This window comes from Coprococcus intestinalis (assembly GCF_023656595.1).
Lineage (GTDB): Bacteria > Bacillota > Clostridia > Lachnospirales > Lachnospiraceae > Coprococcus_A > Coprococcus_A intestinihominis.
The window spans coordinates 57,672-115,342 of record NZ_JAMOKJ010000007.1 but is presented as its reverse complement, the minus strand read 5'-3'; the positions used below and the strand labels follow the sequence as shown (position 1 = coordinate 115,342).

Below are 57,671 nucleotides of genomic sequence, written 5' to 3'. Positions count from 1 at the left end.
ATGATTTTATCTATGGCATTGCAGGCGGTCTATAACATTGTAGACAGTGCATTTGTAGGCAATATGAGAGAGGGAAGTGAAGCAGCGTTAAATGCATTGACGCTTGTATTTCCGGTTCAGATGCTGATGGTTGCAGCAGGTATAGGAACAGGTGTCGGAACCAATGCACTTCTTGCAAGGACACTTGGACAGGGAAACAGCAAAAAAGCTGCAAAGGTAGCAGGGAATAGTCTGTTTCTTGGTGTGATTATTTATGTGGTCTGTTTGTTGTTTGGTTTCTTTGGTGTGAGAGCCTATATATCATCACAGACAGTAGATACAGAAGTACTTGAAATGGGTGTCAGCTATCTGAGGATATGCTGTGTGATTTCTTTTGGTATTGTTTTCTTTTCATTATTTGAAAAATTGTTACAGGCAACAGGGCGCTCCCTTTATTCGACCATCGGACAGGTAGTAGGCGCAATTGTAAATATTGTCCTTGATCCGATTATGATCTATGGTATTGGACCTTGTCCTGAAATGGGCGTGAAAGGTGCCGCTTACGCAACTGTCATTGGTCAGGTAGCCTCTGCAGTTTTACTGTTTATTTTCCATATGAAGCTGAATAAAGAATTTGAACATGATGTGAAATACTTGAAGCCGAATGCGGGCATTATAAAAGAAATCTATGCTATCGGACTCCCGGCAATTATTGCACAGGCTCTGATGTCTATAATGGTGTACGTGATGAATTTAATTCTGAAGTTCAATCCTTCCGCACAGACAGCCTATGGCTTGTTCTATAAGGTACAGCAGTTTGTTCTTTTCCTTGCATTTGGTCTGCGAGATGCGATCACGCCGATTATTGCATTTGCGTATGGAATGAGAAGTAAAAAAAGAATACAGGATGGCATCAGGTATGGTCTGATCTATACGATAGCATTAATGATTCTCGGCATTGCAATCACAGAGATTTTTCCGGGCGCATTTGCAACGCTGTTTAATGCAGGACAGTCAAGAGAATACTTTATCAGTGCGATGAGAGTGATCTCTATCAGTTTTCTGTTTGCCGGAATCAATGTCGCTTATCAGGGTATTTATCAGGCACTGAACGGGGGCGTGGAATCGCTGGTTATTTCACTTTTGAGGCAGCTTATTATCATTCTGCCATTGGCTGGAATCTTTTCACTGTTCGTCAGAAATGGACAGATGGGCGTTTCACTGATTTGGTGGGCATTCCCGATTACAGAAGTGATTGCATGCCTGGTCGGTTATGTATTTTTAAAGAAGATCAGAAAAAATAAAGTAGCTGTTTTAAGTTAAGGAGGAATCAGAGATGACAAAAAGAATTATTACAATCAGCAGAGAGTTTGGAAGCGGTGGACGTTTTATCGGGGAAGAAGTTGCGAAAAAACTTGGAATTGCTTATTACGATAAAAATATTATCAATGAGATTGCAGAAAAATCTGGTTTATCACCGGAATATGTTCTTGAAAATGCAGAATTATCTCCGAAAAAAGGGTTGTTTGCCTATGCATTTGCCGGACGTGATATGACAGGCAAATCGGTGGAAGATGTGGTATACGAGGCGCAGAGAAAAGTTATTCTGGCATTGGCTGAGAAGGAACCTTGTGTGATCATTGGAAGAAATGCAGATTATATTCTAAAAGACAGAGATGATGTGATGAATGTATTTATTCATGGGGATATGTCGGAAAAAACACAGCGGATTATGCGTTTACATAATGTAGAAGCACAGGAGGCTGCCAAAATGATGGCAGACACAGATAAAAGGCGTATGACAAATTATAACTTTTACACAGAGCAGAAATGGGGATATGCCGGAAACTACACGTTGTGTCTGAATAGTTCACAGCTTGGATATGACAGATGTGAGAAGATCATTATGGCATGTAGTCAATAACCAGCAGCATACGATTTATATGCAAAATCTGTGAAGCCTGTAAAATGCGGGCTTCACATTTTTTTTACAAAAATTAGCACTCACCTCTTGATAATGGAAGTCGATTTTTGTCCTGCTTTGTGTATCGCAGAAATGCCTATTTTACGGGCTTTCTGAGCAATCAGTCATTTTGTCTGGTATCGTAGAATATCGTCAAATGAATTGCAAATGGTGTAAATTTGGTGTAAAAAATCAGAGAAAAAAGGAGAGTGCTAATAAAATGGAACTGACTTATACGAATGTAAATGGATATCTGATTCCGAACCTTACCTACAAATCTGGTGATCAGATGGAGCAGCTTGGTAAATATGGATTCTTACGCAGAGATTATCTGAAGAATCACCGTAATTCCTTGTATCAGGTGATGCTGTTGCAGGATACAATCGGTGAGCATCTGCTGGAAGTGGACAAGGCTGCCAGAGAACGGGAAGAAGTTATTCTGAAGCAGTTGGAGGAAAAAGAGCCTTTGCCGGATAAGGAGAAAGACCAGATGGCATGGGTAAGAGCAGCTAATCAGCACAGAGCAGTTGCAGAAGAAATTATTTTGAAGGAATTGATCTACGTGTAAGATTGAGGAATACAGTAAGTAACAGATAAATTGATAGTAAACAGAATATTGTGAGCAGATAAGGCGTGAGTCATAGAAATGTGGCCCACGTCTTTTCTTTTGCTCTGAGGGGAAGTGATGAATATGAACAAGAAGTTCCTAAAGCATTATATGGAGACAGAACCGGAAGGGACTGCACAGAAATATATTTTTCTGGTGGATAATCAGGAGATTGCGTTAAATATCATAATTTCCGGTTATCAGTCCCTTTATTTAGTGCAGGAAGAAGAGGACGGTTATTACAGTATAGATGGATTTGTCGATGAAATGCGTTCGATGCAGTTTCAGGGAAGCTGTCAAAGCTCCTATCACTATGTGGCAGCCTGTACAGTCAAATGGATGAATGACCGGATACTGGAATTCTGCAAGGATGCCGGACTGGACGGAAAATCCGGGTGGCAGTTGTTCAAAGAAAAAGAGTATCTTGGAAATTTTGACAATAAGCAGGAGCTTGGTAAAGTTCTTGAGCAGTTTATCCTGCGGTTTGAACGGGAACCGAAGAACTATCCGGAATTAAGCCGGTTCCACAAGTTTGATTCCAAAGGGAAAGTCACCGGTGTACGGGATATGGAGATTGTGGATTATATTGTGGAAAATGTGAGCTTCTTCGTAAGGGGAGAGATTCCCTATTATTATGAGCATGGTGTTTTTATCGAGGATGCCAGAGGTGTGAAGCTGAAATACCGGATTCAAAAGCTGATTTACCGGGATCAGGTCAACAGCAGCACCATCCAGAGAGTTTATAATCTCTTGATTACGCAGCCACAGATTTACCGGAATTCGTATGAGCTGAATAAGCAGCCAGCCCACTGGATCAATTTCAAAAATGCTTATTATGATGTACTGACAGATGAGCTGGTAGAGCATGATCCGAAGTATCTGACTATCAATCAGATCCCCTTCCCATATTATCCGGAGGACAGGGAAAAAGTCCTGGGAGGTGGAGAAAATATCAGAAAGTATCTGGATTCTTCCATACCGGATAAGGTGGAACAGCAGATGTTCTGGGAGTATTTCGGATATTGCATGACAACAGACACCCAGTTCCAGAAATTCCTGATGCTGAAAGGAAATGGAGGTACCGGAAAGTCCGTTGCAGTTGCACTGATCCAGCACGTGATCGGAAATGAGAATACGTCCAGTATCTCATTGCAGGACTTGAACAAACGGTTTTATGCTACCGGGATGTATGGAAAGCTGTTAAATGCCTGTGCAGATATCCCATGCAAGGCAATGGATACAACCGATGTGCTGAAAAAGGCAGTTGGTGAAGATACACTTTTGTATGAGAAAAAAGGAAAAGATGCGGTCTTTTATAAGGCATATGCAAAGCTACTTTTTTCAACCAACGAAATGCCGCAGAATCTGGAAGACAAATCCGATGCTTTCTACCGGAGACTCCTTGTTTTGGATATGAACCAGATGATTCCAAGAGAGGAAAAAGATATCCGGCTGAAAGAAAAGATCAAGGCAGAAGCGGACTATGCGATTCATATGGCAGTGACAGCATTGAAAGATGTTTATGATCGTGGGGAACTTATCGAAAGCGAACACAGCAAAGAATGCGTCTGGGAACTGCGGCGGTTATCAGACAGTGTATGTGCTTTCCTGGAGGAGAAACTGGTGAAGGAAAAAGGAAAGCGGCTGAAACGCAGCGACGTGTTCCGGATGTACGAGGAATACTGCGAGGACAATGGCCGTCAGGGACATGCAAAATCAGGATTTTTTAAAAATATGGAGGGCAAAGGGTTTCAGGCAAGGAAATATAACGGCGATTACTGTTATCAGGATATTGCTGTACGGGAAGAAGATTTCCAGCCTCTGGAAGCAGGGGACAGGACTCCCTTTGAGGAACACTCTGAACAATTAAAATTGAATATATGACAGATGGTTTGGGGCATTTGGGGCAAAAAAGGCAAAAATGAACGAGGTCAGGACAGGGCAAAAAAATAAAAAGGCTGTCAGGAGGTTCAAAAAAATGCCCTTTTTGCCCCAGCTGTGCTTTTATCAATAAAAATAAAGAAGAAAGAATGAGGTATGATTATGAGAATGATGAAAACAAACAAAAACGAGACAATTATGGTGATTGGGATTGACCATGGTTATGGCAACATGAAAACTGCAACCAGATGTTTTCCATCCGGTGTAGCCAGATATGAGAAGGAGCCAATCTTTCAGAATAACCTTCTTGTTTACCATGGTATGTTTTACCAGATCGGTGAGGAGCATAAGGAGTTCTGTGCGGAGAAAACGCAGGACGAGGATTATTATGTGCTGACACTGGCGGCTATCGCAAGGGAACTTGATGGGAAAGGAATGGATCAGGCAAAGGTACACATTGCAGCCGGACTTCCGCTTACCTGGGTAGCTACACAGAAAGAAGATTTCCAGAAATATCTTCTCAAGAATGAAAGCGTGGATTTTATATTCCGCAATAAAGAGTATCATGTAGAGTTTGCAGGAGCTGATATTTACCCACAGGGATTTGCAGCAGCCTTTTACCGCTTACAGGATTTCAAAGGTATCAATATGCTGGCAGATATTGGAAACGGAACTATGAACATCATGTATATCAACAATTCTCGCCCGGTGGAGAAGAAATGCTATACAGAGAAATATGGAACACATCAGTGTGTACTTGCTGTTAGGGAATCTTTGTTGAAAGAACTGGGAACAGTGGTAGATGATCTGGTGATTGAGCAGGTGATCCGCACCGGGACGGCAGATATTGGTGAAAAATATCTTTCGGTTATTCGTAAAGCTGCCGGAGATTATACGAAAGAAATCTTCCATAAGCTGAGAGAACGGGAATACAACCCGGAGCTGATGCGTTTATATGTAGTTGGCGGTGGTGGTTGTATGATCCAGAACTTCGGGGAATATGACAAAGACAGAGTAACGATTGTACGGGATATCTGTGCAACCGCAAAAGGATATGAAGCTATGACGGTGAGAAAAATTCAGAAAAACGGAGGAATGCTGGTATGAGAAAAGAACGGAGAATTATCAACACCAATATTCGGTTGAACCTGTGTGATGAACAGGATAGGAAAGCATGGGAATATCTTCAGACCATGGACAGGCAGAAATATAAATCCTATACAAAAGCAGTTGTGGCAGCGTTGAATGATTATTTTGCCAGAGAATATCGAAATAAAGAAGATCCATATCTGGAAACTAGAGAAAAGGAAGACGCTTTTCTGGAAAGAGTGGAGACAGCTATCCGGAATGGAGTGAAAGAATCTGTTCCGATGGCTATGGCAAAGAATTTATTTGAGATGCTTGCACCATTTGTGAAAGAATCAGCAGGAGAAAAAGAATTGTCCGATCTGACAGAAGAAAAGGAAAGTGAGCAGCACACGGAAGATATAACGGACTGGGAACAGGAAGCAGATTTGGATGCGGCATTGGATTTTGCGGATAGTTTTTAAGTAGTTGCAAATGAAATTGGAAAAATTGATGGATGAGGTCTTCGATATCGTCAAAAAGGTAAAATAGCAGAAAGAATGGAGCTAAATAACAGGATATCACAGTTCCATAAAAACAAAATAACAGAGAAAGCAGTGGCAGTGATGGCATTTTTCGGAGAGAAAATCCTGGAGATGTTCATGACTGCCAATTTTTATGCTTTTAAACAGAAAAAAGGTGAATCGAAAGGAAAAGAACAGAAATAAAAAGAAATCTGGCAGAGAAAGTGGCAGCCAGGGCGAAAAAGAATGGAGTGCCGGATACGGCACATGATTGTCCGATACTTCGCATCGGAGTGGCGTGTGAAAAGCCTGCTCCGGAAATATGGAAAACTCTACAAAGGGGAGTATTCCAGCTTTCCTACGCAGCCTTCCCACACACCACAAAACCACCGTCATCAGCCGCTTTTTATTCTGGAAGATGCCGCAGGGGACATGGCGATCCGATTCTTACAGTGGGCGGCAGATGACAGGCAAGTTTCGCAAAGTGGCAAGCCACTATGCACCGGAGCCAGCCTTGGGGCTGTTCCTAAACTTGCCAGAGGGCTCTGCCCCTTGGAACCCCGGCACGTCAATGGCGTAAGTAATCCTGCAAAATGTCCACAGGACATTCCTTCGGAAGACTTACTGATTGACTAGGACGCTGTCCTGCACCTGTATAAGGGAGCGTTGCACTCCCTTATATATCCCCTGCTAATTTACCAGCCGGAAATGTTATGGCTGATTCTATTTATGGAAAAAGGAATGAAGAAAGGAGTCGAAAATTTATGCGAAAACGAAATTATACAGTAACAATACGAATGAATAAGGCAGAGTATGACCTGCTTCAAAGCAAAGTAAAAGAATCCGGGCAAACCCAACAAGCGGTTGTACTCCATGCAATAGCAGATTTAAAAATTGAATCCGCAGAGGAAGTGGAAGAATTGAAAAAGCTAAACCAGATGCTTGCAGAGACACTAAGCCAGCTCCGTGGTGCGGCTACGAATATCAATCAGATCACACGGAAGCTAAATTCAGACGGTGTTATGCCAATGGAAGAAGTTTTGTATTACCTGAATCGGAATATCCTCAAATACCGGAAGGAGAGTGAAAAGATATGGCTATTAATAAGACGGTTAATAAGCGGACAAATTCTCATGGAGCAATGAAAAACTGTATGGAATATGTACTGCGTCAGGACAAGACCAATGAACAGCTTGCCTATGTGACTGGCCCATACTGCTATGATGAGATCAACTATGATCTGGTGTACCGCACGTTCCTGGAAGAAAAAAAGCTGTGGAATAAGGATTCCGGCAGAATGTATGCTCACAATATTATCTCCTGGCATAAGGATGAACAGATCACACCGGAGCAGGCATTTGAATTTGGAAAAGAATTTGCAGAAAAGTGGTTTCCGGGATTTCAGACCTTAGTGGCAGTCCATAAAGACAAAGACCATATTCACTGCCATCTGGTGACCAATTCTGTCAGTTATGAAGATGGGAGAAAGCTGCACAGTACAAAAAGAGATCTGGAAAGGATGAAGCAGCTCACAAACCAGATGTGCCGGGAACGGGGAATGACAGTTGTGGAAAAGGGAAAACATTTTGATGGTAGCCAGATCGAGAAAGAGGAGGTCATTGCGTGGAGCAAAGATAAATATAATCTGTTCCGTCAACAGGTAAAGGACAGTTTTGTAGCGGACTGTGCAATGGCAGTATTAAAAGCACTGGAAAATTGTATCAGTAAAGAACAGTTTATAGAAAAAATGAAACAGTTCGGATGGAGGGTGAACTGGACGGAAAAGCGAAAGCATATCACATTCCAAAATCAGGATGGGAAGAAGGTGCGTGATAGCAATCTGTCCAAAACGTTTCATCTGGATATCAGTAAGGAGGCGTTGGAGCATGAATTTAATGGAAATTACGAAAGGGTACGAGCCGAAGCAGAACGAACAGCAGGAACAGATGAAGAACTTGTCGGATACTACCGACAAGTGGAAACTGCTTGCGAAGGAGCAGGCGACATCACTGGAGCTGGTAACGAAAGAGAGGGACGAGTTACAGGTGAGAAATCAGAAGATGAACGAGTTTATCCTGGAATTTCAGAAAAGAACACACAGTCTGAAAATGGAAAAACAGCAGCTATTCTTCGAGAATCACGAAATGCAAGAAGAAATGCAGAAGTCGAATGCCGAAATTCAGCAGATGACAGAAGAATTGTCCGAAATGCGGAAACTCAATCAGTCTTTACAGCAGAGCAACGACGATTTGAGGAACAGAAACGGATTGATGACCAGGAGCGAGCAAGAGCAGCTCGAAGAAGAAATAAAAGACGTTCGGAACCAGAACTCTAAATTAAAAATACGGGTGAACCAATCATCTGTGGAAGCGGTTGAACAGGCACAGCAGAAGCAGGAAGAAGCAGAAAAACAGGCAAGGCAGGCAGAGAATCAGGCGGAAAGAGAAAGAAAACAGGCAGATGTGGAGATACAAAGAGCCAGGAGAAAAGCAAAATCAGAAGTTGAGGATATGAGAGAAAGGCAGTTTTTCTGGGATTGGGGATATCTTTGTGTCATTTTCTTTTCGTTTATTCAGAATGGAGCATTTCAGAGGGATTTATTGCAGCTTATCACGGTGCCAATCAATTGGTGCAGGGGATATGTGGCATGGTTTGAACAGCTGGATTATATTGGATATTCTGCAGGAGAGGTGATTTTTGAACGAATATTTTCAAGTGCTGTGATTATGGCAGGAATTGTCGGGTGCGTACTTCTTGTATGGGGTGGAATTGAGCAGTATAGAAAGATATGGGATGAGATTTATAAAATGGTTTTGATAGCCAGTATTTCCTTTATTGTGGTATTAGGAAACTTGATACGGGAATATTTGCCATTTAATTTGCTGTTTGTGATTTTGGTCATAAATGTAGGGGCTGTTCTGATTAGAATATATTTGAATAATAAGAATGTTGGTTATTGAACAATAAAGCGAATTTATTTGCTATAATGAATTTCTATATTTTCTTGTCAGTCAGGCCTAACGATGTTACACTGAAAGCGTATAGAAACTCAAACGATGTTACCTATTGTAGGAACTGGAGCTTTACAAGGTAACATTTTTTTATATGAGAAGGTATGATGTAGCTAATTATTGAAGGAGACAAGCTATGAAAGAGGAGACAAAAGTAAGAACAGCAACGGAAGAAAGTGGACAGGTGTAAAATGAGAATAGTAACAGCAGCGGACAATCCATATAAGATTGCTGGAGATATACTTTTGGCATCTTCGGAAGTGAAAGCGGATTTCAGAAGTGTTGATTTATATGGAACTTCTGTCCGAAGAAAAAAAGAAGATACGATATGTTCAAGATTTCATCTTGAGAATGAAAGTGGTACAGGAGATATCGTAGTATATCAGACATTTCCAGGAATGGAGTTGGTCTATAATGATATGCATATGGAATATTGTAATAAGATGCAGAGTCCACGTACTGGATTTATTGAAATTAATTATTGTCGGGAGGGGCGGTGTGAGTGTGCGTTTGGAGAGCGTAGTTATTGCTATATGGCAGCGGGAAATTTATCCATCTGTACCTTGCATAGGAAATCACATACATCAACATTTCCTACTTCCCATTATCATGGGATAACGATAACGATTGATTTGGAAGGAATTACAGATGAGATGGGAAGAATCTTGAAACTTCTTTCTATTAATCTTACTCAAATTTCAGAGTTTGCAGGAAAACAGGATTTTTATATGGTTCGTGCAAATGAAACTGTACAACATATATTTTCGGAATTATATACCGTTCAGGAACATATAAAGCCTAGTTATATTAGAATAAAGCTTCTGGAACTTTTATTGATATTAACAGAAATGGATTTTGACAGGATTAAGAACGACTATGTTTATTTTTCAAAATCGCAAAGGAACTGTACCAGACAGATTCATGATTTTATTGTAGAACATATCAAAGAACATTATACAATTGAGGAGTTGGCAGAGCGTTTTGAAATATCACCAACGGCAATGAAACGTTGTTTTAAGGGAATGTATGGCGCACCTGTTTATGCGTATCTCCGGACTTATCGTTTACAAATTGCTGAAAAATTATTACGGGAGGGGAGTTTATCTGTAGGTGAAATTGCAACAGAAATAGGATATACAAATCCAAATAAATTTACTTCGGCATTTCGAGGTGAATATGGAATGACACCGACGGAGTATAAAAAGAATGTCTGATTGGATAGAATCCAGTCTGACAGGTCATTGAGTTTTATATTAGTACCAGATAAAATATGCATTAGTTAGATAAGACTGACTAATGCATATTTTTTGATTTAGGAGGATTATAATGAAACAGAGAAAACTATTAACAAGCTTGTTTTTAGCAGCGACTTTGTCTATTTCTTTATTGACAGGTTGTGGAAATACAAGCAGCAGTACATCTGAAACAAAGCAAACAGAAAGCAGTGTTACAGACGAACAGACTACGAGCGTACAGAAGGAAAGTGGAACTGATGAGAATCAGAAGGCAGCAGATCAACTTTTAAGTGATCTGAAAGGTACTTATCAGGAACTGTGGCCGGTTATTCTAGCAGATGAATACGATCAGCTGTGGTTGGATGACAGTGCTTCAATTGTAGGAGAGGATAATGCTCAGGCGGCTGTTGAAAAGATGTCTTCTATGGTAACTGGAACAGTCACTGGTGAAGAAGCAGTGGAAACTTACAAGGATAGAAATATGGCATACGACTGTGAATTTTTACAGAATATAGATCGATTTACGTTTGACGGAACAACAATATCAGGTGTGGATGAAAATGGGAATGATATATTCAGCCATTCTTATCATTACGTAGGTATGGAAGAAACGCGTGGTCTGTACATTTACGAAAGTGATGATGCTGATTCCGGCGAGTTTACCTATTTCTGTATCGCTCCGGATACGATGAAAACAACATGGCATATTGAATTCAGATATGGCAGTGATCTGGATGCACTGGAAAAGTATGACGCAGGTGAATATGCTTATTGGCTGGCAGCAGGAATTTCTGTTGACTATACGCAAGCAGATGTTGAGAATTGTATACAACTATTCTGTAAAGAGAATCTGTCTGAATAGTAAATGAATTTGAGTCGGTGGAAATTGGAAAGAGTCTGATACCACCGACTTTTTTTAGGAGGATATAAGATCATGAATAAAAAGAAAAATCCTGAACTATCTCGGATGTTTGAATTTGCAGGGAACCGACACTGGTTGACCATTGCCGGATGTATTCTGGCAGGACTGTCCACGATACTTTCTATGATTCCCTTTGTCTGCATCTGGTTTGTGATTAGGGATATCTTACATGCAATGGTGCAGGGGAATATTTCTCTGGCAGCATCCAGCGGACATTATGCATGGCTCGCTGTGGCATTTTCGATGCTTAGCATTTTTTTGTATTTTGTAGCACTATGTTGTTCACACTTGGCAGCGTTTCGCACAGCAACCAATATGAAAAAAGAAGCTATGCATCATATTGTTACATTACCACTTGGATATTTCAGTCAGAATGCCAGTGGCAGACTTCGGAAAATTATTGATGATAATGCTGGACTGACCGAAGGGTTTCTGGCACATCAGTTGCCGGATCTGACCGGTGCAGTTGTTATGCCGGTTGCAGTTATCATTTTGTTGTTTGTCTTTGATTGGAGACTTGGAATTTGTTGTCTGCTTCCGTTGGTCATCAGCGTATTTTTTCTGAAAAAAATGATGGGTGGAGATAATGCAGATTTTATGTCTGGATACATGACTGCCCTAGAAACAATGAACAAAGAAGCGGTTGAATTTGTCCGTGGAATCCCGGTTGTAAAGGTATTTCAGCAAACTGTGTATTCTTTCAAAAACTTTCACGCTGCGATTGAAGAATACAAAAAATATGCCAGCGGATATGCAATCTGCTGTCGTATTCCACTGACCGGATTTAATGTTACTTTAAATGGAACTTTCATTTTATTGATTCCGGCAGCAGTGTTGATTCTTACGGGTGCAAGTGGACAGGCTGACAGTCAGAAGCTGTTTTTGGATTTCCTGTTTTATAGTCTGTTTACACCGATTTGCACGACAATGATGAACCGTATCATGTTTGCAAGCGAACAATTGATGGCAGCCAAAAGTGCGATAAGCAGAATTGAAGCTGTTTTACAGGAGAAACCACTCGAAGAATCCAATACTCCAAAACAGCCAAAGGATGCTTCCGTTGTATTTCAGGATGTTTCCTTTACTTATCAGGGCACTGAGAAAAAAGCACTGGATCATGTGAGCTTCGAAATTCCGTCAGGAAAAACCATTGCATTAGTCGGAGCTTCCGGCAGTGGTAAATCTACAGCGGCAAGTCTGATCCCACGTTTTTATGATGTGCAGGAAGGCGCTGTTCTGGTTGGCGGTGTAGATGTTCGTGAGATTGCAAAAAATGATCTGATGGAGCAGATTGCATTTGTATTCCAGAATACACGCCTGTTCAATGACACTTTACTAGAAAATATCAGAGCTGCCAGACCGGAGGCCACACGTGATGAGGTATTGAAAGCAGCGGGAGCAGCCCAGTGCAAAGATATCATAGACAGACTCCCAAATGGGCTCGATACTGTGGTTGGAAACGGAGGAACTTATCTGTCCGGTGGTGAAAATCAGCGTATTGCATTAGCCCGTGCAATTCTCAAGGACGCACCGATTATCGTACTTGATGAAGCGACTGCTTTTGCAGATGCAGAAAATGAACATCAGATCCAGCTTGCCTTTGAAGGATTGACCCGTGGAAAAACAGTACTTATGATTGCACATCGTCTGTCTACGATTCAGAATGCAGACACGATTCTCGTGTTTGGTGATGGAAAAATCGTAGAATGTGGCAATCATCAGGAACTTGTGAATCAAAATGGCATTTATGCATCGATGTGGAAAGAGTATCAGACACAGATTACCTGGAAGGTTGGAAAATCTGTGGGAAAGGAAAAGAAACATGATTAACAGATTGCAGAAAAAATATGCTCTGAGCGATCAGGGTGCAAAAGATCTTTTTAAAGCAATTGTTTACTCTGTACTGGCAAATATCAGCTTGATGCTTCCAGTTGCTTTACTTGCAATAGTATTAAATGCGATGCTTCCGGTGGCTCTTGGAATGGAAGATAAAACGGCAGGGCTTGCATGGTATACAGCTGCAGGAATTATCATTTTAGTTATTATTTTTATTTTTCATTATTTGCAATATACAAAAGCTTATATTGGTACCTATGAGGAAAGTGAACGTAGACGTATTACACTTGCAGAAAAGCTTAGGACGTTGCCACTTGGATTTTTCCATGAACGTGATCTTGCTGATCTGACAAGTACAATTATGGGTGACTGTGCAAGCTTTGAACATGCATTTTCCCATACTGTTCCTCAGTTCTTTGGAGCATTGATCTCGACAGCGATTGTGTGTATCGTACTTTTGATTATGAACTGGAAAATGGGACTGGCACTGCTATGGGTTGCACCGGTGGCATTTGCAATCGTACTGCTTTCACGAAAATGGCAGGAGAAGCTTGGAAAGAAATATATGACGGAAAGAATGAATCTGTCAGAAGGAATCCAGGAATGTCTGGAAACCGTACAGGATATCAAAGCGTGTAATCAGGAGAATACTTATCTTAAGAAACTGGATGCAAAAATGGATATAGCAGAGAAAGCACAGATTTCCAGCGAGATGGTCAGCGCAAGTCTAGTTACAACCGGTCAGATGATCTTAAGACTTGGTCTTGTAACTGTGATCGTTGTGGGAAGTTCTCTAATCTTACATGGAAAGATCAGTCTGTTTACGTATATTCTGTATCTGATCGCAGCCTCACGCCTGTACGATCCGCTTTCCGGAGCTATGGCAAATATGGCTGAACTCTTTGGTGCAAATTTACAGGTTAATCGTCTGAAAGAGATTCAGGAATATCCTTTAGAAAGCGGACAAAAAGACTATCACACCAAGGGCTATGACGTAACCTTTGACCATGTGAAATTTTCTTATGAAGAAGGAAAGCCGGTCTTAAAGGATGTATCATTTACTGCGAAACAGGGACAGGTAACCGCATTAGTCGGACCATCCGGCGGTGGTAAGAGTACTGTAGCAAAACTTGCCGCAAAATTCTATGACCTGGATGGAGGAAAGATTACACTTGGTGGCGTTGATATCGCAAAACTTGATTCGGTTGCATTGATGAAAGATTTCTCGATTGTATTTCAGGATGTTGTCCTGTTCAATAATACAATTATGGAAAATATTCGTGTTGGACGAAAAGGCGCAAGTGATACAGACGTTATTGCAGCAGCAAAGGCAGCAAAATGTCATGAATTTATCGAAAATTTACCGCAGGGTTATCAGACAGTAATAGGAGAAAATGGTTCTACACTTTCCGGTGGAGAGTGCCAACGTCTTTCCATTGCTCGTGCACTTTTAAAAGATGCGCCTGTTATTTTGCTGGATGAAGCAACTGCTTCTTTAGATGTGGACAGTGAAACACAGATACAGGAAGCAATATCTGAACTGGTCAGTGGAAAGACAGTTCTGGTAATCGCTCACAGGATGAGAACGATTGAAGCAGCGGATCAGATCGTTGTTCTGGATAAAGGTGTTGTGGCAGAAAAAGGAAACCATGATACGCTTATGAAGAAAAATGGTCTATATCGTAAGTTAGTTGATCTGCAGACGGAAGCGGCAAACTGGAAACTTAATATATAATTTGTAGTGATGCTGGTTTAAGTTTCGCTAAGTTTCACATGTACAAATAGATGCGAGAAATCCAATAGAGAATATGTACAAAAGGCATTGAAAACCATGGAACCATTGGTTTTACAGTGCCTTTTTTTGAGTAAAGAGAAAAATTCAGTAAATTTAAGTTTTGCTAAGTTTCACTAAGTTCTATTCTTTTGATTTTCGCCACTGTTTTGACGGCTCTCGTTTACCACAATCATCACAGGTCTGCGGCCAGTTGATTTTCCATTCAAAATATTCATTTCGGGTTATCTCGCCAGATTTTAGTTCTTCTTTTCTAAGTGTCCATTCTTTCAGAAAATCATTGAGAACCCCATAATTAAACCACATACCAACAGGTGGATGTGCAGGCCAGCTATCAGAATCATGGTAGCGGATAGCGGTATCGTCGCTGGAATTTGATTTTTCACCCGGATAAGTCTCTAACTGAAAGAGATTGATCATGCCGGGATTAAATTCATCCATCCAGAACAGAATTTCCATCAGCTCAGAAGCATTCATCGTAGTTGGTTCATGTAGTGTCAGTGGGTTCACATCCAGAATTTTAGCCATTTCAGTCACCAGATCTTTACGGGGAACCCGGTAGTTGGTTTCGTATTGGGCAAGGCGGTTTGCACCCTTATCGCCCCAACCGAGAGCGGCACCGAGTTCAGCCTGTGTCATATTCCGGAATGTCCGAATTTTTTTAATTTTATCACCAATTGTCATATCAGATTTCCTGCTTTCTATTTGATAAGTCTATTTTACTATCAAAAGCTCAGAATGTAAACAGAAACATTCGCAACAAAGCGAATGAAATGCTTGACATTAACATTAAAGCGAAATATAATAACAGCATAATCAATATTCGCATAAAAGCGAATAAACAAAGCGGGGATGAAAAAATCAAATTTTTTTATGAAAAATATGACCTTATTGCCTCTGCCACGTGTGATTAGTAGAAAAAGGTTTTGAATGGGAATTCAAGAGCTTTTTATATACCTTGAAAATTAAATGAGCTGTATAGGTACCCTTAGAGGTTTAAAGGACAACACAGAATTCCACCGCTGTACCAGAGAGTAGCATGTGGAAGTCGAAGATACTCCGGCAACGGCTGGCAGGCTCGAGAAGGAGCTGGCAGCATTCAGAAAAATTCTGATAGAGGTCAAATGTAACGTTGACACCGCCTGTACGAATGGAAGCCAACACGCCGAACAGAAGAAAATTCATCATTAGACAACATCGAAAACGACAGAAGAAGGTACTGACAACGGGCATGAAACCGCTGTCTGGGAGGTGATGCAGAAGAATACGGAGGAAAGGAGGTATGTGCATCATGAGAAAGACAACAGAGTATAACACAGAAAATCGTCTGACTGTGGATATTGAAGGTTTAATGGCAATGCTATCCTGCGGTGCAGTCACAGCAAGAAAAATCGCAGACTGTGCAGAAGCAAAGATCATTGTTGGCAGACGTGTTCTCTATAACGTGGATAAGATAAAAAAATATCTTGATGCAATGGCAGTGTAATGGACGAGAACAGGAGAAAACAACGAATTTCCTTCGGAATGAGAGTGCAAAGAAAAATTGGTGTTTTTCAAGAATTTACCCTTGGAAATCCTAAAATATTATGTTAATCTGTGAGCAGATATCAGACAGATTATGACTGATACGAACAGGACAAAAATCATTCCGAATAACAAACAACGAATGTGAAAGGAATGATTAGTATGGCAAGAAAAGACAACAAAGGCAGAAATTTAAGAACAGGAGAGAGCCAGCGATCAGATGGACGTTATATGTATCGCTACAAAGATGAGATTACCGGAAAGCGGATAACAATCTATGATATGGATCTTGCGAGCCTGAGAGAACAGGAAAAAAAGGTCAATAAAGATATGGATGATCAGCTTATTACAGACACATCTGTAAAGAAGCTGACGGTAAATGGCTTGTTTGAACGGTATATGGCAACGACGAATATCCGGGAAAGAACGAAGAAGAATTATATCGGTATGTGGAATCACCGGGTGCGTAATACACTGGGAAATATTCGTGTGGTAGATTTTAAGACCTCTCATGTACGGACATTTTTTTCGCAGCTGTCAGATGAAGGGCTGGCACACAGTACGATCAAAGGCTTTTATGCTATGCTTAACCCAAGTTTTGAGATGGCAGTAGCAGACGAGATTATCCGAAAGAATCCGGTTACAGGAACACTTGGAGATTATGGTGCCCCGGCAAAAGAAAAAGAAGCATTGACTTTGGAACAGCAGGAAAAACTTCTGAAATTTGTGGAGAATAGTAAGGTATATAAACCACATCTTCCAATGATGCAGATTATGTTCGGGGCTTGTCTGAGAGTGAGTGAAACAATTGGATTGACCTGGTCGGATGTAGATATGAAGAACAGGGAAATCCATGTGGGAGGTCAGCTTGTTTACTATGAAGGTGATGAAGGCTATTGTTTCCATGATTCTGAAACCAAAACGGATGCGGGCATCAGAACGATACCGATGACGCAGACTGTGTATGACGCATTTCGTAAGCAGAAGGAATTGAATCTGATGCTGGGATTGCAGAGTAATGTAGAGATTGGTGGACGTAGTGGATTCATCTTCAATACAAAACATGGACGTCCGATCATGCCGGCAGGTGTAAACAGTTTCCTAAAGAACATTGTAAATGCTTATAACAAAAAGGAAACGGCATTGGCAGCCCAGGAAAACAGAGAACCTGAGCTGATGCCTCATATATCTGCTCATACGCTTCGGCATACGGGCTGTACCAGATTGGGTGAAAACAATGTCAATCCGAAAGTCATGCAGTATGTGATGGGACATTCCGATGCAAAGATTACGATGAACGTATATAACCATATCGCCGAAATGTCTCATGTAGAAAATGAAATGTCAAAAATGAACCTGCCAGATGCTGTACCAGCAGTGGTGTAAATTCAGGTCACTGGTGTAATTTGGTGTAAAGAAAATAAGCATTACACCAAAATCAAATGAAATGGTGTAAAAATGGTGTAAAACCAAGAAAATTGAGTGTGAGTGCAATTTGAAATCCCTTGCAAACCCTGTAAAAATTACGGTTTGCAAAAAAATATTCAAATTATTAGCACTCACCTCTTGACAGTGCTAATAATATGTGTTATATTACGCATAGAACAAAAAGGAGGGTGAATGATGGGTATGAGATTTGATGGTTCATCTGATGATGAACATAATATGTATGATGATTTGTTTTACAACTTTCCGCTGAACGCTGTGGGACAAAAACCGAAGGACAAGGATCAGAAGCCGGAGCAGTCGTTCATTGTCCGTAAGTTCAGGGAATGGTTTAAGCGAGACAAGAAAGAAGAAAATTAACACGGCATGAATCAGAGTGCCGTGTTTCATATAGATAACAATATAGAATTAAGTACATTGTTTCCAAAGGAGGCATGAATATGGATTTAAATAAATTTACACAGAAGTCCCTGCAGGCAGTGCAGGATTGTCAGAAACTGGCTTATCAGTACGGGAATCAGAAGATTGAACAGGAACATCTGCTTCTGAGCCTGCTGACCCAGGAAGACAGCCTGATCGACAGACTGCTGGCGAAGATGGGAATTAATCATGAAGGATTTAAGGTACAGGCGACGAAGCTTGTTGAGAAGCTTGTCAAGGTATCCGGCGGCCAGGTTTATGTAGGTGATAACCTGAACCGTACACTGGTACGGGCTGAGGAAGAAGCGAAGCAGATGGATGATGAATATATCTCTGTTGAGCACCTTTTCCTGGCATTGTTTGAGACAGCCGACAGTGATATCAAGACATTATTCAGGAATTTTGAAGTAACAAGAGATGGTTTCCTTCAGGCACTTTCCACTGTCCGAGGCAATCAGCGTGTGACAAGTGATAACCCTGAGGCAACTTATGACAGCCTGAGTAAGTATGCAGAAGATTTGGTAGGCAAGGCAAGAGCCCAGAAGATGGATCCTGTCATTGGCCGTGATACGGAGATCCGTAACATTATCCGTATCCTTTCTCGTAAGACGAAGAACAACCCGGTATTGATCGGTGAGCCTGGTGTAGGTAAGACCGCAGTTATCGAGGGCCTGGCACAGCGTATCGTCAAGGGCGATGTGCCGGATGGCCTGAAGGACAAGAAGATTTATTCTCTGGATATGGGCGCACTGGTAGCCGGTGCCAAGTACAGAGGTGAATTTGAGGAACGTCTGAAGGCTGTTCTTGCTGAGGTCAAGAAGAGCGACGGCGAGATTATTCTTTTCATCGATGAGCTGCATCTGATCGTTGGTGCCGGCAAGACGGACGGTGCCATGGATGCCAGCAATATGCTGAAGCCTATGCTGGCCAGGGGTGAACTCCACTGTATCGGTGCGACAACACTGGACGAGTACAGACAATACATTGAGAAGGATAAGGCGCTTGAGCGTCGTTTCCAGCCGGTTATGGTGGATGAGCCGACGGTTGAGGATACCATTGCCATTCTTCGTGGCCTGAAAGAGAGATATGAAGTTTTCCATGGTGTTAAGATTACAGATGGTGCCCTTGTGGCAGCTGCAACGCTTTCACATAGATACATTACCGATCGTTTCCTTCCGGATAAGGCGATTGACCTTGTGGATGAAGCCTGTGCAATGATCAAGACAGAACTTGATTCTATGCCGACAGAGTTGGATGAGATTTCGCGTAAGATCATGCAGTTGGAGATTGAGGAAGCTGCTCTGAAGAAAGAGGACGACAAGCTCAGTCAGGAACGGTTGCAGAACATTACCCATGAGATTGCCGAACTGAGAGAAGATTTCAAGGTTCAGAAGGCTAAATGGGACGATGAGAAGCAGGATGTTGAGAAGCTGCAGAGCCTGCGTGAACAGATTGAAGACCTGAACAAGCAGATTGAGTTGGCTCAGAGGAATTATGATCTGAACAAGGCTGCTGAACTTCAGTACGGCAAGCTGCCTCAGCTGAAGAAACAGCTGGAAGAGGAAGAGGCGCGTGTCCATGGAGAAGAGAATTCTATTCTTCGTGAACGTGTCACTGATGAAGAGATTGCCAGAATCGTGTCCAGATGGACAGGTATTCCGGTTGCAAAGCTGACAGAGAGCGAGCGTAATAAGATCCTTCACCTGGACGATGAACTTCACAAACGTGTCATCGGTCAGGAAGAAGGTGTATCGAAGGTTACAGAAGCGATTATCCGTTCCAAGGCAGGTATCCAGGATGAGAACAGACCGATTGGTTCGTTCCTGTTCCTTGGCCCTACTGGTGTTGGTAAGACAGAACTTGCCAAGGCACTGGCAGAGAATCTGTTTGATGATGAGAACAATATGGTGCGTATCGATATGAGTGAATACATGGAGAAGTTCTCCGTGTCCAGACTGATCGGAGCGCCTCCGGGATATGTTGGTTATGAAGAAGGCGGACAGCTGACAGAAGCAGTCAGAAGAAAACCTTACTCTGTTATCCTTTTCGATGAGATTGAGAAGGCCCATCCGGATGTTTTCAATGTATTGCTGCAGATTCTGGATGATGGTCGTGTGACCGATTCCCAGGGCAGAACGGTAGACTTTAAGAATACGATTCTGATCATGACGTCAAACATTGGTTCTTCCTATCTGCTGGAGGGCATTGACAGCGAAGGCAATATCAGTGATGAAGCAAGACAGAACACGATGAATGATCTGAAAGCACATTTCAGACCGGAATTCCTGAACCGTCTTGATGAGATCATTATGTTCAAGCCGTTAACGAAGGATAACATCAGCGGTATCATTGATATCCTGATCGGTCGTCTGAATAAGCGTCTTGAGACAAAGGAACTGACACTTCAGCTGACACCGGCTGCAAAGGATTACATCACAGATCATGGTTATGATCCGGTTTATGGTGCACGTCCGTTGAAGCGGTATATCCAGAAGAATGTCGAGACCATGGTAGCTAAAATGATCCTTGGCAATGAATTGGAGCCGGGCGACTGCATCAATGTAGATGCTGATGCCAATGGCCTCACAACAACCACAACACATATTGAAGACTAATGGCGCAGATTGTGTTGGCTGGTAAGTGAACATTTTCCCCCAAAAGGCCCTGTATTTCGGTGAATGCCGAAGTACAGGGCCTTTCTTCACATCATGACGATTCTGATAGGATTGTCATGATGCTGTATTTTAGCGTATTTTAGTTTATTGGGCGGTCAGCTGATAAAGACTGTGGTCTTCAGCCGCCGTGTTGGCATTATACAGAAACAGAATATCGGTAACGCCATTGGATTGAATGGTTTCGGAAATATCTTCTGTATAATATCTCGGGTCGATCATGATGATTCTTGCATAGTCAGGAATCAGGAACGGAACAAAACAGTTTGCGTAGGAATCCTTGAAGACCATCAGCACCTTTTTGGATTCGGAAGCGGAATCGATAACGACTTCCGGATGATTGCCGCCAAAGAATACATTGTACTGGCTTTTGGTGGACAGGCTTTGAACGTCAAATACGGAAGCTGATTTGGTATTTTCTGCCGTCAGGCTGACAGTGTAATCTGTGGCCTGATCCGGAAGATACGCATAAATTTCATCCGTTTCTGATGTACGCAGGCCGCTGGAAGCGGACAAAGTACCTTTGAAAGAATCGGAAAGTATGTTTTTGGAATAAGTGGTGCTGTCATTAAGTCCCAGAGTTTTGTTATAGGTCTGGTAGGCGAGTAAGGCCGCATCACTTGTCCAGTGATGGTCGGTTCTGTAGTAAAGTTGAGTTGCTTTGTCGCAGGCGGCAAAAGGCTCAGAAAGATCGATCCAGTTGATGCCGGAAGCAGCAAGGTCACTTTGAAGCTGTGTAAGGAAAGCTTTTTGATCCCCTTTTACAGCTCCGAAAGGGAGTTTTTTGCTGTATATGTTGACGGCCGTAGGAACGATCATAGCATTTAAAGTGATATCTGTTCCTTCTGTAAGCTTGGCAATTCCCTTGTAGCCTTCCAGGAGGGAGGCATACTGCTCATCAGATGGCGTATGGAAATTCTGGATCAGATAACCGCCCTTTGCAAGAAAAATGTCGTTGGATTCAGTTTTTCCCATCATGCGTGAAACTGTGGATTCAAGCGTGATCCATTTGTTTCGAAAAGGAAACTGATCAGCAATGTAGGTCTCGAATTCGGATTCAAACTTTCCGGATACCAGCGTTGAGAATGTCAGCTTTGGAAATGTCTGGAGTGTACGGTTTTCCATATCAGAGGATGTATGATCCGGCATCAGGATCATGCCGGCGTCCAGGAGGACAACAATAGCAATTGCGGCAATGACCAGAATAGAATGATATTTTTTTCGATTGATTTTATCTTTTCGTTTCTGCATAATCTGTCCTCACTAAAATCTGAAATAAAGGAAAGGGTTGTAAGTACCGTATACAAGGAATGCAATACTGAGGATACCAAGGAGCAGAAGTACTGCGGAAGTCACTTCAGGTTTCTTTCTGCTGCATCGCACAATATAATTCCTGATCAGCGGTGTTGCACAGAGCACGCCCATGATCAGAATGATGAGATTGTTCCTTATATAATAAAAGAACGCCAGATCAAGGAAGCCCTTGGTGCCGATACCAAATAAAGTGCCGACGTAAGTGCGCATACTGCCAAAGTCCGTGTTGCTGAATAAGACCCAGCCGAACATGACAAGAAGCATGGTATAGATGTGTCGGGCTGCTTTCGGCAGCTTCTTCAACAGAGGAGCAAATATATATTTCTCAAGAATCAGAAGAATACCGTAATAGAGGCCCCACAGGATAAAGTTCCATGCCGCACCGTGCCAGAAACCTGTGAGCACCCATACAATCAGAAGGTTCAGAATATGACGGGGCATGGAAACACGGTTGCCGCCCAGAGGAATATAGACATATTCACGGAACCAACCGGATAATGTCATATGCCATCTGCGCCAGAACTCTGTGATACTGTCTGAAATATATGGAAAATTGAAGTTTTCAGGGAATGTAAATCCCAGCATCTTGCCCATACCAATGGCCATATCACTGTAACCGGAGAAGTCAAAGTAGATCTGAAGGGTGTAGGCAAAAATACCAAGCCATGAAGTCATGATGCTTCTGCTGCCCGAAGCCTGAATGGTTTCGTAAAGCAGACCGAGATTGTTGGCAAGCAGGACTTTTTTGGAAAGACCAAAGAGCAGTCGCTCGATGCCCTGACCGAATTTGGCACGGGATATTTTGCGGTTGGAAAGCTGAAGCTCGATATCTGAATATTTAACGATCGGACCGGCGACGAGCTGAGGAAACATCGTGATATATACAGCAAAGTTCAGCAGGTTTTCCTGAGGCTTGACTTTCTTTCTGTACACATCGATGACATAGGACAATGCCTGGAATGTGTAGAAAGAAATACCAACAGGAAGTGCCAGTGATCTGAATTCAATCTTCAGAGGAAGAATGGCATTGATCATGCTGACAAGGAAACCGGCATATTTAAAAAATCCAAGCAGCAGAAGATTGACAGCGACTGCAAATATAAGCTGGCGCTTCCGTAAATGTGGATCTTCAAGCTCGCCAAGGACGAGACCGGACATGTAGTTGAATCCGATGCTCAGGATCATAAGAATGACATATACAGGCTCTCCCCAGGCATAGAAAATAATGCTGGCCGCAAGCAGTACAATGTTTTTATACTTAAAAGGAAGTACTGAATGGAGGAGCAGTACGATTGGAAGAAAAATAAGCAGGAAATTTAAACTACTGAATACCATAATGTACTTTCAGGGTCTATTTGACGAGACCCATAAAAACCTCCTCCCACGTTGATGCATGCTCAGAAACAGCATAAAAATAATAAGGGCCGACTTTTTTGGTGATGGCATGACCAAGAAGGTCAATCTGGTTAGTGCCGTAGCCGTCAAAGTTGGTCTTTTGTGCGTCCAGTCTGGAAGCAGCCGCTTTTTCAGCTGTTTCCAGAGCGGCTGAGTTATCGGACTTCACGATCAGAAGCTCCGATACATCCATTAGACCATTGCCGCAATAGTAAATAGACCAGTCAAAGAGACTTTCGTCAAGATCAAGATTCTTTCGCATATCACGGGCTGTTCCTTTTTTGAGGGTATTGATACCTTCACATGATACAATATTCTGTTGGACTGTTTCAAAACTGACATTTTTGGCATGACCTGACAGGAGAATGCCAAGAATGAAAATAACAAGCAGGCCGCAGATGATGTATTGGATATATGTCAATTTCTTTAATCTATTCATTGTCTTTTAACCCCGCCATATCTGCCAGATAATTAAACCATAATGGATAAAATGCGGAAACAGGGTGAATACCATCCGCATCATATAATTCCGGCAGTTCTCTTAAAATGAAACCGGAGTCGATAAAGGTGACGCCGAGTTCCTGACATAAAGCTTCAAGTTCTGTATTGTATTCGTCGAGATACCCATAAAATGGCAGACGATCCTGAACACCGTCCTGCGGAGGAAAGATCGCATTGACATAAATCACAGTATGCGGTGTCGCACCTTGGATTTTGGTAATTGCTTCCCTGTAATCAGAGATAAATCCATCCACCTGTGAGCCATAATTCTCGATATCATTGACACCAAAACACATGAAAAGAAGAGATGGCGAAGCATTAATAGCAGCGTCAATCTGTTCTTCAGCTGTGCAGACGGAGATACCGATCTTGGAGGAGAAGTTGGATGGCGTCAGCCATTCATAGGCAGATCCGCCCTCGACGATAGAATCCCCCAGGATGATCACGTCCTCAAACCATTTGGTCATTTCACTGTTGTCAAAGGAGTCATCTTTCATTGCGATGATCTTCTCCTGTTCCTCAGTGAGATCGCCGGAAAAACTTTCGATTTTGCGGGATGAGAAATCTGTCGGTGTTTTGGCTTCCATTTGCTTGAGCAGATCAATATCCGCTGCAATAGATTCGCTGTTTTTCGCAGAGCCGTGATGTACAAAAATCCCGCCTGACAGATAAAGTAGAAAACTTAAGACTAGAATCGTCAAAATTGTAAATGCAGTTTTATTTTTCATTTTTTAAATTCCCCAGTATTGATGATGTACTTAATAGTAGTCAAACACCTTATAGGATATCATTTTTTTTGGTAGATGTAAATTGAAAAATGGTTCGAAATGTTCTTCTTGTATGGAAAACAGGGTTGGCAGGTATGGTACGCTTGAGAATACCTATTGTCATTATTGGTGGTTTACGCTACTATATTAAGTATAATTAAGTATACAAAAACATGAAGCATACAAAAGCTTTTCTGACAGGCAAAAGTTCTGCCAATACTTACAGGAATTTAAAAGAGGTAATCATCATGAGCAGTTTTGAGAAAAATCTTTCGGAGGGCAATGTAGCGAAACAGCTGGTTTTGTTTTCACTGCCTTTTCTGGCATCCAACATTATACAGTCTCTTTACAGCGTGGCGGATATGCTGATTGTCGGACGCTTCAGCGGTACAACCAGCATGTCCGGTGTGAATCTGGGAAGCCAGGTAACCCTGATTCTGACGAATATCGTTGTCGGTCTGTGTGCAGGCGGAACTGTACTGATCGCACAGTATCTGGGAGCCAAGAGGCGGAAGGATATGCAGGAGACGACGGCAACATTGCTTACGACATTAACCATTGCGGCAGTTGCCATTACCGTTTTAATGCTTATTCTCAAGAAACCGATTCTTCATCTGATCCAGACACCGGCGGAATCCTTTGCAGAGGCTGATCGTTATTTGACAGTGACGGTTCTGGGGTTGATTTTTATATTTGGTTACAATGTGTTCAGTGCGGTTATGCGCGGCATGGGAGACAGTAAGCGACCTTTGTACTTTGTACTGATTGCCTGCATTACTAACGTGATTCTTGACCTTGTACTGGTAGCCGGATTGAAGATGGGAGCGCTGGGAGCAGCTATTGCAACTGTATTCTCACAGGCTGTCAGCATGATCACCTGTATCGTCGTGATGATCCGCAATGACTTTGTATTTGATTTCAAACCATCTTCTTTTATTATCAAAAAAGAAAAAGCGATAAAGATTCTGAAATTAGGGACACCGACTGCGATTCAGAATGGTGTGACGAGCGTTTCATTTATGATCATTACAACTCTTGTCAATATCATCGGTGGCGTCAATGCATCAGCCGCCGTTGGTGTTGTGGCCAAGTTCAATAGTTTTGCGGTGCTGCCGGCTGTGGCGATGGGGGCCTCCATCTCAACGATGTGTGCACAGAATATCGGTGCCGGCAAGTGGGACCGAGCAGTGAAAACATGCAAAATCGGTACAGTCATCGCATTCTGTATCAGTGGATGCATCTTTATTGTGGCGCAGACATCTTTCGAGCATATTTTACGCCTTTTTAATGATGAACCGGAAATGCTGAAATACGGCGTGCAGTATATCCGTACCTTCAGCTTTGATTATCTGCTGATGCCGTTTGTCTTCTGTATCAACGGCCTGTTTACAGGCGCAGGGCATACCGCTTTTTCAATGGTGAATAATATGCTGTCGGCGATCGTTCTCAGAGTACCGGTGGCAGTGGCCTTTGGCCTGGTGCTGAACCTTGGTTTGACGGGCGTCGGTCTCGGCGGTCCGATGGCATCCGTGGGTGCCATTATATTGATTGTGGTGTTCCTGATATCAGGTCGTTGGAAAGAGAATAAAGCATTGTAAAGAAAATCGCGATAGGCGTATTTACAAACGCCTGTAAGAAAGGTATAATAAGAATATAGGAAGTCGGAAGGTGAATGCACTCACCCGACCCGGCGAAGAAGAAAAACTAAAAAATAGCCGTTAAACTTGCCAGAGTTTTAGGACGGCTATTTTTTATGCGTAAAATTCAGTATTGCAACTATGAGCATAGCGACAGAGACTATAAGTTGTAATTCCTCATATGTACTCATATGGCACCACCTCCGAATAGGCTCGGAACGGGTGCAGCACGTCCTCCGACTTCCATTCGTTAAGTATATCATGAGTAGCCGGATAAGGCCATAAGTTACAGAACGGGCATAGTGGCTCTAATTGGTGAAAGATATATTTGTAAATAGGTGAAAAATTTGCAGTTACTATAATAAAGATGGATAATAAATAAAGGGCTTCAAAAAGAGATGGATATTTCTCTTTTCGAAGTCCTTTTTACATGCATGAATAATAATTTTAAAAAGCCAGGGCAATACCAACAACTGCGGAGATTGCAATATAAATAATCGGATGCAGTTTGAATTTGATAATAGCCAGATAGGCCAGCACGAAATAGATGATTTTTTTGATATCAAAGAGGTCCATGATGGCGCCTGTTTTTTCATAAACATCCAGATGGAACATGGCAACTTTGACAACACCGATGCCGGCTGCGGCAATCAGACCGGTAACAGCAGGTCGGAGACCATAGAAAATATCACTGACAATTTTACTGCTTTTAAATTTTTCAAGGAACTTGGAAATAACAGTTACAATGATGATAGAAGGAATAATAACACCCAGTGTTGCTGTAATGCCGCCGATGACACCGGCAACATTGTTGCCGACATAAGTGGCCATATTGATACCGATTGGTCCGGGGGTGGACTCGGAAACGGCAATCATAGTTGTGATCAGGCTTTGATCATACCAGCCTGTTTTCGTTGCAAGGTCCTGTAAAAATGGAATGGCAGCCATACCGCCGCCAACGGCAAAAATACCGATTTTGAAAAATTCCCAAAAAAGTCTTAAGAGTAACATTTATGCGACACCTTCCTTTCCGCTGCGGCGTTTAATACCTTTGACGCCAATACCGATGAATGCACATACGATGATGAGCAGGATGGGCGATATGCTGGAGAAAATATTCAGGAATAACATAACGAAGCAGATAATAATGCCGATGACATCTTTGACACCTTTTTTCCACATAGCGACAACTGCATCAAGAATCAATGCGGCAACGCAGACTGAAATGGCAGCCAGTGCACGCTTAACGTATGGATTATCCTGGAAATTGGACAGGAAGAAGGAAATAATGGAAATAATGATGATACATGGGGATACCATACCAAGGGCAGCAGCAATACCGCCTAATAGGCCGCGTTGTTTATAGCCGATGAAAACAGAAACGTTGATGGCGATAATGCCTGGGATCCCCTGGCTTAATGCATAGAAATCCATGATGTCTTCTTCGGTCATCCATTTGTGATTCTGGACGACTTCACGACGAAGAATTGGAAGCATGGCATAACCGCCACCAAAGGTAACGGCCCCCATGCGGAAGAAAATAAGATAAATGTCAATCAAATCTTTGATCATATGAATCCTCCTAGTAAAAATAGTCTTTTTCAGTGAAAATCTGAAAAGCCCGCCGCAGTTTTTTGAGCTTGCGGCGGTTGAGTGTAAGTGGTTTTATGCCTGTTCATCAGTTGTGTACTTGGTGTCAAAACCAAGGATCGTGATGATCAGGAGGACAATTGGCATAACATAGGCAAAGAATCCGAAAGGAATCAATTGCACCGTTGAAACGCCAATATAGCCGGCTGCAACAACAGCGTTCATATTCCATGGCAGAAGTGTACACATAGCGGTACAGCCAACAGCCAGAGAACGTGTTAAATTGACTTTGTCCAGATGGGCACGTTCATAAACAGGTGCCATGATATTGCCTGCAAATACATAGGCAAAATTAGAAGAAGCACCGATGGCATTGCCGAGAACGGACATGAAGACAGTTGTAACAATAATGCTGAGCTTGGATTTTAAATGACGGGTCATTGGTTCAACCAGAGCATCAATGATACCTGCAGCATTCAAAATACCAAAAAGGCCAAAGGCAAAGATAAACAGGATAGCAGTACTGGACATACTTGTGATGCCGCCTCGGTTCAGCAGTGTATCAACCATTTCATCACCGGATTCAATCACATAACCGCCCCAGAAGTAAGAGATAACTTCAGCAATGGATTTGCCTTCAACGATGCAGGCGATGACACCGCCTGTGAAAGCACCGGTCAGCAGTGAAGGAATAGATGGCTTTTTCATAGCCAGCATAACAAAAACAACAATCATAGGAATGATGGCTGCAACACCAAAATGGAAGTTGGCTTCCAATGTATGGCTGATATTCTGGATGGTGGAATCTTCCATGGCACTGACATGAAGATTCATGCCGATGACAAGATAAAGAATTGTACAGATCAGACCGGATGGAATTGCTACTTTTAAAGTATGTTTAATACCAACAAAAATATCAACGCCGGTAATACCGGAACAGAGATTAGGCCCATCTGAAAGTGGTGACATTGTATCGCCGAAGAAAGCACCGGATACAATTGCACCTGCAGTCAGCATAGGATTAATGCCCATACCAAGACCAACACCGGCAAGTGCCAGACCGGCTGTACCGCAAGTACCCCAGGAAGTACCTGTGACCATCGAACAAAGAACACAAAGGATGAATGTAGCCACAAGGAAAAATGATGGAGAGATGAACTTCACACCGAGGTTGATAATCAGCGGTACAGTACCGGCAGCATTCCATGTTCCTACAAGGCCGCCGTTAATCAGAAGAATCATAATGGGTACAACGGCTCTTGTTACAGATTCAACAACACCTGTCTGCAGTGTTTTGTATGGAACATGCAGTCTGAGACAAAGCGGCAGAGCCACCAGATAACTTAACAGGAACAATGGATGGATTTTGCATCCCCAGGCCAGTGCCGGAATCATAATCACGGCAAAGCAGGCAACAACAGTAAAAAGTGCATAGGCAAATGTTGGCTTTTTAACATCTTTTATTGAATTATTCATTTGTATCCCCCATAGATAAACCGAATTAATGAGTAGTCATCGGATGCGCACCGTTGTAAACGATTTCGCGGTAGCCTTCCGGATCCGTATCACCTTCTGTGTTGAAGAGAAGGATAACAGAGTTTTCATTCAGACCGAGTTTTTCACGGATCGGCTGATATTCCTCATATTCCAGCAGCATGGAGAGGAGTCCGGCTGTAACGGCGCCGGATTCACCGGATTTAACAGTAGGGTCATTGCCTTCAGGAGCTGCCAGGATACGCATACCTCGGGCAGATACTTCATCAGGACACGCAAAGTAATAGGAAGCAAAATCTCTGAGAATTGGCCATGTGACAAGACAAGGTTCTCCGCAGTTAAGACCTGCCATAATAGTTACTTCAGAACCGGTTGCTTTATGTGCTTCGCCATCCTCATGGCGGGCGGATTCAAAAATGCAGGCAACTTCAGATGGCTCCACAATAGAAACTGTTGGAAGATCATCCCCATAAACGCAGGCCAGATAGCCAAGAACACCACCAGCCATGGCACCGACTCCGGCCTGAAGGAAAACGTGTGTCGGACGTTTGTAACCGGCAACAGCAAGCTGTGTTAATGCTTCATATACCATGGTGGTATAACCCTGAATAATCCAGGACGGAACTTTATCATAGCCCGGCCAGGAAGTATCCTGTACCAGGAACCATCCATTTTCTGTGGCCATTTTTGCGGCATAGCGTACGGCGTCATCATAGCCAAGATCAGTAATAACGACCTCTGCCTTTCCGGCATCACGGATAGCCTGTGCACGTGCTTCAACAGAACCCTTCGGCATGAAAACATGCGCTTCGCAGCCAAGAAGCCCTGCGGCCCATGAGACACCTTTTCCATGGTTGCCGTCTGTGGTTGTTACAAATACCATTTTCTGAATTTTTTCCAGATTTTCAGGTTTACGCAATTCCTCTAATGTAACAGTGGCCGGATCCAGACAGAGCTCTTCGCAGACAACTCTGCAGAGGGCGTATGTACCGCCGAGGCCTTTGAAAGCGTTCAGACCAAAACGATAAGATTCATCTTTAATAAAAATATCTTTGACTCCCATTTTTTTAGCCAGATCAGACAAACAGACAAGAGGGGTTGGCTGATAATCAGGCAAAGAACCATGATAGTGGCGGGCTGCCAGAGTACTTTCTTCAGATAAGAATTCAGGTCGGCGTCCTTTTCCGGGATGCGCATTCTGAATCATGGCAATTTGGCCTATTCTCTGTACTTCGTTCATAATATAAAATCCTCCTTTTTCTTATACGAACTCTTATGTACTATAATAAAAGCAAGATGCGTGCCAAATGAAAATAAGGGGGAAAACGACGAAAAACAGCGAATTTTAAAAGATTTTTAGAAAAGAGTAAAATCATTTTGAGAAAAATAAAGAAAAATCATTATCAAAATGAGAATTTATCGTTTTGATAATGATTTTCCGAATTAAGTAAGATTGTATTTTTTCATTTTGCGGTAAAGGGTTGCAAGGCCAATGCCTAATTTCTGTGCAGCCAGCCGTTTGCCGTCTTTTTGCCCGGAAAATTGTTCAAGACTCCGACGAATCATCGCAGCTTCCATTTCATCCAGTGTCCAGTCATCGTTTAAAATTTCAGAACAATCTGTGTCGGAGCTATGTTTTTTGTGGAAACGGCCATGCAGAAGCTCGGAGTAGAGGATACCGGAGGCCGGCATCATATTCATGGCATATTCGATGGCATTCTGCAGTTCACGGACATTGCCGGGCCAGTCATAGTTGGTCAGTTCCACCCAGAAATCTTCTTTGACGGTAACAACCCGTTTGTCCAGACGGCTGCTGAATTTGCGGATAAAGCTTTCAGCAATAGGACGAATATCGCTGCGGCGTTCCCGGAGCGGCGGAAGCTGCAGGGGAATGACATTGATTCTATAGTAGAGATCGTTTCGGAATGTGCCTTCGTCTGTCATAGCCTTCAGGTCTTTGTGGGTGGCAAAGATAAAACGAATGTCAATCGGTATAACGGTATTGCTGCCAAGACGCATCATTTCACGCTGTTCCAGGACGCGGAGAAGCTTGGTCTGCAGCGCCATTGGCATATCGCCGATTTCGTCCATGAAGAAAGTGCCGCCCTGAGCTGTTTCAAGAAGACCCTTTTTACCCTGGGGATTGGCTCCGGTAAAAGCACCCTTGACGTAACCGAAAAGTTCACTTTCCAGAAGACTTTCCGGCAGTGCAGCACAGTTGACGGCCACGAAAGGTTTGTCGGATCGGAGACTCTCGCCATGAACGGCGCGGGCAACCAGTTCCTTGCCGGTGCCGCTTTCACCGGTGATGAATATACTGGAAGAGGATTTGGCCACCTGGCAGATACTCTTTTTCAGCGTTGTAATAGCAGAAGAGTGACCAATGATGCGAGCCAGGTCACTGGAGGGAGTCAGACCGAGAATCTGATCAGCTGCATCAGAATTGTAAATGCTGCTGCTGAATAAAAGCAGGCGGTCATATGGATTTAATCCGAGATTGTAGATATCACCGATAATATTAATTTGATGTTCGTCATTCAAGATACAATATTGCTTGGAATCATCGGCACCAATCGGCCTCAGATGGAGCTGGCTGAAATCCTGCGTATCTGCAGGCAGTTGAAGTATCTGGCGGCCCTGACGGTTCATATCATGGATATGGTTGTCAGTATCCAAAATCAGTGTGCCTACCTGGACACGTTCAAGCACATGCTCAAGCATAAAACGGATATTATTGCTGCGGTCAGCTTCAATCAACGCATGGGCACGATTGCCCAGAAGAGATGCGAATTCTTCGAAGAAGCGGACATAGATATCCTGCCTGTCGATGAACTGCCGACGCTGGCTGACAGAGTAACAGACGCAGCCGATGACACCGATAGGTGTATGATCCAGCATGATTGGTGTCCAGAGTTCGCTGAGATTATCGCATGTACTGCGGGTTTCGCAGGATTGGCAGATTGGATTGGCGATAGGATTCAGTACAACTGTTGTCTGACGTGTTTCAAGTGCATGCAGAGCAATATGACCATAGGCAGCTATATTGCCCACACGGCCCTTCATACGGCCGCTGCCGGCGATACGCATCTGCTGATTATCAGTGATTGATACATCAATCCCAACAATTTCAGATAAAATTTCCGCACATTGCTGGGAAAAGGCTTGCATTTGCTGAAGAATATGCTCCATAATTCATGACCTCCCGAAGCTTAAGTGAAAGAATTTCTTTTAGTTTATCATAAAAAAGGACAATTGGGGTCTTTTTCAGACCCCAATCGTCAAAAAATAATATTTTTAGATTAAAATGGACCGTAGCCGATATGCTGTGCGGTTAAAAGGAAGATACAGGCCACGATAAACCAGATCAGGAAGAGCGGAACCTGGAACTTCATCCATTTCTGCCATGGAACATCAGCAATAGCCAGTGTTGCCATATAACTTGCATGTGTTGGATAAATCGTATTGGAAAGACCGTCACCGAACTGATAGGCAAGAATGACTGTCTGCTGTGAGATACCTAATGTGTCAGCTAATGGAGAAATGATTGGGATGATCAGAACCGCTTTGCCGGAACCGGAATAGATAAAGAAGTTCAGTACCGTGATGGCGAGCAGCACACCGATAATGGTAACGGCATCCGGAAGATGTCCAATCATGTTGGAAAGATAATAAACAATCGTGTCCAGGATGTTGCCTTCTGTCATGATAACAGAGATACCGCGGGCCAGGCCAAGAACCAGGGCGCCCATGATGATGCCGCGGCATCCATCAAGGAAAGTGCTGCAGAGACCATTGACATCCAGACCGGAAATCAGGCCAACACCGATACCCATGGCGATAAACATGCCGCACATTTCTGCCATGCCCCATCCCCAGGCGATGGTGCCTGCAATGATGAAGATGAACATGCCGACAGCAAAGACCCCTGAAAGCTTCTGGCGGAAGTTTAAGATGATTGGCTGACCGTCATCAGCATTGATGTTTTCACGTTTTTTCAGATCCTGTTCATAAGTCAGACTGGCCTGAGGATTTTTGTGTACTTTGATTGCATAACGCATGACATAAAGACAGGTAATAATCAGAAGAACAAAGTAGACGGCAATACGCATGGCGATACCAGAGTAAAGCGGAAGTCCCACCAGCTGCTGACCTAGGATAACGGTATATGGATTAGCCAGACCGGCGGTAAAACCGACAGCACTTCCGCAGATAACAACACCGCAGGCTGTGATAGAATCAAAGCCGAGACCGAGCATCAGCGGCATGATAATGGGAATATAAACGATGGTTAATTCCGGCATGCCAAGGAAACTGTCCAGTACTGAGATGATGATCAGAAGTAAAGGGACAACTACGATACCTTTGTCAGCAAATTTTCTTGAAATACTCTTCAAAAGTGCAGGAATTAACCCGACAGATGTAATCAGATTAAAAGTACCGGCAACGCAGAAAGTCAGAATGACAATCAGAGCCGCCTGCTCAAAACCCTCAGGAATGGCAGTCAGCATAGCCAGAAGACCAACCGGAGTTCCCGGAACCTGAGTATAACTTTGCGGGTCAATGACTGTACGGCCGGTTGCTTCATCAACAAAGCGGGTATATTCTCCGGCAGGCATCAAATGGGTCAGAATTGTTACAAGAACAAGGACACAGAAAAGTATCGCAAAGATATGCGGCATTTTAACGGTTTTTTTGGTGTTTGTTTCAGACATTATAATTTCCTCCTCTTAAAGTCAGATAGGGATTTAATATTATCCTAAAAAATCCCCGGACATAGCGTTCTGTCCGGGGTATAAAATGGGAAGGGTTATTATTCAATATGTATGCAAATAAAAATGTTAATAGTTGATCATTGCTTCCAATACACGAACAAATCGATTCCAGTCATCTGTTAATGTATGGATAGAAATTTTTTCATTTGGTGAGTGTGGACTGTCAACGACAGGTCCAACTCCGGCAGCCTCAGCACCCGGCATATGCATGAGGAAAATGCCCTGTTCACATGTACCCTGAGCAACATTCGGTTCCATATCAGCGTAGATTGAACCAATGACTTCAGCTACACGTGCGTGATTGTTGTATTCCCACTGAGGCAGGTCATGAAGAATATTATATGTCACACCCATAACGTGACATACTTTTTCAATCTTGTCGAACTGGAAATACTTTTTGCTGGCCAGCGCCGAACGGATGCAGGTGATAACGCGGATGGCATTTTCCTGCATTTCAACAACACCAACATTGACACATGATTCATATTTATGCTCAAAATGTTTATGGAGAGAGCACAGACCATCAGGGAGGATTGTCATAAATGTGATGAATCGGTCGGTGTCGTTGTCGGATAATGTTTCAGCTACTTTCTCAGCAGGTGTGCATGTCAATTTGACATTTGGATCAGGCACAGCCAGTTCTGAAGAATAAAGTTTCTGCCATTCGTCAACAGCATGTTCAACGATGACTTTGTATTTTTCCGGATAGCTGATTGTACAGGCTGCTTCACGGGCAAAAGCGCAGGCTGTGTAGTCTCCGCCTGTAAAACGAACAATACGGAAAGGTACTTTTTTGTTTTTCTGAAGATCAGAAAGAACACGTACAAGCAATGTATTCGCATTGCCTCTTTCTGCAAATGCATTTTTTCCGCTGTGGCCGCCAATCAGGCCGAAAATGGCCAATGTACTCTGAACATCGCCTTCTCTGGAAGGAACAGACTGATAGTTCATGAACATTTCCATTTCCAGTTCTCCGGCACCGCCCAGTGACAGACGTGTGGCATCAAGGCTGAGAATGATTTTACTTGTTAGGGCACTGTAGTTCAGTTCCCAAGCACCTTTCATATCTGTTTCCTCATTGGTTGTGAAAACAGCTTCAATTGCAGGATGTGCAATTGTGTCTGATTCCAGAACAGACAGGATAAAGGCAAGCCCCAGACCATCATCAGCACCAAGTGTGGTTCCGTCAGCGTGAATGGTATCACCGTCTGCATCAAGAATAAGTTTCAGTGGTTCGTTGTCGAAATCGTGGACAACACCAGGATTAGCGGCACAGATCATATCCATATGACCAGCCAGCATGACAGTTGGTGCATTCTCATACCCTTTGGATGCAGGTTTGTAAATAATAACATTGGTTGTTGGGTCCTGAATGACTTTTAGACCAAGTTTTTTGCCGAAATTCGCAAGATAATCACTGATGCCTTGGGTGTTATCTGCACGGCGGGAATAAACCTGCGATAAGTCCCAAAAATTTTTCAGGACGTTTTGTGGTTCAAGACCACTAAAGATGTATTCCATTGTTTTCCCCTTTCTTTTACCGGAATTTTCGCTGTTGCTGAAGCAGTGATTTTTATAAGATATCCGGTTGATGGTTTTATATAAAAGCAATTTGTGTGCCAGATGTATTTTTGTAGGGAAACAATGAAAAAATGGTGGAAAAGAGGAGAATTTAATATAAAAAAGATAGAAAAGGGCAAAATTGCTGATTCTCAACATAGAAAAAATATCAAAATGAGAAAATAAAAAATATCAAAATGAGAAAATGAAGGAGTGTTAAGGCTAGAAAGCCATGAAAAAAGAGAAAATAAAGCTGGATGATGGGAATTCAGACTTGGCACGTGATTTGCTCTATAATATAGAGTGTATCGTGTGATTAAATGAAAGGAGACTCTAAAATGAAAAATATTGTAAACACATCAAAAGCACCTGCTGCTATTGGACCATATGTTCAGGCAGTTCGTACAGAAGGTTTATTATTCACATCCGGTCAGCTGGGTATTGATCCGGCGACAGGCAAATTGCCGGAAGGTGTAGAAGCACAGACAGTACAGTCTTTAAACAATCTCAAAGCTATTCTGGAAGAAGCAGGTGCAACTTTTGCAGATGTTATCAAAACAACTGTTTTTGTTAAAGACCTTGCAGATTTCGCAACAGTGAATGCTTTATATCAGAAAGCATTTGGCGAAACATTCCCGGCTCGTTCATGCGTACAGGTTGCTGCATTACCTGCAGGCGGACTTGTAGAAATTGAAGTTATTGCGGCTGTAAAGTAAAAAACAGTAAGGCAATCAACAGATAAAGCGATAAAATCGCTTAGAACCAAATCAAAACTAATTAAGAAATAATTATCTACTCTCTTCAGAATCTACCACAAATATCCTGACGAATGTAAGACTTTTCGGCTTTACATTTGTTGGGATATTTTTTTGGTAAGCAGCAGTTTCAAAATGATATTTTTATCATTCTGAAATTATTTTTTTGATATTTGATATCATAATGATAAAAAAATAAAATAGATATATTTTGAATGAAACAGGCTACTGCTTTTTGGTTAGATTCCATAAATGACAATTGAAATAATTGGTAAAAATACGGACAGCTGGAAGATATTAGTGGAATGATAATTGCTTATATAAATAACTGAAACAAATAGAGAAGTGCCGTTTAGCGGCAAAAATGGAGGAGGTATAATATGAAGACAAGACAGGAACTAATGAAAGAAATTGGCCCGCAGCTAATTGCTTTTGCGCAGGATCTAATCAGAATTAAGAGTTATACATGTCATGAAAAAGATGCTGTATATCGTGTCAAAGAAGAAATGGAAAAGCTGAATTTTGATCAGGTCATTATCGACAGTATAGGAAGTGTTGTTGGTATCATTGGCAATGGCCCGATGAAAGTTTATTTTGACGGGCATCTGGACACGGTGATTGCAAAGCCGGAGGAATGGGATTTTGATCCATGGTGCGGTGAAAATTACGATGGATATCTTCATGGACGCGGTTCTGTCGATATGAAATCCTCTGCGGCTGCTTCCGTATATGGCGCTTATCTGGCAAGAGAACTGGGATATGCAGAAGGTAAGACGATTTATGTCAGCTGCTCAACGATGGAAGAAGATTATGAAGGCGTTGCTGTTAAAAATGAATTTGAAGAACTGAATTTTAAACCGGATTATGCAGTTATCTGTGAACCGACACATTTGCGCATCAGCAATGGACACCATGGACGTGCGTTATTTGAAATTACAGTAAAGGGAACCAGTATTCATGCCAGCAGACATCAGCAGGGGGATAATGCACTGTATAAAATGATGCCAATCATTGAACGTGTGAAAGCATATGGCGAAGAATTGGTTCAGGCAGATGGACAAAATGGCTCCATAGCCTGCACAAAGATTGAGACAGATGCACCATCTATTAATTCTATTCCGGGAATTGCAAAACTGACGATTGACCGTCGAATTACACCGGAACAGACAGAGGAAGTATTAGCAGCTGAAATGAATGCGTTTTGTAAAGATATTCCGGATACAGAATGGAAAGTCGTGGATGTTGCAGATAAGAGCTGGACAGGCCGTGATGTAGTGATGCACAATATGGTCAATGCATGGCATACAGATGTTTCTAATCATATGGTTCAGAGTGCCTGCGAAGCTGTTAAAGGTATTGAACGTGAGCCGGTTATTTATCGAAGAAATGGCTGCACAAATGGATGGGTGACAGGCGGATATCTTGGTGTACCAACCATTATTTTCGGTGCGGGGGATGAAGCCGGATGTCATATTGTCAATGAAACATGCCCTGTAGATGAGATTCTGCTTGCGTGTGAGTTCTATGCGCTGCTGGAAAAAGAACTGTAAGAAGTATTTACAAACGCCTGTAAGAAAGGTATAATAAGAATATAGGAAGTCGGAAGGTGAATGCGCTCACCCGACCCGGCGAAATAGCATTATTTATAAAAATAGCCGTTAAAACTCGCCAAAGTTCATGGACGGCTATTTTTTATGCGTAAAATTCAGTATTGCAACTATGAGCATAGCGACAGAGACTATAAAATGAAACACGGGGCACAATAAAAACAAAAAACGCAGCCAGGCATAAAGCATGGACTGCGCTTTTTGTTTATATAAGGTATTATTTCTGGAAGGACAGCAACAGATCGCCGGTATTGACGCGATCGCCTGCAGCAACATAAATCTTGTCGATAACACCGTCCTGTTTGGCAACGACAGTTGTCTCCAGCTTCATGGCTTCGAGTACGAGCAGCGGCTGGTTCTGTTTCACTTCTTCGCCTTCTTTGACGAATACCTGGCTGACTGTACCCGGAATCGTAGAACCAACATGAGCCGGGTTGGACTTATCGGCTTTCAGTTTCTTATCGGACTTAACTTCAAGCTTCTTATCCTGAACAGTGACTTCGCGGACAGAACCGTTGATTTCAAAGCTGAGGACACGTTTGCCTTCCTCATCAGGTGCAGACATTTCCATAAACTTGATCAGCAGATCTTTACCTTCACCAATCTTAAGGGTTGTTTCCTCACCGCGGCGCAGGCCATAGAAGTAAACATGGCTTTCAAGTCGTGTAACATCGTTGTATGCCTGGAAATGTTCGCAGTAATCTTCATATACCTTTGGATAGAGGGCATAGCTGACAGCCTTCAGATCCAGCTGATAATCTGAGAAATCTGAGAGATCGTATTTATCCTTCAGCATGGCCTTAACAGCGTCAAAATCGACATCTGGAAGCAATGTACCCGGACGGACAGTGATCGGTTTCTCACCTTTGAGGATCATCTTCTGAAGTTCAGGATTGAATCCACCTTCAGGCTGTCCGATCATGCCCTTGAAGTAGTCTACAACAGAGGCAGGGAATGAGAGATCCTGGCCAAGTTCAAGGATATTGTCTTTGTTCAGACCGTTCTTCAGCATAAAGATAGCCATATCACCGACAACCTTGGATGTAGGAGTAACTTTTGTAACATTGCCGAGAAGCTCGTTAGCCTGTCTGTACAGCTCTTTGATTTCTTCAAACTGATTCTTCATACCCATGCTTTCAACCTGGGCGAGAAGGTTGGAGTACTGACCGCCAGGGATCTCGTACTTGTAAATATCAACGTTTGGTGCGTTCATACCGCTTTCAAACTGTTTGTAAACCTTGCGGACTCTGCCGTAGTAGCGGCCAAGTTCACTGAGTTCATCAAGATCAAGGCCTGTGTCACGGTCTGTACCCTGCAGGGCAGCAACAACAGAGTTCATGGATGGCTGACTGGTCAGTGTGCTCATGGATTCAATGGCCAGATCGACGATATCAACGCCGGCTTCTGCAGCCATCAGGACAGTTGCAACACCGTTGCCTGTAGAATCATGTGTATGAAGGTGAACCGGAATCTTCAGTTCGGACTTCAGCGCACCGATCAGCTCTTTGGCAGCGTATGGCTTCAGAAGTCCGGCCATATCCTTGATGCAGAAGGTATGGATACCAAGTGCTTCGAGTTCTTTGGCTTTCTTGACATAATAATCCAGTGTGTATTTCTTCTCGTTTGGATTCGTAACATCGCCTGTATAGCAGAGTGTACCTTCGACAATCTTGCCTGTTTTCAATGCTTCTTCGATTGGCATCTTCATATTCTCAACCCAGTTCAGGGAGTCGAAAATTCTGAAAATATCAATGCCGGCTTTGGAGGAAACATCAATAAAGTTCTTAACCACATTATCCGGATAATTGCTGTAACCAACGGCGTTGGATGCACGCAGCAGCATCTGGAGCATAGTGTTCGGCATTCTCTCACGGAGAATTTCGAGACGCTTCCATGGAGATTCCTTCAGGAAACGATAAGCGGTATCGAATGTGGCACCGCCCCAGCATTCAACGGAATAAGCATTCTGCATAAATGCATTGGTTGCACGGGCTGCACCGGCGAGATCCTTCGTACGCATACGGGTTGCCATCAGGGACTGCTGGGCATCACGCATAGTTGTATCTGTCACGTATAATTTCTTGTCATTCAAGATCTTCTGAGTAAAGTCCCTGGCTCCAAGCTTTAAGAATTCGTCTCTGGCACCATAAACCGTTTTCTCCTCATCGAACTGAGGAATTTCACGATTTTCATAAAATGGTTTGTCGCCGCCAGTTGTATTGACGATTCTGTCACCCAGGAATTCGATGATCTTGGTTGCACGGTCCTGGCTGCGCTGCAGCTGGAACAGAGAAGGTGTTTCTTCTATAAAAGTGGTGTAGCACTGGCCGGCTCTGAATGTCTCATGGTTGATGACATTGATCAGGAAAGGCACGTTGGTTTTGACACCTCTGATACGCAGTTCCTTCAATGCGCGGAGAGACTTGCGGATGGCACCGTCAAATGTACGGTCGTGTGTGATCACTTTTACAAGAAGACTATCATAATATGGAAGAATCTCAGCGCCTGCATAAGCGTTGCCGCCGTCAAGACGGATACCATTGCCTGAACCGGAACGATAAACAGTGATCTTGCCTGTGTCCGGAAGGAAGTTATTGGATGGATCCTCTGTTGTAACACGTGTCTGGATCGAGAATCCCTGACACTTGACAGCATCCTGGGATGGAATATTGATCTCAGGGCTGTTCAGCGGATAACCTTCGGCAATGAGAATCTGAGAAGCAACAATATCGATGCCTGTAACCATCTCGGAAACGGTATGTTCAACCTGGACACGAGGGTTCATCTCAATGAAGTATGGATTGCCTTCCTGGTCCACAAGGAATTCAAGTGTACCGGCATTTCTGTAGCCGACCTGCTTGCAAAGCTTGATAGCGCTGTCGAAAATAATCTGACGTGTTGATTCAGGAATGCTGAATGCAGGGGCATATTCGACAACTTTCTGATGACGACGCTGCACGGAGCAGTCACGATCGTAAAGGTGAACAACGTTGCCGTAATTATCTGCAAGCACCTGTACTTCGATATGCTTTGGTCCGCGGATGTATTTCTCGATGAAGATCTGGTCATCACCGAAAGCCTTTTTGGATTCATTGCAGGCTTCGCGGTATTCCTTCGGCATATCTTCGGCGCTGTTGACGATACGCATACCGCGGCCGCCGCCGCCGTTGGAGGCTTTCAGCATAACCGGATAACCGACCATCTCAGCAACTTTCATGACTTCTTCTTCTGTCTTCAATGCGTGATCTACACCAGGGATGATTGGAACACCGGCTTTGATAGCCATCTGTTTGGAAGAAATCTTATCACCCATGGCATTCATGATGTCCTCGGAAGGTCCAATAAATACGATGCCGGCTTTTGCGCAGGCCTCGACAAAGTCCGGATTCTCAGAGAGAAAACCATAGCCCGGATGGATAGCATCAACATTTGCCTTCTTGGCAATTTCAATAATGCCCTTGATGTCCAGATAAGCATCAACAGGACCTTTATTTTCTTTCAGCTGATAGGATTCGTCTGCTTTGGAACGGAAGAGGGCATAGCGGTCTTCCTTGGAATAAATACCGACGGTTGTAATACCCAGCTCATTCAGAGCACGATAAACACGGATGGCGATTTCGCCTCGGTTAGCGACGAGAACACGTTTGAATGGTTTGATTTGTACTTCTCCCACTTTTGAGAAACCTCCTTTTTTAACTTTGCAAATACAATCTGAAATCCCCTTATTTTCTATCGTACAAACAGCAGCAGGAATGCAGACTGTCGTACGGAGTGTATTGCATACATATATTTTTACTATACGATATGGTTTGACTAAATGCAAGCGTTAAATATTAAACATTCAAAAATGTGATGGAATATCAAGAAAAATTCATAATTGCTCCGAAAAAAATGCAATATTCGACAAAATAGAATTCGTTTTGGAAACGTTTACAAAGGAAAATAGAAAAAGTGGTATAGAATAAAACTATACCACGATAAAACATCAGTATTGGAATAATTGTTCCATATAGCTTACAATATGGATAGAATGTTGAGAAACACTAACTGTATCAGATCTGTCAGATATCGGCCATTCAGGCAGCAGATTTTTTGGATTGTACAGTTCGGTTCGTCAGATGTTCCGGGCGGCTGTGATCAGATTCTTCAGATGCGGTGAGAGATGGCGGCTGGATTTCCAGATCAGGTCGATCTCCGCAGGCAAAAGGCCCGGTACCGTCCGTTTCACGATATCGCTGCTTTCTTCCAGTACATGATCCAGAAGAAAAGCCGCGGTTGTGTTGGTTGCCACCAATTGCTGGATAGTTGCCAGCTGATTGGTGCGGACAATGATACTCGGCTTCAGATGAAGGGTTTCATAATACTGATCGATGCAGTGGTCGAGGAAAGTATCTTCCGGCAGCATGGCCAGAGGCAGTTGATCCAGGTCGTCGGTTGTTACGGTATCTTTCTCAGCCAGGGGATGCATGACGGACAGATACAGGCAGACGTTGACATGACGCAGCGTCACATGGCCGATGCCCGGAGGGAGCGGTCCGTTTCGGGTGATAATGGCCGCATCCAGAGTGTGATCCATGATTTTGGAACGATTGGCCAGAGAACCATTCTCCATGACCTGGATATGTGTACCGGGAGAACGGGCATAGAGGGTTCGAAGGAGATCTGTGAAGACGAGGGAACCGCTCATGGCCGGAAGACCAAGGGTCAGTGTTCTGTCGGTTGTAGACATATGCTTCATATTGGTTGTCAGCTGTTCGGCCTGTTCCAGAAGCTTATCTGCCTCATCCAGGAAGTAGCGACCCTCCGGAGTCAGTTCCAGACCGCGGCTGCGCCTGGTGAACAGACTGACACCGAATTCACGCTCCAGTTCCTTGACCGCATTGGAGAGACTGGGCTGGGAGACATGGAGTTCGGCAGATGCCCGTGTGATATTGTTGTATTTGCAGATCGTCTGGAAATATTTCAGCTGTATAAGTGTCATGGAAACCTCTCTATCATAATGTATGCCGTCCGGAACGGAGGCATCATCGGCCGTAATGAAATGGTGGACAGGAAAACATTGCTTTAAGAATTATTATAAACCAGGAGGTGTATTTTCACAACGATAAATAAAGCGAATCCTGACAGAAAGGGATTCGGATGGGAAGAGAAAGGAGATTATAGAGATTATGAAAGAGTTATGGGAATTATTTATTGTGTTTGCCAAGATTGGCGGATTTACTTTCGGCGGCGGCTATGCGATGCTGCCGATTCTGCAGCGTGAAGTTGTGGAGAACAGAAACTGGGCAACGAGTGAGGAATTGATGGATTATTATGCTATCGGTCAGTGTACACCGGGTATTATTGCTGTTAATACCGCGACATTTATCGGGTATAAGCGCAAAGGTATTATCGGCGGTATTGTGGCGACTATCGGATGTGTTTTTCCTTCACTGGTCATTATCATGATCATCGCCGCCTTCATTAACAGTTTTACACATATTGTCTGGGTACAGCATGCCCTTGCAGGTATTCGTGTCTGTGTGTGTGTCCTGGTGCTGGATGCCGTTATCAAACTGGCGAAGAAGTCTCTGATCGATGCGGCGACGTATCTGATTTTTGCGGCCGTTGTGATTCTGTCACTGTTTACCGATGTTGCATCTTTTGTATGGATTGTATGTGCCGGAGCAGCAGGTGTGATCATCAAGACTTTGATGGAACGTTCAAAAGCGCAGAAGAAAGCATAGGAGGGATGAAATATGTTGATATTTAGACTTTTCTGGGAATTTTTTAAGACAGGACTTTTTGCCATTGGCGGCGGTCTGGCAACACTGCCGTTCCTTTATGATATGCAGGCTGCGACAGGCTGGTTTACGCTGGATGATATTTCCAATATGATTGCTATTTCGGAATCCACACCGGGACCGATGGGCATCAATATGGCTACTTATACGGGCTTTACTTCCATGGGTGTTTTAGGCGGTATTGCTGCGGTGGCCGGACTGGTAACACCGTCTATTATTATCATTATTATTGTGTCGAATATTCTGGAGAAATTTAAAACGAATAAATACGTACAATATTGTATGTATGGCCTGAGAGCCGCATCCGTGGGTCTGATTTCTGTGGCAGGACTTCGTGTGGCTGAGGCCGCGTTTCTGAGATCACAGCTGTTTGCAGAAACAGGATCGCTGACGGATCTCTTCAATATAAAAGCGTTTATATTTGGCGTGGTGCTGTATGTTGTTTATAAGAAAACAGGCAAGCATCCGATCATTTATATTCTTGCATCTGGTGTAATTGGTGTTATACTTAGTTTGTAGGGGGTAAGCGAGCCTGAGCGTATGGTTTCAGGCACTGCGATTATATTTAAAATAAAGACCGACATGATCCGGGGGTAGTAGAAAGGATGACGTCGGAGTGAGGAGGAGATTATGAATTATAATGAAGTACTTGCGAATGCAAGAGAGAACATCGGCAAGTTATGTAAGGCCTGTCCGGTCTGCAATGGTCTGGCATGCCGCAACACCGTTCCGGGTCCCGGAGCCAAGGGTGTCGGCGATACGGCCATTCGCAATTACCAGAAGTGGCAGGAGATCAGAGTGAATATGGATACATTGTGTGCGCCGAAGGCAGTGGATACATCCCTTGAACTCTTTGGAAAGAAGTTCAAGTATCCGTTTTTTGCAGGACCTGTAGGGGCTGTGAACCTGCATTACAGCGATGCATATGATGATGTTTCTTATAATAAAGTCCTTGTTTCTGCCTGTGCAGAAAATGGCATTGTTGCTTTTACAGGTGACGGTACGAATCCGAAGGTGATGGAAGCGGCAACAGATGCGATCGCATTGGCCGGCGGCATGGGTGTTCCGACAGTGAAGCCGTGGAATCTGGATACGATCCGTGAGAAGATGGATCTGGTGAAGAAGTCCGGTGCTTTTGCAGTGGCTATGGATGTGGATGCAGCCGGTCTGCCGTTCCTGAAGAATATGGATCCGCCGGCAGGCGGCAAATCCGTCGAGGATCTGAAGGACATTGCAGAAATGGCCGGTGCGCCGTTTATCGTGAAGGGCGTTATGACAGTGAAGGGTGCATTGAAGGCGAAGGAAGCGGGAGCAGCAGCCATTGTTGTATCCAATCACGGCGGACGTGTACAGGATCAGTGCCCGGCAACAGCAGAAGTTCTTCCTGAAATCGTGAAGGCTGTCGGCGGCAGCATGAAGATTTTTGTGGATGGCGGCATTCGAAGCGGTGTGGATATTTTCAAGGCACTGGCACTTGGTGCAGATGCAGTTATTATCGCCCGTCCTTTTGTAACAGCTGTTTACGGTGGTGCCGAAGAAGGCGTGAAAGCCTACATTGACAAACTGGCCGGAGAACTGGCAGATACGATGGCTATGTGCGGTGCATTCAGTCTGGATGAGATTACACCGGACATGGTTCGATAAATGAATATGATGACAAATATTTCCAATAAATATTAGCAAAAATGTCAAAAAAACATTAAAAAATGAATAAATATTCAGAAAACACTTCGTGGAGTCGCTTTGTTAAAGCTGCGAAGTGTTTTTTTTGCTGTACAATTCAAACAATATATGCTATAATTTAAATTATTTCATATGACTGTTGTTATTTAGTCTATTAACGTGATGAAGTATACTATACAAATGGTATTTTTTGTACATAGACAAATGTCCGTCTTAGACGTTATAATAGCAGAAAACTAAATTGAATAGGAGAGAGAAAAGTGGGTAAATACATACTCAAGAGAATTGCACTTGCAATCGTGACCATTTGGGCAGTTGCCACGATCACATTCTTTCTGATGAACCTGGTTCCGGGCGGACCGTTCTTATCAGAGAAGGCAATCAGCCCTGCAGCAACAAAAGCGCTGGAAGCTAAGTATGGACTGGATAAACCTATGGCAGAACGTTATTTTACTTATATTTCCGATGCAGCTCACGGCGACTTCGGTGACAGCCTGAAGCAGAGAGGCCGTACAGTTATGGATATTATTGCGACAAAGTTCCCTGTATCCGCTAGATTAGGCGGAATGGCTGTCGTCCTTGCACTTTGTGTCGGTGTGCCGCTGGGTGTTCTGGCTGCATACAAGAGAGGCACTTTTATTGATAGTTTGTTCAGTGTCATTGCCACCTGCGGTATTGCGGTGCCCGGGTTCGTTATCTGTACGCTGCTCCTTTACGTCTTTGGCGTTAAACTGCAGTGGCTGCCGACACTGGGCCTTAAGAGTGCGCAGAGCTACATTATGCCGGTGGTTGCGCTGGCAGCTTATCCGACATCATATATCATGCGTCTGATGCGTTCATCCATGCTGGATGTTCTCGGCCAGGATTATATGCGTACAGCGAAGGCAAAGGGTTTGTCACAGAAGGTTTCCCTGTTTAAGCATGCCCTTCGTAATGCAATCCTGCCTGTTATTACATATGTAGGTCCTATGCTGGCTTATACACTGACAGGTAGTTTTGTTACAGAGAAGATTTTTACAATTCCGGGTCTTGGCGGCGAATTCATCAAAGCCATCAATGGCCGTGATTACACGATGATCATGGGTACAACAATTTTCCTTGCGACGATCATGATCGTTATGAATGTTATTGTTGACATTGTCTACAAACTGGTAGACCCGCGTATCAAGCTGAAATAAACAGGAGGGTAAGTGATAATGGAGAAGAATCCGTTAAGTTTTCAATTAAAGTTAAATCCAGACGACTTCCTTCCGGCTACTGATGAAGAGAAGGAAAGCCTTGTTGTCATGCGTGACAGCGTTAGCTTCTGGAAAGATGGTTTCAGACGTCTGCGTAAGAACAAAGTGGCTATGGTTTGTCTGTTTATCATTATTATTGTTATGATTTTTGCCTTTATTGTTCCGGCATTTTATCCATACAGTTACGAACAGCAGATTCAGGGTGCGAATAACCTTGCACCGATGCATTATTCTGCCAAAGAGATGGAGCAAATAGCAGCCGGCGAGAAGGTATTTCCGCATTTCTTCGGCACAGATAAGATGGGCCGTGATTATGCGATCCGTGTCATGATGGGAAGCCGTATCTCCCTGCTGGTTGGTATCATTGCAGCAGCGATCATTCTTGTCATCGGTTCTATTTTCGGTTCCATCGCTGCTTTTGCAGGCGGCTGGGTCGATCTGATCATGATGCGTATTGTTGATATTATTTATACCATTCCGGATGTCCTGCTGATCGTTCTTTTGTCCTTCGCTTTGAAGGCACCATTGAAGGTGTTGGCTCAGGCGCCGGGCTTCGGATGGATTTCCGTTGTTGGTGAGAACCTGATCAGTATTTTCATCGTATTCGCTCTTTTGTACTGGGTTGGTATGGCACGTATGGTACGAAGCCAGATCCTGATGCTGAAGGAAAGTGAATATGTTACAGCTGCAAGAGCACTGGGTGCATCTTCAGCGAGAATTATCAAGAAGCATCTGTTGACAAACTGTATCGGTACACTGATCGTTACAACAACACTGCAGATTCCGTCATCTATCTTTACGGAGAGTTTCCTGAGCTTCCTCGGTCTTGGTGTTGCTGTTCCGATGCCTTCTCTGGGAAGTCTTGCCAGTGATGCGATCAATGGTTTGAATACATATCCGTATCTGCTGTTTATTCCGGCAGCAGTTATCAGTTTGATTATTCTGAGCTTTAACTTACTGGGCGATGGCCTCAGAGATGCCTTTGACCCTAAACTTAAGAACTAGGAAGGAGAGTGTAAGATTATGTCAGAATATCTTGTAGATATACAGCACGAACGTCTTTCATTCTTCACACCTGCCGGTGAAGTTAAGGCATTGAATGACGTTTCTATCCATCTGAATGATGGTGAAGTCCTCGGTATTGTAGGAGAGAGTGGTTCAGGTAAATCCGTTACTGCATACAGTCTGATGGGACTGACTGCTTACCCGGGTAAGTTAGTCGGTGGTACGATTGATTTTAACGGTCACCGTATCAACGATCTGTCTGAGAAGGAGTTCCGTAAGATCCGAGGCAACGAAGTATCGATTATTTTCCAGGATCCGATGACAAGTTTGAATCCTGTTTATACAATTGGCAACCAGATCATGGAAGTTATTCTTCTGCATACAGACAAGAATAAAGAGCAGGCCCGGGCCAGAGCCAAAGAACTTCTGGAACTGGTTGGTATCAATGAGCCTGAAAAGCGTCTGAAGCAGTATCCGCATGAGTTATCCGGCGGTATGAGACAGCGTGTTATGATTGCGATCGCATTGGCATGTGAACCGAAGCTTCTGATTGCCGATGAGCCGACAACAGCCCTTGATGTGACGATTCAGGCACAGATCCTTGAGTTGATGATGGAGCTGAAAGAGAAGCTTGGTATGGCGATCATCATGATCACCCATGACCTTGGTGTTGTTGCCAGCATGTGCGACAGGATTGCTGTTATGTATGCCGGACGTATTGTCGAATATGGTACAACGGATGATATTTTCTACAATCCGAAGCATGAATATACAAAGGGCCTTCTGAAGAGTATTCCGCGACTGGATGCCAAAGAGCATGAGCGTCTGGTGCCGATTGAGGGTACACCGATCGATTTGCTGAATCCTCCTGCAGGATGTCCGTTTGCACCGCGTTGTTCAAACTGTATGAAGATCTGCCTGAGAGAGATGGCACCGGTGACAACTTTCGATGATGTACACTATACACAGTGCTGGATGAACCAGAAGGAACAGATGGAAAGAGAGGCCGCAAAATGAGTGATAAATTAGTTCAGGTAGAACATTTGCAGCAGTACTTTCCGGCCGGTGGTTTTGGAAAGAACAAGAAATATGTTCAGGCTGTAGATGATGTTTCCTTCTTTATCAACAGAGGTGAAACACTTGGTCTTGTTGGTGAGTCCGGATGCGGTAAGACAACAACAGGACGTACACTGCTCCGTCTTTATGAACCGACGGGCGGCAGAATTATTTATGATGATAAGGTTATTTTTGATAAAGAGAAGAAGATTGCAGAGAATATGCTGCCTTATCGTAAGAAAATGCAGATTGTATTCCAGGATCCATACGCCAGTCTGGACCCGCGTATGACAGTCGGTGATATTGTCGGTGAACCAATTGATATCCACCATCTTGCATCTTCCAAGCAGGAGCGTTATGATATGATTATCGAGATGCTTCGTCGCGTTGGTCTGAACTCCGAGCATGCGAATCGTTATCCGCATGAGTTCTCAGGCGGTCAGCGTCAGCGTGTCGGCATTGCAAGAGCATTGGCTGTTCATCCGGAATTCATTGTGTGTGATGAGCCGATTTCCGCGCTGGATGTTTCTATTCAGGCGCAGGTTATCAATATGTTTGAGGATCTGCAGGAGAGCATGAATCTGACTTATCTGTTCATTGCCCATGATCTGTCCGTTGTTAAGCATATTTCCAACCGTATCGGCGTTATGTACCTTGGCAGAATGGTGGAACTTGCCGACAGCTATGAGCTGACAATGCACAGCCTGCATCCATATACAAAGAGTCTGATCTCTGCGATCCCGATCGCAGACCCGAAGCAGGCAAGGGCCAGCAAGCGTATCGCTCTTGAAGGCGATGTACCTAGCCCGCTGAATCCACCTTCAGGATGTCGTTTCAGAACACGCTGCCCATATGCAGACGAACAGTGTGCGAAGGAAGTTCCGGAATTCAAGGAAGTGGCTCCGGGACATTATGCAGCTTGTCATCATCTGGACAAGTGCAACTAAAAGTACCGTTTCACAGACAGCGCTGTGAATGGTATAATGTGTAATTGTTCAGAGCTAAGCAAAATTTCAAAAAACAGGTATAAAATGCTTGCATTTTTAAGACTGTTTTTGAAATTTTATTTGGCGGATACGCCACACCGACGAAATGCGTAGCATTTTGGAGGTTAGCTCTGAACAGTTACTATAATATTATAAATTGTGATAAGCAGTTATGCGGAATGCATAATGTTTATAGAAAACGCAAATTGTTCGGAGCCATGGTCCAAGCGGTTGGTTCTGAGCATCTGCAAAAAAGAAAAGGAGAAGAGAGAACATGAAAAAGAGAATCTTACCTCTTCTGCTGACAGCTGCTATGGTAGCTGGTCTGGCAGGCTGCGGCAGCTCCGCTGCAAAAGAAACAACAGCAGCAAGCGACAACAACCAGACAACAGCAGAATCCACAGAAGCTGGCAGCACTACCGGCGAGAAAATCCTGAAAGTTCAGGTTGGTCCTGACCCAGAAACTGTTGACCCTGCACTGAATAGTGCTGTAGATGGCGGTAACATGATCCTTCATGCATTTGAAGGTCTTCTGACTCTTGATGAGAATGGCCAGTTAAAGGAAGGACAGGCAGAATCCTGGGAGACATCAGAAGATGGTCTTACATGGACATTCCACTTAAGAGATGGCCTCAAATGGTCAGACGGCACAGATCTGACAGCTAAAGACTTTGTTTACAGCTGGCAGCGTGTATGTGATCCTAATGTAGCAGCTCCATATGCTGAGACAGTTCTTGGTATGGTTAAAGGCTATGATGAAGCAATCGCAGGCGATATCACTAAACTTGATGTACAGGCTCCTGATGAGAAGACAGTTGTTGTAAATCTTGCACATCCTTGCTCATATTTCGGCGAACTTGCAGCATTCGCAACATTGAATCCTGTTCAGCAGGCAACAGTTGAAGCAAATGGTGATGCTTGGGCAACATCTGCTGATACTTATATCTCCAATGGTCCTTTCATGATGACAGAATGGGTACCTGGATCACACATCACATTCAGCAAGAATCCTAACTACTGGAATGCTGAGGCCATCAAACTTGACAAACTTGAGTTTGAACTGATCGAAGACTCCAACGCAGCTTACAGTGCATACACAAGTGGCGAAGTTGATATGATCAAAGACGTACCTACAGAAGAAATCCCTAGCCTTCAGGGCAATGAAGAATTCCATGTAGATCCTATCATTGGTACATACTATGTCAGCCTGAACCTTCAGAAAGAATATTTCCAGGATGCAAGAGTACGTAAGGCATTAAGCCTTGCAATCGATCGTAACTACGTAGCGAATACTCTGATGCAGGGTACATATTCACCTGCAAGCGCAATTGTAGGTCCTGGCTGGTTAGATACAGATGGTTCTTCATTTGCTGAAAATGCAAATGGCGGCACACCTTACATTGACAATGACAACTTCGACGCTAACCTTGAAGAAGCTAAGAAGTTACTGGAAGAAGCTGGCTATCCAAACGGCGAAGGCTTCCCACAGATCGAGTACACAACAAATGATGCAGGTTACCACAAGGTTGTAGCTGAGTACTTACAGCAGGCTTGGGCTGCAATTGGTATCGACCTTAAAGTCAACATCGTTGAATGGGCAAGTTTCACACCAATGCGTCGTAACGGCGAATTCGATGTTGCTCGTAACGGTTGGGTAGGTGACTACACAGATCCATCCAACATCCTTGAACTGTTCTGCACAACAAACGGCAACAACGATGGTAAATACACTAATGCAGACTTCGATGCAGCTATCGAAGATTCCAGAGTTACAACAGATGCAACTACACGTTCAGCAGATCTTCACAAAGCAGAAGACCTTCTGATGGAAGATGCAGGTTGTATTCCAATCGCTTACTACAACGATTTCTGGCTGCAGAGCAGCAAGATCACAGGTGCTTGGCATTCAGCTAACGGTTTCTGGTACTTCATGTATGCAGATATCGCAGAATAAAATGACGGTTCAGCTCAAGTAACTTGAAACGCTGATCATGAATAAAACTCCCTGAAAACAACGTGCATCCGCACGAAACGTTTTCAGGGAGTTTTCGTAATTAGACGTTAAGGAAGTTATCTAAAATGAAATGTCTGATTATGTTGTAAAAGTTGAATTGTTAAGAAAAGGTATAACGTTGAAAATCATTAGAAAATAGAATATAATAGAAAAGGTTTTGGAAAGCGTGTATGGGGGGAATGAAAATGGATATTGAAAAAGGTGTTGATAAAGAATTACTTTCAAAGTTTGAATTTTATAATTATGGCCATGCATTAGAGATTTTAAATGATGCTTTTCCTAAAGAATGGAGTGAAATACAAGATTGCCTTAGGAAGTTGAAAATGACTGTTTCGGATATTAAAAAATTTGGAGGAAATGAATCTCCTATTCCGAAAAAATTTGATGATGTATTGTATCCGTTGGGTTGGAGAGAGATTCGTATAAGTGCTGATCTTGTGGTAAAAAAATATCCAAGACAAAAGGCACAAAGAAGAGGACGTTTTGCAGAAGAACCCTATGAGGTGGAAACAATTGAAGGGTATATAGATGGACATAATATAGATTTTTTAAAAAATAGAGTAGCATTTGATTTGGAATGGAATAGTAAAGATCAGACTTTTGATAGGGATTTGTTAGCGATGAGAACATATTTTGATTGTGGATTGATTGATGTTGGTGTCATTGTGACGAGAGCTGAAAATTTGAATGAAATATTTAAAAAGGAGCTTGATTCCAGAGGGCAAAGCTTGATAAAAAAGTATGGGTCAAGTACTACTTGGATGGGAAAATTGCTCTATAGATTAGATTCAAGAAGAAATGGTGGATGCCCCATTTTGGCAATAGGAATAGGAAAGGAATGTGTAGTTGGATATGAACGAAGAATTACAGAATACAATAGACAACTTAAAAAAATATACTAGTGGCAGAAAGTACAATACGATTTATGCGGATCCCCCATGGCAGTTTCAGAATCGTACGGGAAAGGTAGCCCCAGAAAATAAAAGACTTAATCGTTACCCGACGATGACGATTGAGGACATAAAGACACTTCCGATAGCGGATTTAGCAGGAGAGAAGGCGCATTTATATTTGTGGGTACCGAATGCATTATTGCCAGAAGGATTAGCAGTAATGGATGCGTGGGGATTTGATTATAAATCGAATATTATTTGGGAGAAGGTACGCAAGGATGGTGGACCAGATGGCAGGGGTGTAGGATTCTATTTCCGAAATGTAACAGAGATGCTTTTATTTGGTATAAAAAAGAAAAGTTCTCCAAATAGAACACTTCAACCAGCAAGATCTCAGGTGAATTTGATAAGAACAATGAAAAGGGAACATAGTCGTAAACCAGATGAGATGATTCCAATTATTGAAGGGTGTAGTCAAGGACCGAGAATAGAGTTATTTGCAAGGGGAGTTAGAGAAGGTTGGGATATGTGGGGAAACCAGGCTAGCGAAGATTATGAGCCAACGTGGAATACATATGCTAATCATACGGTTGCGAATGTAAAATAATTTATAGATATTTTGATACACAGACAGGCAATAGCAAATAAAACCTCCATGAAACGTTTCGTGCAGGTGCGCGTTGTTTCATGGAGGTTTTATTTGCTATTCCTGCCGTCCGATTATCAAAACCAACGAAAGAATTTTAAATCTCTTCAATTCGGCTGTCGATATATGGTTCTACGACGTCTACAAATTCGTCTTTCCTCAGCCACCATTCATCGGCGCTGCTCTCTTTGAGATAAACATCATCCAGTGAGTAAAGTTTGATGGTGTTCTGCTTGCCGTGGATGAGCTGGCGGAAGTCTTCGAAACGGACTTTGACGATTTCTTCTGTATCCGGCATGATGAAAAGCGCCTTGGCTGTGAAGATGGCGAAGACCTGAACAAGGGCATTGTCATGATAGTCGCCGACGTCAATCTGCTGATGGGTGCTGCCCACATGGATAATGTCTTCCTTGGATTTCTTCAGGCCACGGTAGTACTGCAGACTGTCGACGATGGCTTCTTCATAGCTTTCATCAGGATCAAAATGTGTTGTCTGGATCAGGTCGTATTTGCCAGGATAAAGTTCGCGGTCCAATGCACGCTTCTGGATCATGATATAAGTATCATCTTCCTTTGGCTGGAACATCCATACATGGGCAACCTGATGAAGCAGGCCTTGGGTATGTACTTCCTCGCGAGTGGCACGTCCAATGTTGTTCAGATCCTGATCGTAAATTTTAAGAATGTCGTTTCCTCTATACATATTAATTCCGGTCTCCTCAATGAATAAACATAATGAAATAAAATGGGGATTAATTCCCCATAGCTATTATAATATTCCGACAAAAATTTACAAGTCATTTTATGAACAAAATACAGAAAAATTTTTGGGTATTTTCCCATATGGACAGAATTTAGTAAAGATGCACAGAAAGGACGGGCAATGGAGGAATACAAATAGAAATTATACAGAAAATGGTTTTATGATGAAAAAAACACTTACGAAGGGAAGAAAACTGTGATAGAATGATTGACGCTGTAAATAGTAAATGAATTAAAAATAAGGAATGTATTTGGTAAGAAATTGGAAACGTACAGGTGATGCCGGGATTTGAGAGTGAGTCCAAAGGCATGGAACTGATTAACGAACAACACACATTATGTTCTTTTCTAATGAAAAGGAGTGTGTTTTATGCCAAAGACAAAATTACAAAATGTTTTTTTTACAATTCTGATGGCCTTTTTGATGGTCTATGCCATGATCTGCTATAATATTTCATTGAATATCGGTGGCATGACGAATCAGGTATTCCTGATGGCATTTGGTGAAATGAAAATTATGTGGCCTGCAGCTATCATTCTGGAATTCTTTGTTGTTGAGAAGCTGTCAACTATGTTAGCTTTTAGAATTGTGTCACCTCAGGATAAGCCGATTTTCATTACACTGGCGATCTCATCTATGATCGTTTGTCTGATGTGTCCGATGATGAGTTTTATTGCAACATTACTTTTTAAGAACGCAGGCAGCAACTTTATTGCGGTATGGTTCCAGACAACAGTGATGAATTTCCCGATGGCACTTTGCTGGCAGATTTTTGGTGCCGGTCCTCTTGGACGATTGATTTTCAGAACAGCGATGAAAGCTATGGGCAAACAGGAAGCGCCGGCAGCCGACCGTGCGGAATCCTGTTAATTCATAACAGATATTCAGCAAGGCTGCATACAGGCATGAGCATGAGCTTGGCCTCATTATCCGTATAAAGAAAAGACAGGAATCCTCTGTATACAAAACAGGGGATTTTTGATTTTAAAGGTTGACAGACCAAAGTCTTTGTACTATGATTACATAGTGGATAAAGACGAAGACAGAGACAGTAGCTCCGTATGAAAGTTTCAGAGAGTCGGCGGCAGGTGTGAGCCGATACGAGTAGCATGGATGTGAAGATCACTCCTGAGTTGCAGGCTGACAGGCCGACATATTCTGACACTGAGGTTATAAGACACTGAGCAGGGTTATGACACACTGAGCGTGGTCATGAGCTGAGCAGGGTTACGAGATACAGGTCAGAAGAGATGCCGGATGCCGGGTAAGCTGTGCCGGATTTTCCTCCGTTACAGGGAACGCATATGTCAGTATGTCGTATAGGTGGTTTAATGAATACAAGCTTTCATTCCTATTCGGAGTGGGAGCTTTTTTTGTTGAACAACTGCGCCGGGCGCATGAATGTGCCAGGGCACATTCCATTTAAAACATAGAAATCTACTTTGCTTTTTATATAAGGAGGAAACAAGATGTATGACAAAGTAAGTGCCAATCAGAATTTTGTTGAGAGAGAGCAGAAAATCGAGAAATTCTGGGCCGACAACATGATTTTTGAAAAGAGTATTGAACTGAGACAGCACAGTCCTGAATTTACTTTCTATGATGGACCGCCAACAGCCAATGGCAAGCCGCATATCGGCCATGTGCTGACCCGTGTTATCAAAGATATGATTCCAAGATACAAGACAATGAAGGGCTATAAGGTGCCGCGTAAAGCCGGCTGGGATACACACGGTCTGCCGGTTGAGCTGGAAGTTGAGAAGATGCTTGGTCTGGACGGCAAGGATCAGATCGAAGCTTACGGTATGGAACCGTTTATCCAGCATTGTAAGGACAGCGTCTGGAAATACAAAGGCATGTGGGAAGAATTCTCCGATGCCGTTGGTTTCTGGGCAGATATGGAGCATCCGTATGTTACGTACGACAACAACTATATCGAATCCGAATGGTGGGCACTGAAGCAGATCTGGGACAAGAAGCTCCTTTACAAAGGTTACAAGATCGTTCCTTACTGCCCTCGCTGCGGAACACCGCTTTCAAGCCATGAAGTTGCACAGGGTTATAAAGATGTCAAAGAAAGATCTGCCATTGCACGTTTCAAGGTAAAAGGCGAAGACGCTTATATCCTCGCATGGACAACAACACCTTGGACACTGCCTTCCAACGTTGCACTTTGTGTTAATCCTGATGAGACTTACATCAAAGTTAAGATGAAAGAGGAAGATTATGTGTACTATCTGGCACAGGCACTGGCTGATACAGTTCTTGGCGAAGGCACATACGACGTTCTGGAGACATATAAAGGTACAGACCTTGAATATAAAGAATACGAAGCCCTTTATCCTGTTGAGACAAAGAAGAAAGCTTACTATGTTGTCTGCGACAGCTACGTTACCATGACAGATGGTACAGGTGTTGTTCATATCGCACCTGCATTTGGTGAAGACGACAGCAAGGTCGGCAGAAAATACGACCTGCCATTTTTACAGATGGTAGATGAAAACGGTATGATGACAAAGGAAACAAAGTGGGCCGGTCATTCCTGTATCAAGAGAGTAGATCTGGAAGGTGAAAACGGCGTATCTCCTGAAGTTATCAAAGACCTGAAGGAGAGAGGACTCCTGTTCTCCGCACCGAACTTTGAGCATAGCTATCCACACTGCTGGAGATGTGATACACCGCTGATCTACTATGCACGCGAATCCTGGTTCATCAAGATGACAGCTGTCAAGGATGACCTGATCCGCAACAACAACACAGTCAACTGGATCCCTGAGAGCATCGGTAAAGGCCGTTTCGGCAACTGGCTTGAGAATATCCAGGACTGGGGTATCAGCCGTAACCGTTACTGGGGCACACCATTAAATGTATGGGAATGTGAATGTGGATGCCAGCATGCCATCGGCAGCATTGCAGAATTGAAGAGTATGTCAGACAACTGCCCGGATGATATCGAACTGCACCGTCCATTCATTGACGCTGTTACCATCAAGTGTCCGGAATGCGGCAAGGAAATGCATCGTGTACCGGAGGTTATCGACTGCTGGTTTGACTCCGGTTCTATGCCATTTGCACAGCATCACTATCCATTTGAGAATGAGAAACTGTTCAAAGAACAGTATCCTGCAGACTTTATTTCAGAGGCCGTTGACCAGACAAGAGGATGGTTCTATTCTCTGATGGCGATCTCCACACTGCTGTTCAACCAGTCTCCATTCAGAAATGTTATCGTTCTGGGGCATGTACAGGATGAAAACGGTCAGAAGATGAGTAAGTCCAAGGGCAATGCGGTTGATCCGATGGAAGCTTTGAGAGAATACGGCGCAGATGCGATC

Annotated in this window: 48 protein-coding genes (2 of these 48 cut by a window edge); 32 read left to right on the top strand and 16 right to left on the bottom strand. The window is 43.2% G+C overall.

Annotated features, from left to right (window positions below; all coding sequences use genetic code 11):
• The 13 genes from NBH03_RS07210 to NBH03_RS07150 all read left to right on the top strand — a co-directional run.
• Positions 1–1,302, top strand: partial view of an MATE family efflux transporter gene (locus NBH03_RS07210; RefSeq protein WP_250798572.1) — the 3' portion only. 66 nt of this gene lie to the left of the window's left edge; the window shows 1,302 of its 1,368 coding nt (coding positions 67–1,368); its start codon lies off the left edge, out of view; it ends in the stop codon at positions 1,300–1,302.
• 13 nt (positions 1,303–1,315) lie between these two features.
• A complete protein-coding gene (locus NBH03_RS07205) occupies positions 1,316–1,903 on the top strand; it encodes a cytidylate kinase-like family protein (protein ID WP_250798570.1) in 588 nt (195 codons plus the stop codon).
• A gap of 259 nt (positions 1,904–2,162) precedes the next feature.
• Complete coding sequence (locus NBH03_RS07200; protein WP_055147149.1) at positions 2,163–2,510, top strand: TnpV protein; 348 nt, start codon at positions 2,163–2,165, stop codon at positions 2,508–2,510.
• A gap of 123 nt (positions 2,511–2,633) precedes the next feature.
• On the top strand, positions 2,634–4,433 hold the full coding sequence (locus tag NBH03_RS07195) for a DNA primase family protein (RefSeq protein ID WP_250798565.1): 1,800 nt from the start codon (positions 2,634–2,636) through the stop codon (positions 4,431–4,433).
• 159 nt (positions 4,434–4,592) lie between these two features.
• Positions 4,593–5,537 carry a ParM/StbA family protein gene (locus NBH03_RS07190; protein ID WP_055147146.1) on the top strand — a complete coding sequence of 315 codons (945 nt, stop codon included), beginning with the start codon at positions 4,593–4,595 and terminating at the stop codon, positions 5,535–5,537.
• Positions 5,534–5,980, top strand: coding sequence for a hypothetical protein (locus NBH03_RS07185; RefSeq protein WP_055147143.1), 447 nt, complete (start codon positions 5,534–5,536; stop codon positions 5,978–5,980). The genes NBH03_RS07190 and NBH03_RS07185 overlap by 4 nt, the downstream gene beginning before the upstream one ends.
• A 752-nt stretch (positions 5,981–6,732) precedes the next feature.
• Positions 6,733–7,164: a plasmid mobilization protein gene (locus tag NBH03_RS07180; protein ID WP_250798561.1), complete on the top strand. Its 432-nt coding sequence runs from the start codon at positions 6,733–6,735 to the stop codon at positions 7,162–7,164.
• Complete coding sequence (locus tag NBH03_RS07175) at positions 7,113–8,354, top strand: relaxase/mobilization nuclease domain-containing protein (protein ID WP_250798558.1); 1,242 nt, start codon at positions 7,113–7,115, stop codon at positions 8,352–8,354. Before NBH03_RS07180 ends, NBH03_RS07175 begins: the two co-directional genes overlap by 52 nt.
• Entirely contained in the window at positions 8,290–8,979 is a 690-nt protein-coding gene (locus NBH03_RS07170; protein WP_242849369.1) for a DUF6040 family protein, read from the top strand. Before NBH03_RS07175 ends, NBH03_RS07170 begins: the two co-directional genes overlap by 65 nt.
• A gap of 242 nt (positions 8,980–9,221) precedes the next feature.
• Positions 9,222–10,244 (top strand): helix-turn-helix domain-containing protein, encoded by a 1,023-nt coding sequence (locus NBH03_RS07165; RefSeq protein WP_081016865.1) that lies wholly within the window; start codon positions 9,222–9,224, stop codon positions 10,242–10,244.
• A gap of 112 nt (positions 10,245–10,356) precedes the next feature.
• On the top strand, positions 10,357–11,127 hold the full coding sequence (locus tag NBH03_RS07160; protein ID WP_055147130.1) for a hypothetical protein: 771 nt from the start codon (positions 10,357–10,359) through the stop codon (positions 11,125–11,127).
• Between the two features lie 72 nt (positions 11,128–11,199).
• Positions 11,200–13,017, top strand: a complete 1,818-nt coding sequence (locus tag NBH03_RS07155; protein ID WP_055147127.1) for an ABC transporter ATP-binding protein — start codon at positions 11,200–11,202, stop codon at positions 13,015–13,017.
• Entirely contained in the window at positions 13,010–14,758 is a 1,749-nt protein-coding gene (locus NBH03_RS07150; protein WP_055147124.1) for an ABC transporter ATP-binding protein, read from the top strand. Before NBH03_RS07155 ends, NBH03_RS07150 begins: the two co-directional genes overlap by 8 nt.
• 180 nt (positions 14,759–14,938) lie before the next feature.
• On the opposite strand, the gene NBH03_RS07145 is transcribed toward NBH03_RS07150, so the two are convergent.
• Both NBH03_RS07145 and NBH03_RS07140 read right to left on the bottom strand, forming a co-directional pair.
• Positions 14,939–15,499: a helix-turn-helix domain-containing protein gene (locus NBH03_RS07145; RefSeq protein ID WP_055147120.1), complete on the bottom strand. Its 561-nt coding sequence runs from the start codon at positions 15,497–15,499 to the stop codon at positions 14,939–14,941.
• A 312-nt stretch (positions 15,500–15,811) separates the two neighbouring features.
• Complete coding sequence (locus tag NBH03_RS07140) at positions 15,812–16,003, bottom strand: hypothetical protein (RefSeq protein WP_173907341.1); 192 nt, start codon at positions 16,001–16,003, stop codon at positions 15,812–15,814.
• Between the two features lie 103 nt (positions 16,004–16,106).
• Between NBH03_RS07140 and NBH03_RS07135 the strand changes: the two genes are divergently transcribed.
• The 4 genes from NBH03_RS07135 to clpB all read left to right on the top strand — a co-directional run bounded on the left by NBH03_RS07135 (position 16,107) and on the right by clpB (position 20,820).
• Positions 16,107–16,301 (top strand): hypothetical protein, encoded by a 195-nt coding sequence (locus tag NBH03_RS07135; RefSeq protein ID WP_004841353.1) that lies wholly within the window; start codon positions 16,107–16,109, stop codon positions 16,299–16,301.
• 200 nt (positions 16,302–16,501) lie between these two features.
• Positions 16,502–17,725 carry a site-specific integrase gene (locus NBH03_RS07130; protein ID WP_055147117.1) on the top strand — a complete coding sequence of 408 codons (1,224 nt, stop codon included), beginning with the start codon at positions 16,502–16,504 and terminating at the stop codon, positions 17,723–17,725.
• Between the two features lie 234 nt (positions 17,726–17,959).
• Positions 17,960–18,145, top strand: coding sequence for a hypothetical protein (locus NBH03_RS07125; RefSeq protein WP_178438246.1), 186 nt, complete (start codon positions 17,960–17,962; stop codon positions 18,143–18,145).
• 80 nt (positions 18,146–18,225) lie between these two features.
• Complete coding sequence (gene clpB, locus NBH03_RS07120) at positions 18,226–20,820, top strand: ATP-dependent chaperone ClpB (protein ID WP_015514940.1); 2,595 nt, start codon at positions 18,226–18,228, stop codon at positions 20,818–20,820.
• Between the two features lie 144 nt (positions 20,821–20,964).
• On the opposite strand, the gene NBH03_RS07115 is transcribed toward clpB, so the two are convergent.
• The 4 genes from NBH03_RS07115 to NBH03_RS07100 are packed head-to-tail and all read right to left on the bottom strand — an operon-like array spanning position 20,965 to position 24,815.
• Positions 20,965–22,128, bottom strand: a complete 1,164-nt coding sequence (locus NBH03_RS07115; RefSeq protein WP_250798553.1) for a DHHW family protein — start codon at positions 22,126–22,128, stop codon at positions 20,965–20,967.
• Positions 22,129–22,140: 12 nt separating this feature from the next.
• Positions 22,141–23,526, bottom strand: coding sequence for an MBOAT family O-acyltransferase (locus tag NBH03_RS07110; RefSeq protein ID WP_227081312.1), 1,386 nt, complete (start codon positions 23,524–23,526; stop codon positions 22,141–22,143).
• Positions 23,527–23,542: 16 nt separating this feature from the next.
• Positions 23,543–24,025 carry a DUF4358 domain-containing protein gene (locus tag NBH03_RS07105; RefSeq protein WP_015514943.1) on the bottom strand — a complete coding sequence of 161 codons (483 nt, stop codon included), beginning with the start codon at positions 24,023–24,025 and terminating at the stop codon, positions 23,543–23,545.
• On the bottom strand, positions 24,018–24,815 hold the full coding sequence (locus NBH03_RS07100; RefSeq protein WP_250798548.1) for an SGNH/GDSL hydrolase family protein: 798 nt from the start codon (positions 24,813–24,815) through the stop codon (positions 24,018–24,020). The genes NBH03_RS07105 and NBH03_RS07100 overlap by 8 nt, the downstream gene beginning before the upstream one ends.
• 287 nt (positions 24,816–25,102) lie before the next feature.
• Here NBH03_RS07100 and NBH03_RS07095 point away from each other — a divergent pair, with 287 nt between their 5' ends.
• Complete coding sequence (locus tag NBH03_RS07095) at positions 25,103–26,452, top strand: MATE family efflux transporter (protein WP_250798545.1); 1,350 nt, start codon at positions 25,103–25,105, stop codon at positions 26,450–26,452.
• Positions 26,453–26,938: 486 nt separating this feature from the next.
• Here NBH03_RS07095 and NBH03_RS07090 read toward each other — a convergent pair whose 3' ends face one another.
• From NBH03_RS07090 to pepD, 7 genes are all read right to left on the bottom strand, one after another.
• Positions 26,939–27,502, bottom strand: coding sequence for a chromate transporter (locus NBH03_RS07090; protein WP_250798542.1), 564 nt, complete (start codon positions 27,500–27,502; stop codon positions 26,939–26,941).
• On the bottom strand, positions 27,503–28,063 hold the full coding sequence (locus NBH03_RS07085; RefSeq protein ID WP_250798541.1) for a chromate transporter: 561 nt from the start codon (positions 28,061–28,063) through the stop codon (positions 27,503–27,505).
• Positions 28,064–28,156: 93 nt separating this feature from the next.
• The gene (locus tag NBH03_RS07080; RefSeq protein WP_250798540.1) at positions 28,157–29,557 is read right to left on the bottom strand and encodes a Na+/H+ antiporter NhaC family protein; all 1,401 of its coding nucleotides are present in this window, start codon (positions 29,555–29,557) and stop codon (positions 28,157–28,159) included.
• 25 nt (positions 29,558–29,582) lie between these two features.
• Positions 29,583–30,815, bottom strand: a complete 1,233-nt coding sequence (locus tag NBH03_RS07075) for a diaminopropionate ammonia-lyase (RefSeq protein WP_250798537.1) — start codon at positions 30,813–30,815, stop codon at positions 29,583–29,585.
• 203 nt (positions 30,816–31,018) lie between these two features.
• Positions 31,019–32,764 (bottom strand): sigma-54 interaction domain-containing protein, encoded by a 1,746-nt coding sequence (locus tag NBH03_RS07070; protein ID WP_250798533.1) that lies wholly within the window; start codon positions 32,762–32,764, stop codon positions 31,019–31,021.
• 110 nt (positions 32,765–32,874) lie between these two features.
• Positions 32,875–34,287, bottom strand: coding sequence for a YfcC family protein (locus NBH03_RS07065; RefSeq protein ID WP_250798532.1), 1,413 nt, complete (start codon positions 34,285–34,287; stop codon positions 32,875–32,877).
• 126 nt (positions 34,288–34,413) lie between these two features.
• Positions 34,414–35,868 carry a beta-Ala-His dipeptidase gene (gene pepD / locus NBH03_RS07060; RefSeq protein ID WP_250798531.1) on the bottom strand — a complete coding sequence of 485 codons (1,455 nt, stop codon included), beginning with the start codon at positions 35,866–35,868 and terminating at the stop codon, positions 34,414–34,416.
• A gap of 377 nt (positions 35,869–36,245) precedes the next feature.
• Here pepD and NBH03_RS07055 point away from each other — a divergent pair, with 377 nt between their 5' ends.
• Positions 36,246–36,623, top strand: coding sequence for a RidA family protein (locus tag NBH03_RS07055; RefSeq protein WP_250798527.1), 378 nt, complete (start codon positions 36,246–36,248; stop codon positions 36,621–36,623).
• A 419-nt stretch (positions 36,624–37,042) separates the two neighbouring features.
• Positions 37,043–38,212: a YgeY family selenium metabolism-linked hydrolase gene (locus tag NBH03_RS07050; protein WP_250798523.1), complete on the top strand. Its 1,170-nt coding sequence runs from the start codon at positions 37,043–37,045 to the stop codon at positions 38,210–38,212.
• A gap of 274 nt (positions 38,213–38,486) precedes the next feature.
• Here NBH03_RS07050 and NBH03_RS07045 read toward each other — a convergent pair whose 3' ends face one another.
• Both NBH03_RS07045 and NBH03_RS07040 read right to left on the bottom strand, forming a co-directional pair.
• Positions 38,487–41,942, bottom strand: a complete 3,456-nt coding sequence (locus tag NBH03_RS07045; RefSeq protein WP_250798520.1) for a pyruvate carboxylase — start codon at positions 41,940–41,942, stop codon at positions 38,487–38,489.
• Between the two features lie 441 nt (positions 41,943–42,383).
• A complete protein-coding gene (locus tag NBH03_RS07040; RefSeq protein ID WP_250798519.1) occupies positions 42,384–43,250 on the bottom strand; it encodes a LysR family transcriptional regulator in 867 nt (288 codons plus the stop codon).
• Positions 43,251–43,437: 187 nt separating this feature from the next.
• On the opposite strand from NBH03_RS07040, the gene NBH03_RS07035 reads away from it, so the two are divergent.
• The 10 genes from NBH03_RS07035 (at position 43,438) to NBH03_RS06990 (ending at position 53,534) form a co-directional block, all read left to right on the top strand.
• Positions 43,438–43,995, top strand: a complete 558-nt coding sequence (locus tag NBH03_RS07035) for a chromate transporter (RefSeq protein ID WP_015514948.1) — start codon at positions 43,438–43,440, stop codon at positions 43,993–43,995.
• Positions 43,996–44,007: 12 nt separating this feature from the next.
• Positions 44,008–44,571 (top strand): chromate transporter, encoded by a 564-nt coding sequence (locus tag NBH03_RS07030; protein WP_117540746.1) that lies wholly within the window; start codon positions 44,008–44,010, stop codon positions 44,569–44,571.
• A 111-nt stretch (positions 44,572–44,682) separates the two neighbouring features.
• Complete coding sequence (locus NBH03_RS07025; RefSeq protein WP_250798517.1) at positions 44,683–45,696, top strand: alpha-hydroxy-acid oxidizing protein; 1,014 nt, start codon at positions 44,683–44,685, stop codon at positions 45,694–45,696.
• A 299-nt stretch (positions 45,697–45,995) separates the two neighbouring features.
• Positions 45,996–46,913, top strand: a complete 918-nt coding sequence (locus tag NBH03_RS07020) for an ABC transporter permease (protein ID WP_215690358.1) — start codon at positions 45,996–45,998, stop codon at positions 46,911–46,913.
• 18 nt (positions 46,914–46,931) lie between these two features.
• Positions 46,932–47,978 carry an ABC transporter permease gene (locus NBH03_RS07015; protein WP_227081305.1) on the top strand — a complete coding sequence of 349 codons (1,047 nt, stop codon included), beginning with the start codon at positions 46,932–46,934 and terminating at the stop codon, positions 47,976–47,978.
• A gap of 18 nt (positions 47,979–47,996) precedes the next feature.
• Positions 47,997–48,995, top strand: a complete 999-nt coding sequence (locus tag NBH03_RS07010; RefSeq protein ID WP_015514952.1) for an ABC transporter ATP-binding protein — start codon at positions 47,997–47,999, stop codon at positions 48,993–48,995.
• Positions 48,992–49,981, top strand: a complete 990-nt coding sequence (locus NBH03_RS07005) for an ABC transporter ATP-binding protein (protein WP_117540740.1) — start codon at positions 48,992–48,994, stop codon at positions 49,979–49,981. The genes NBH03_RS07010 and NBH03_RS07005 overlap by 4 nt, the downstream gene beginning before the upstream one ends.
• A gap of 313 nt (positions 49,982–50,294) precedes the next feature.
• Entirely contained in the window at positions 50,295–51,974 is a 1,680-nt protein-coding gene (locus tag NBH03_RS07000; protein ID WP_250798516.1) for a peptide ABC transporter substrate-binding protein, read from the top strand.
• A 245-nt stretch (positions 51,975–52,219) separates the two neighbouring features.
• Positions 52,220–52,936, top strand: a complete 717-nt coding sequence (locus NBH03_RS06995) for a BglII/BstYI family type II restriction endonuclease (protein WP_250798513.1) — start codon at positions 52,220–52,222, stop codon at positions 52,934–52,936.
• Positions 52,887–53,534: an MT-A70 family methyltransferase gene (locus NBH03_RS06990; RefSeq protein WP_250798511.1), complete on the top strand. Its 648-nt coding sequence runs from the start codon at positions 52,887–52,889 to the stop codon at positions 53,532–53,534. The genes NBH03_RS06995 and NBH03_RS06990 overlap by 50 nt, the downstream gene beginning before the upstream one ends.
• A 136-nt stretch (positions 53,535–53,670) precedes the next feature.
• Here the strand turns inward: NBH03_RS06990 and NBH03_RS06985 are convergent, their stop codons facing one another.
• Positions 53,671–54,276, bottom strand: a complete 606-nt coding sequence (locus NBH03_RS06985; protein WP_117540734.1) for an NUDIX hydrolase — start codon at positions 54,274–54,276, stop codon at positions 53,671–53,673.
• 429 nt (positions 54,277–54,705) lie between these two features.
• Here NBH03_RS06985 and NBH03_RS06980 point away from each other — a divergent pair, with 429 nt between their 5' ends.
• Together NBH03_RS06980 and ileS are read left to right on the top strand one after the other, a co-directional pair.
• Complete coding sequence (locus tag NBH03_RS06980; RefSeq protein ID WP_015514957.1) at positions 54,706–55,206, top strand: DUF2798 domain-containing protein; 501 nt, start codon at positions 54,706–54,708, stop codon at positions 55,204–55,206.
• Positions 55,207–55,805: 599 nt separating this feature from the next.
• Positions 55,806–57,671: the 5' portion of an isoleucine--tRNA ligase gene (ileS, locus tag NBH03_RS06975; RefSeq protein ID WP_015514958.1), read on the top strand. It continues 1,284 nt past the right edge of the window; only the first 1,866 of its 3,150 coding nucleotides appear in the window; its start codon is at positions 55,806–55,808; its stop codon lies beyond the right edge, outside the window.

Coding starts and splice junctions, on each gene's coding strand:
- pepD (WP_250798531.1), bottom strand. CDS start 35,868: ATGGAATACATCTTTAGTGGTCTTGAACCACAAAACGTCCTGAAAAAT.
- NBH03_RS07085 (WP_250798541.1), bottom strand. CDS start 28,063: ATGATCAAAGATTTGATTGACATTTATCTTATTTTCTTCCGCATGGGG.
- NBH03_RS07205 (WP_250798570.1), top strand. CDS start 1,316: ATGACAAAAAGAATTATTACAATCAGCAGAGAGTTTGGAAGCGGTGGA.
- NBH03_RS06980 (WP_015514957.1), top strand. CDS start 54,706: ATGCCAAAGACAAAATTACAAAATGTTTTTTTTACAATTCTGATGGCC.
- NBH03_RS07100 (WP_250798548.1), bottom strand. CDS start 24,815: ATGAAAAATAAAACTGCATTTACAATTTTGACGATTCTAGTCTTAAGT.
- NBH03_RS07065 (WP_250798532.1), bottom strand. CDS start 34,287: ATGTCTGAAACAAACACCAAAAAAACCGTTAAAATGCCGCATATCTTT.
- NBH03_RS07170 (WP_242849369.1), top strand. CDS start 8,290: ATGACCAGGAGCGAGCAAGAGCAGCTCGAAGAAGAAATAAAAGACGTT.
- NBH03_RS07015 (WP_227081305.1), top strand. CDS start 46,932: ATGGAGAAGAATCCGTTAAGTTTTCAATTAAAGTTAAATCCAGACGAC.
- NBH03_RS07160 (WP_055147130.1), top strand. CDS start 10,357: ATGAAACAGAGAAAACTATTAACAAGCTTGTTTTTAGCAGCGACTTTG.
- NBH03_RS07165 (WP_081016865.1), top strand. CDS start 9,222: ATGAGAATAGTAACAGCAGCGGACAATCCATATAAGATTGCTGGAGAT.
- NBH03_RS07090 (WP_250798542.1), bottom strand. CDS start 27,502: ATGTTACTCTTAAGACTTTTTTGGGAATTTTTCAAAATCGGTATTTTT.
- NBH03_RS07075 (WP_250798537.1), bottom strand. CDS start 30,815: ATGAACGAAGTACAGAGAATAGGCCAAATTGCCATGATTCAGAATGCG.
- NBH03_RS07110 (WP_227081312.1), bottom strand. CDS start 23,526: ATGGTATTCAGTAGTTTAAATTTCCTGCTTATTTTTCTTCCAATCGTA.
- NBH03_RS07200 (WP_055147149.1), top strand. CDS start 2,163: ATGGAACTGACTTATACGAATGTAAATGGATATCTGATTCCGAACCTT.
- NBH03_RS07005 (WP_117540740.1), top strand. CDS start 48,992: ATGAGTGATAAATTAGTTCAGGTAGAACATTTGCAGCAGTACTTTCCG.
- NBH03_RS07000 (WP_250798516.1), top strand. CDS start 50,295: ATGAAAAAGAGAATCTTACCTCTTCTGCTGACAGCTGCTATGGTAGCT.
- NBH03_RS07035 (WP_015514948.1), top strand. CDS start 43,438: ATGAAAGAGTTATGGGAATTATTTATTGTGTTTGCCAAGATTGGCGGA.
- NBH03_RS07055 (WP_250798527.1), top strand. CDS start 36,246: ATGAAAAATATTGTAAACACATCAAAAGCACCTGCTGCTATTGGACCA.
- NBH03_RS07180 (WP_250798561.1), top strand. CDS start 6,733: ATGGCTGATTCTATTTATGGAAAAAGGAATGAAGAAAGGAGTCGAAAA.
- NBH03_RS07145 (WP_055147120.1), bottom strand. CDS start 15,499: ATGACAATTGGTGATAAAATTAAAAAAATTCGGACATTCCGGAATATG.
- NBH03_RS07140 (WP_173907341.1), bottom strand. CDS start 16,003: ATGATGAATTTTCTTCTGTTCGGCGTGTTGGCTTCCATTCGTACAGGC.
- NBH03_RS07155 (WP_055147127.1), top strand. CDS start 11,200: ATGAATAAAAAGAAAAATCCTGAACTATCTCGGATGTTTGAATTTGCA.
- NBH03_RS07125 (WP_178438246.1), top strand. CDS start 17,960: ATGATGGGTATGAGATTTGATGGTTCATCTGATGATGAACATAATATG.
- NBH03_RS07010 (WP_015514952.1), top strand. CDS start 47,997: ATGTCAGAATATCTTGTAGATATACAGCACGAACGTCTTTCATTCTTC.
- NBH03_RS07185 (WP_055147143.1), top strand. CDS start 5,534: ATGAGAAAAGAACGGAGAATTATCAACACCAATATTCGGTTGAACCTG.
- NBH03_RS07095 (WP_250798545.1), top strand. CDS start 25,103: ATGAGCAGTTTTGAGAAAAATCTTTCGGAGGGCAATGTAGCGAAACAG.
- NBH03_RS07025 (WP_250798517.1), top strand. CDS start 44,683: ATGAATTATAATGAAGTACTTGCGAATGCAAGAGAGAACATCGGCAAG.
- NBH03_RS07150 (WP_055147124.1), top strand. CDS start 13,010: ATGATTAACAGATTGCAGAAAAAATATGCTCTGAGCGATCAGGGTGCA.
- NBH03_RS07115 (WP_250798553.1), bottom strand. CDS start 22,128: ATGCAGAAACGAAAAGATAAAATCAATCGAAAAAAATATCATTCTATT.
- NBH03_RS06990 (WP_250798511.1), top strand. CDS start 52,887: ATGAACGAAGAATTACAGAATACAATAGACAACTTAAAAAAATATACT.
- NBH03_RS07195 (WP_250798565.1), top strand. CDS start 2,634: ATGAACAAGAAGTTCCTAAAGCATTATATGGAGACAGAACCGGAAGGG.
- NBH03_RS07050 (WP_250798523.1), top strand. CDS start 37,043: ATGAAGACAAGACAGGAACTAATGAAAGAAATTGGCCCGCAGCTAATT.
- NBH03_RS06995 (WP_250798513.1), top strand. CDS start 52,220: ATGGATATTGAAAAAGGTGTTGATAAAGAATTACTTTCAAAGTTTGAA.
- NBH03_RS07175 (WP_250798558.1), top strand. CDS start 7,113: ATGGCTATTAATAAGACGGTTAATAAGCGGACAAATTCTCATGGAGCA.
- NBH03_RS06985 (WP_117540734.1), bottom strand. CDS start 54,276: ATGTATAGAGGAAACGACATTCTTAAAATTTACGATCAGGATCTGAAC.
- NBH03_RS07040 (WP_250798519.1), bottom strand. CDS start 43,250: ATGACACTTATACAGCTGAAATATTTCCAGACGATCTGCAAATACAAC.
- NBH03_RS07130 (WP_055147117.1), top strand. CDS start 16,502: ATGGCAAGAAAAGACAACAAAGGCAGAAATTTAAGAACAGGAGAGAGC.
- NBH03_RS07135 (WP_004841353.1), top strand. CDS start 16,107: ATGAGAAAGACAACAGAGTATAACACAGAAAATCGTCTGACTGTGGAT.
- clpB (WP_015514940.1), top strand. CDS start 18,226: ATGGATTTAAATAAATTTACACAGAAGTCCCTGCAGGCAGTGCAGGAT.
- NBH03_RS07105 (WP_015514943.1), bottom strand. CDS start 24,025: ATGAATAGATTAAAGAAATTGACATATATCCAATACATCATCTGCGGC.
- NBH03_RS07070 (WP_250798533.1), bottom strand. CDS start 32,764: ATGGAGCATATTCTTCAGCAAATGCAAGCCTTTTCCCAGCAATGTGCG.
- NBH03_RS07190 (WP_055147146.1), top strand. CDS start 4,593: ATGAGAATGATGAAAACAAACAAAAACGAGACAATTATGGTGATTGGG.
- NBH03_RS07080 (WP_250798540.1), bottom strand. CDS start 29,557: ATGAATAATTCAATAAAAGATGTTAAAAAGCCAACATTTGCCTATGCA.
- NBH03_RS07030 (WP_117540746.1), top strand. CDS start 44,008: ATGTTGATATTTAGACTTTTCTGGGAATTTTTTAAGACAGGACTTTTT.